Origin of the sequence: Trinickia soli (assembly GCF_002879855.1) — a bacterium.
Taxonomy (GTDB): domain Bacteria; phylum Pseudomonadota; class Gammaproteobacteria; order Burkholderiales; family Burkholderiaceae; genus Trinickia; species Trinickia soli.
Map to the genome: position 1 here is coordinate 1 of NZ_PNYB01000026.1, position 56,730 is coordinate 56,730.

At 63.0% G+C, this 56,730-nt stretch carries 50 protein-coding genes and 2 pseudogenes (1 of these 52 only partly in view); 33 read left to right on the top strand and 19 right to left on the bottom strand.

The features are described 5' to 3' along the window. Positions 1–313: 313 nt before the first annotated feature. The 4 genes from C0Z19_RS23075 to C0Z19_RS23090 all read left to right on the top strand — a co-directional run bounded on the left by C0Z19_RS23075 (position 314) and on the right by C0Z19_RS23090 (position 5,133). Entirely contained in the window at positions 314–874 is a 561-nt protein-coding gene (locus C0Z19_RS23075) for a sugar dehydrogenase complex small subunit (RefSeq protein ID WP_102612171.1), read from the top strand. Positions 875–984: 110 nt separating this feature from the next. Then, positions 985–2,586, top strand: coding sequence for a GMC family oxidoreductase (locus C0Z19_RS23080; RefSeq protein ID WP_102612226.1), 1,602 nt, complete (start codon positions 985–987; stop codon positions 2,584–2,586). Positions 2,587–2,601: 15 nt separating this feature from the next. Then, positions 2,602–4,299, top strand: coding sequence for a c-type cytochrome (locus C0Z19_RS23085; RefSeq protein WP_233196255.1), 1,698 nt, complete (start codon positions 2,602–2,604; stop codon positions 4,297–4,299). A gap of 90 nt (positions 4,300–4,389) precedes the next feature. Beyond that, positions 4,390–5,133: a metallophosphoesterase gene (locus tag C0Z19_RS23090; RefSeq protein ID WP_102612172.1), complete on the top strand. Its 744-nt coding sequence runs from the start codon at positions 4,390–4,392 to the stop codon at positions 5,131–5,133. Positions 5,134–5,149: 16 nt separating this feature from the next. Here the strand turns inward: C0Z19_RS23090 and C0Z19_RS23095 are convergent, their stop codons facing one another. Further along, positions 5,150–5,860, bottom strand: a complete 711-nt coding sequence (locus C0Z19_RS23095) for an RES family NAD+ phosphorylase (RefSeq protein ID WP_102612173.1) — start codon at positions 5,858–5,860, stop codon at positions 5,150–5,152. Beyond that, the gene (locus C0Z19_RS23100) at positions 5,851–6,300 is read right to left on the bottom strand and encodes an MbcA/ParS/Xre antitoxin family protein (RefSeq protein WP_102612174.1); all 450 of its coding nucleotides are present in this window, start codon (positions 6,298–6,300) and stop codon (positions 5,851–5,853) included. The genes C0Z19_RS23095 and C0Z19_RS23100 overlap by 10 nt, the downstream gene beginning before the upstream one ends. Positions 6,301–6,506: 206 nt before the next feature. On the opposite strand from C0Z19_RS23100, the gene C0Z19_RS23105 reads away from it, so the two are divergent. Next, positions 6,507–6,953 carry a GNAT family N-acetyltransferase gene (locus C0Z19_RS23105; protein ID WP_102612175.1) on the top strand — a complete coding sequence of 149 codons (447 nt, stop codon included), beginning with the start codon at positions 6,507–6,509 and terminating at the stop codon, positions 6,951–6,953. A 16-nt stretch (positions 6,954–6,969) separates the two neighbouring features. Here the strand turns inward: C0Z19_RS23105 and C0Z19_RS23110 are convergent, their stop codons facing one another. Further along, on the bottom strand, positions 6,970–7,848 hold the full coding sequence (locus tag C0Z19_RS23110) for a LysR family transcriptional regulator (RefSeq protein WP_102612176.1): 879 nt from the start codon (positions 7,846–7,848) through the stop codon (positions 6,970–6,972). Between the two features lie 99 nt (positions 7,849–7,947). On the opposite strand from C0Z19_RS23110, the gene C0Z19_RS23115 reads away from it, so the two are divergent. The 3 genes from C0Z19_RS23115 to C0Z19_RS23125 all read left to right on the top strand — a co-directional run bounded on the left by C0Z19_RS23115 (position 7,948) and on the right by C0Z19_RS23125 (position 11,293). Further along, positions 7,948–8,334: a tautomerase family protein gene (locus C0Z19_RS23115; protein WP_102612177.1), complete on the top strand. Its 387-nt coding sequence runs from the start codon at positions 7,948–7,950 to the stop codon at positions 8,332–8,334. Between the two features lie 108 nt (positions 8,335–8,442). After that, positions 8,443–10,317 carry a CHAD domain-containing protein gene (locus tag C0Z19_RS23120; protein WP_158243052.1) on the top strand — a complete coding sequence of 625 codons (1,875 nt, stop codon included), beginning with the start codon at positions 8,443–8,445 and terminating at the stop codon, positions 10,315–10,317. 85 nt (positions 10,318–10,402) lie between these two features. Next, positions 10,403–11,293, top strand: coding sequence for a TOBE domain-containing protein (locus tag C0Z19_RS23125; protein WP_102612179.1), 891 nt, complete (start codon positions 10,403–10,405; stop codon positions 11,291–11,293). 76 nt (positions 11,294–11,369) lie between these two features. Here C0Z19_RS23125 and C0Z19_RS23130 read toward each other — a convergent pair whose 3' ends face one another. From C0Z19_RS23130 to C0Z19_RS23145, 4 genes are all read right to left on the bottom strand, one after another. After that, positions 11,370–12,077, bottom strand: coding sequence for an ABC transporter ATP-binding protein (locus C0Z19_RS23130; protein WP_102612180.1), 708 nt, complete (start codon positions 12,075–12,077; stop codon positions 11,370–11,372). 10 nt (positions 12,078–12,087) lie between these two features. After that, complete coding sequence (gene modB, locus C0Z19_RS23135) at positions 12,088–12,762, bottom strand: molybdate ABC transporter permease subunit (protein WP_102612181.1); 675 nt, start codon at positions 12,760–12,762, stop codon at positions 12,088–12,090. A gap of 21 nt (positions 12,763–12,783) precedes the next feature. Continuing rightward, positions 12,784–13,581 carry a molybdate ABC transporter substrate-binding protein gene (gene modA / locus C0Z19_RS23140; protein ID WP_102612182.1) on the bottom strand — a complete coding sequence of 266 codons (798 nt, stop codon included), beginning with the start codon at positions 13,579–13,581 and terminating at the stop codon, positions 12,784–12,786. A 159-nt stretch (positions 13,582–13,740) separates the two neighbouring features. After that, positions 13,741–14,436 (bottom strand): phosphatase PAP2 family protein, encoded by a 696-nt coding sequence (locus C0Z19_RS23145; protein WP_102612183.1) that lies wholly within the window; start codon positions 14,434–14,436, stop codon positions 13,741–13,743. Positions 14,437–14,703: 267 nt separating this feature from the next. Between C0Z19_RS23145 and C0Z19_RS23150 the strand changes: the two genes are divergently transcribed. After that, positions 14,704–15,879, top strand: coding sequence for an extracellular catalytic domain type 1 short-chain-length polyhydroxyalkanoate depolymerase (locus tag C0Z19_RS23150; RefSeq protein WP_102612184.1), 1,176 nt, complete (start codon positions 14,704–14,706; stop codon positions 15,877–15,879). A gap of 143 nt (positions 15,880–16,022) precedes the next feature. Continuing rightward, the gene (locus C0Z19_RS23155) at positions 16,023–16,199 is read left to right on the top strand and encodes a DUF3563 family protein (RefSeq protein ID WP_102612185.1); all 177 of its coding nucleotides are present in this window, start codon (positions 16,023–16,025) and stop codon (positions 16,197–16,199) included. 37 nt (positions 16,200–16,236) lie between these two features. Here the strand turns inward: C0Z19_RS23155 and C0Z19_RS23160 are convergent, their stop codons facing one another. The 3 genes from C0Z19_RS23160 to C0Z19_RS23170 all read right to left on the bottom strand — a co-directional run bounded on the left by C0Z19_RS23160 (position 16,237) and on the right by C0Z19_RS23170 (position 18,558). Then, complete coding sequence (locus C0Z19_RS23160) at positions 16,237–17,043, bottom strand: BPSS1780 family membrane protein (protein ID WP_102612186.1); 807 nt, start codon at positions 17,041–17,043, stop codon at positions 16,237–16,239. Beyond that, entirely contained in the window at positions 17,034–18,029 is a 996-nt protein-coding gene (locus C0Z19_RS23165) for a homoserine kinase (RefSeq protein ID WP_102612187.1), read from the bottom strand. The genes C0Z19_RS23160 and C0Z19_RS23165 overlap by 10 nt, the downstream gene beginning before the upstream one ends. Before the next feature lie 112 nt (positions 18,030–18,141). Next, positions 18,142–18,558, bottom strand: a complete 417-nt coding sequence (locus C0Z19_RS23170; RefSeq protein WP_102612188.1) for a hypothetical protein — start codon at positions 18,556–18,558, stop codon at positions 18,142–18,144. A 166-nt stretch (positions 18,559–18,724) separates the two neighbouring features. Between C0Z19_RS23170 and C0Z19_RS23175 the strand changes: the two genes are divergently transcribed. From C0Z19_RS23175 to C0Z19_RS23220, 10 genes are all read left to right on the top strand, one after another. Further along, positions 18,725–20,251 (top strand): AMP nucleosidase, encoded by a 1,527-nt coding sequence (locus tag C0Z19_RS23175; protein ID WP_102612228.1) that lies wholly within the window; start codon positions 18,725–18,727, stop codon positions 20,249–20,251. A 192-nt stretch (positions 20,252–20,443) separates the two neighbouring features. Next, entirely contained in the window at positions 20,444–21,070 is a 627-nt protein-coding gene (locus tag C0Z19_RS23180; protein WP_102612229.1) for a carbonic anhydrase, read from the top strand. A gap of 122 nt (positions 21,071–21,192) precedes the next feature. Further along, positions 21,193–22,740 (top strand): SulP family inorganic anion transporter, encoded by a 1,548-nt coding sequence (locus tag C0Z19_RS23185; protein ID WP_102612189.1) that lies wholly within the window; start codon positions 21,193–21,195, stop codon positions 22,738–22,740. Positions 22,741–22,860: 120 nt separating this feature from the next. Continuing rightward, positions 22,861–23,724, top strand: a complete 864-nt coding sequence (locus C0Z19_RS23190; protein ID WP_102612190.1) for a hypothetical protein — start codon at positions 22,861–22,863, stop codon at positions 23,722–23,724. Positions 23,725–23,883: 159 nt separating this feature from the next. After that, complete coding sequence (locus C0Z19_RS23195) at positions 23,884–25,242, top strand: NYN domain-containing protein (protein ID WP_233196257.1); 1,359 nt, start codon at positions 23,884–23,886, stop codon at positions 25,240–25,242. Between the two features lie 30 nt (positions 25,243–25,272). Next, on the top strand, positions 25,273–25,458 hold the full coding sequence (locus tag C0Z19_RS23200) for a hypothetical protein (RefSeq protein ID WP_102612230.1): 186 nt from the start codon (positions 25,273–25,275) through the stop codon (positions 25,456–25,458). Between the two features lie 206 nt (positions 25,459–25,664). After that, positions 25,665–28,223, top strand: coding sequence for a bifunctional lysylphosphatidylglycerol flippase/synthetase MprF (mprF, locus tag C0Z19_RS23205; RefSeq protein WP_233196262.1), 2,559 nt, complete (start codon positions 25,665–25,667; stop codon positions 28,221–28,223). Continuing rightward, positions 28,220–29,659: a virulence factor family protein gene (locus tag C0Z19_RS23210; RefSeq protein WP_233196258.1), complete on the top strand. Its 1,440-nt coding sequence runs from the start codon at positions 28,220–28,222 to the stop codon at positions 29,657–29,659. Before mprF ends, C0Z19_RS23210 begins: the two co-directional genes overlap by 4 nt. 208 nt (positions 29,660–29,867) lie before the next feature. Continuing rightward, positions 29,868–30,590, top strand: coding sequence for a phospholipase C accessory protein PlcR (plcR, locus tag C0Z19_RS23215; RefSeq protein ID WP_102612193.1), 723 nt, complete (start codon positions 29,868–29,870; stop codon positions 30,588–30,590). Positions 30,591–30,712: 122 nt separating this feature from the next. Next, on the top strand, positions 30,713–32,032 hold the full coding sequence (locus C0Z19_RS23220) for a pectin acetylesterase-family hydrolase (protein ID WP_233196263.1): 1,320 nt from the start codon (positions 30,713–30,715) through the stop codon (positions 32,030–32,032). 74 nt (positions 32,033–32,106) lie between these two features. On the opposite strand, the gene C0Z19_RS23225 is transcribed toward C0Z19_RS23220, so the two are convergent. From C0Z19_RS23225 to ald, 4 genes are all read right to left on the bottom strand, one after another. Beyond that, a complete protein-coding gene (locus tag C0Z19_RS23225; protein ID WP_102612195.1) occupies positions 32,107–32,637 on the bottom strand; it encodes a GNAT family N-acetyltransferase in 531 nt (176 codons plus the stop codon). An 88-nt stretch (positions 32,638–32,725) separates the two neighbouring features. Further along, a complete protein-coding gene (locus C0Z19_RS23230; protein WP_102612196.1) occupies positions 32,726–33,109 on the bottom strand; it encodes a hypothetical protein in 384 nt (127 codons plus the stop codon). 176 nt (positions 33,110–33,285) lie between these two features. Beyond that, positions 33,286–33,489: an oxidoreductase-like domain-containing protein gene (locus C0Z19_RS23235; protein ID WP_102612197.1), complete on the bottom strand. Its 204-nt coding sequence runs from the start codon at positions 33,487–33,489 to the stop codon at positions 33,286–33,288. 87 nt (positions 33,490–33,576) lie between these two features. Beyond that, positions 33,577–34,692 carry an alanine dehydrogenase gene (ald, locus tag C0Z19_RS23240; protein ID WP_102612198.1) on the bottom strand — a complete coding sequence of 372 codons (1,116 nt, stop codon included), beginning with the start codon at positions 34,690–34,692 and terminating at the stop codon, positions 33,577–33,579. A 237-nt stretch (positions 34,693–34,929) separates the two neighbouring features. Here ald and C0Z19_RS23245 point away from each other — a divergent pair, with 237 nt between their 5' ends. From C0Z19_RS23245 to C0Z19_RS23255, 3 genes and pseudogenes are all read left to right on the top strand, one after another. After that, positions 34,930–35,874, top strand: a complete 945-nt coding sequence (locus C0Z19_RS23245; RefSeq protein WP_158243053.1) for a DnaJ C-terminal domain-containing protein — start codon at positions 34,930–34,932, stop codon at positions 35,872–35,874. A gap of 141 nt (positions 35,875–36,015) precedes the next feature. Next, positions 36,016–36,294, top strand: a complete 279-nt coding sequence (locus C0Z19_RS23250) for a hypothetical protein (protein WP_102612200.1) — start codon at positions 36,016–36,018, stop codon at positions 36,292–36,294. A gap of 38 nt (positions 36,295–36,332) precedes the next feature. After that, positions 36,333–36,657, top strand: a pseudogene (locus C0Z19_RS23255) (hypothetical protein); the annotation flags it as partial. A 52-nt stretch (positions 36,658–36,709) separates the two neighbouring features. On the opposite strand, the gene C0Z19_RS23260 reads toward C0Z19_RS23255, so the two are convergent. Continuing rightward, positions 36,710–37,285 carry a chorismate mutase gene (locus tag C0Z19_RS23260; protein WP_102612201.1) on the bottom strand — a complete coding sequence of 192 codons (576 nt, stop codon included), beginning with the start codon at positions 37,283–37,285 and terminating at the stop codon, positions 36,710–36,712. A 407-nt stretch (positions 37,286–37,692) separates the two neighbouring features. On the opposite strand from C0Z19_RS23260, the pseudogene C0Z19_RS23265 reads away from it, so the two are divergent. Together C0Z19_RS23265 and C0Z19_RS23270 are read left to right on the top strand one after the other, a co-directional pair. Continuing rightward, positions 37,693–39,249 (top strand): annotated as a pseudogene (locus tag C0Z19_RS23265) (methyl-accepting chemotaxis protein); the annotation flags it as partial. A gap of 388 nt (positions 39,250–39,637) precedes the next feature. After that, positions 39,638–42,361 (top strand): sensor histidine kinase, encoded by a 2,724-nt coding sequence (locus C0Z19_RS23270; RefSeq protein ID WP_102612203.1) that lies wholly within the window; start codon positions 39,638–39,640, stop codon positions 42,359–42,361. A 24-nt stretch (positions 42,362–42,385) separates the two neighbouring features. On the opposite strand, the gene C0Z19_RS23275 is transcribed toward C0Z19_RS23270, so the two are convergent. After that, positions 42,386–42,724 carry a T3SS effector XopP-like protein gene (locus C0Z19_RS23275; RefSeq protein WP_500472248.1) on the bottom strand — a complete coding sequence of 113 codons (339 nt, stop codon included), beginning with the start codon at positions 42,722–42,724 and terminating at the stop codon, positions 42,386–42,388. A gap of 373 nt (positions 42,725–43,097) precedes the next feature. Beyond that, a complete protein-coding gene (locus tag C0Z19_RS23280) occupies positions 43,098–44,423 on the bottom strand; it encodes an RNA polymerase sigma factor (protein WP_158243054.1) in 1,326 nt (441 codons plus the stop codon). A gap of 648 nt (positions 44,424–45,071) precedes the next feature. Here C0Z19_RS23280 and C0Z19_RS23285 point away from each other — a divergent pair. Next, a complete protein-coding gene (locus tag C0Z19_RS23285) occupies positions 45,072–46,487 on the top strand; it encodes a histidine kinase (protein ID WP_102612206.1) in 1,416 nt (471 codons plus the stop codon). Next, positions 46,480–47,112, top strand: a complete 633-nt coding sequence (locus C0Z19_RS23290) for a response regulator (RefSeq protein WP_102612232.1) — start codon at positions 46,480–46,482, stop codon at positions 47,110–47,112. The genes C0Z19_RS23285 and C0Z19_RS23290 overlap by 8 nt, the downstream gene beginning before the upstream one ends. Positions 47,113–47,201: 89 nt before the next feature. Here C0Z19_RS23290 and C0Z19_RS23295 read toward each other — a convergent pair whose 3' ends face one another. Continuing rightward, a complete protein-coding gene (locus C0Z19_RS23295) occupies positions 47,202–48,230 on the bottom strand; it encodes a LacI family DNA-binding transcriptional regulator (protein ID WP_102612207.1) in 1,029 nt (342 codons plus the stop codon). 294 nt (positions 48,231–48,524) lie between these two features. Here C0Z19_RS23295 and C0Z19_RS23300 point away from each other — a divergent pair, with 294 nt between their 5' ends. From C0Z19_RS23300 to C0Z19_RS23325, 6 genes are all read left to right on the top strand, one after another. After that, the gene (locus tag C0Z19_RS23300; RefSeq protein WP_102612233.1) at positions 48,525–49,700 is read left to right on the top strand and encodes an ABC transporter ATP-binding protein; all 1,176 of its coding nucleotides are present in this window, start codon (positions 48,525–48,527) and stop codon (positions 49,698–49,700) included. 44 nt (positions 49,701–49,744) lie between these two features. Continuing rightward, positions 49,745–50,986 (top strand): ABC transporter substrate-binding protein, encoded by a 1,242-nt coding sequence (locus C0Z19_RS23305; protein ID WP_102612208.1) that lies wholly within the window; start codon positions 49,745–49,747, stop codon positions 50,984–50,986. Positions 50,987–51,066: 80 nt separating this feature from the next. After that, positions 51,067–51,984, top strand: coding sequence for a carbohydrate ABC transporter permease (locus C0Z19_RS23310; RefSeq protein ID WP_102612209.1), 918 nt, complete (start codon positions 51,067–51,069; stop codon positions 51,982–51,984). 10 nt (positions 51,985–51,994) lie between these two features. Beyond that, the gene (locus tag C0Z19_RS23315; RefSeq protein ID WP_102612210.1) at positions 51,995–52,846 is read left to right on the top strand and encodes a carbohydrate ABC transporter permease; all 852 of its coding nucleotides are present in this window, start codon (positions 51,995–51,997) and stop codon (positions 52,844–52,846) included. Positions 52,847–52,897: 51 nt separating this feature from the next. After that, complete coding sequence (locus C0Z19_RS23320) at positions 52,898–54,862, top strand: beta-galactosidase (RefSeq protein WP_102612211.1); 1,965 nt, start codon at positions 52,898–52,900, stop codon at positions 54,860–54,862. Between the two features lie 69 nt (positions 54,863–54,931). Next, on the top strand, positions 54,932–56,143 hold the full coding sequence (locus tag C0Z19_RS23325) for a sugar efflux transporter (protein ID WP_102612234.1): 1,212 nt from the start codon (positions 54,932–54,934) through the stop codon (positions 56,141–56,143). 64 nt (positions 56,144–56,207) lie between these two features. Here C0Z19_RS23325 and C0Z19_RS23330 read toward each other — a convergent pair whose 3' ends face one another. Continuing rightward, on the bottom strand, positions 56,208–56,730 hold the 3' portion of the coding sequence (locus C0Z19_RS23330; RefSeq protein ID WP_102612212.1) for an NmrA family NAD(P)-binding protein. Its footprint extends 377 nt past the window's final position; only the last 523 of its 900 coding nucleotides appear in the window; the start codon falls outside the window, past its right edge; the stop codon is at positions 56,208–56,210.

The window sequence follows — 56,730 nt, forward strand, 5'->3', positions numbered from 1 at the left end:
TCACCCGTTGCCGCTCTCGTTCCTTCGCGCTCATCGACACTAGCCCTTCCACCGTGCCGCCCCCTCACGAACCAAAAGGGGACATTTGTACTTTGTTGGAAGGGGACATTACGACTTTGGGCTAACAATTTTTGTCTCCTGATTGTCTAAATGCTGCGACGCAGCTATATTCGCTGCCTGTGGGCCTGCCCGCGCACGCTGACAGAGAAAGATACCGAAAGACCGCCGGCCGAGGCGGCCGATAAGACCGGAGTCGGGGGTATGCAATGTAAGCCCTGTGCCTGCGTTGTCCTGGATAGAAGCTGGAGCCCACATGACCCATGCCCGAATTCGCCGGCCACGCGACGTGCAGCCGGCTTCGACGCGCAGAGAATTTGTACTGGGCGCATCGGCCTGCGCTGCGGCGTTGGCCGTGACGGCCACGATCGGGTTGCCGTTCGCTTCGCAACGCGCATTCGCGTTTACGCCGCCGGCCGGCGGCGGGCTCGATGCTTTCACGGCGCTTTCCAAACAATTGACCGGGCGCGCGGCGCTCGACGCGACGCTCGCCTCGCGCATTTACGACGCATTGAGCAAAGCCGACAGCGCGTTCGTCGCCGATGTCGCCGCGCTCAACACCTGGCTCAAGACCCACGGCGGCGTGCCGAGCGATACGGTGACAGCCGCGCTGGCAAGCGAGGACGCGCGTTTGTCGAAGACGGTCGGACACATCGTGCGCGCCTGGTACCTCGGCCTCGTCGGCGAGTTGCCGACAGTCCAGGTGCTCGCTTACGAACACGCGTTGATGTTCGATCCGGTGAACGACGTGCTCACAATTCCTTCGTATTGCCGCGACGTGCCGTACTACTGGGCCTCCAAACCGACTGTCGCGTAACGTGACTGCCCCGCGCGGGCGCGGTGGCGACTCGGCAGGCTCGCGAATGGCTCGCTACGCGGTCCGCGCATTTGCAACAGAAGCAGAACAACGAATCAGGCGAAGCGTTTATGGCAAACAACCCCTCGGCCGACGTCGTCGTGGTCGGTTCGGGCGTGGCGGGCAGTCTCGTCGCGCATCAGCTTGCATTGGCGGGCGCCTCGGTCATCCTGCTCGAGGCCGGGCCGCGCATCCCGCGCTGGCAGATCGTCGAAAATTTCCGCAATTCGCCGGCCAAGGACGACTTCGCGACGCCGTATCCGTCGATGCCCTACGCGCCGCATCCCGAATACTCGCCAGAAAACGGCTATCTGATCCAAAAGGGCGACTATCCGTACAACTCGCAGTACCTTCGTCTCGTCGGCGGAACGACGTGGCACTGGGCCGCCGCCGCCTGGCGCCTGCTGCCTTCGGATTTCAAGCTGAAGACGACTTACGGGGTCGGCCGCGATTGGCCGTTTCCGTACGAAGCGCTCGAGCCCTGGTACTACGCGGCCGAGGTTGAGCTTGGCGTGTCCGGGCCGGACAACGCGATCGATCTGGGTTCGCCGCGCTCGAAGCCCTACCCGATGGCGCAACTGCCGCTGTCGTACATGGACGCTCGTTTCAGCGAAGTGCTGAACGCGAACGGCTTCAAGGTGGTGCCCGAACCGGTCGCGCGCAACAGCCGTCCGTACGACGAGCGGCCCACGTGTTGCGGCAACAACAACTGCATGCCGATCTGCCCGATTGGGGCCATGTACAACGGCATCGTGCATGCGGAGAAGGCGGAGCAGGCCGGTGCGACGCTGATCCCGCAAGCGGTGGTCTATCGCATCGAGGCCGACGACAAGGGGCTCATCTCGGCTGTCCATTACAAGAACGCATCGGGCGGCACGACGCGTGTGACGGGCAAGCTGTTCGTGCTTGCCGCGAACGGCATTGAAACGCCGAAGCTGATGCTGATGTCGACATCAAGCAAATTCCCCCACGGCATCGGCAATCGTTCCGACCAGGTCGGGCGCAATCTGATGGACCATCCGGGCACGGGCGTGAGCTTCCTGGCGAACGAAGCGCTGTGGCCCGGGCGCGGGCCGATGGAGATGACGTCGATCGTCAACTTCCGCGATGGGGCGTTTCGTTCCGACTATGCATCGAAGAAACTGCATCTGTCGAACGGCGTGCCGACGATGTCGATCACGGCGGCGCTCATCGACAAGGGCGTGACGGGCGCCGAGCTCGACCGGCAGATCCGCGACCGCGCGGCTCGCACACTGACGATCAACAGCTTCCACGAGCACCTGCCCGAACCGCAGAACCGGATCGTGCCGTCAGCGGACCACAAAGATGCGCTGGGCATCCCGCACCCCGAGATCCACTACTCGATCAACGACTATGTGAAGAAGAGCGCGGCGAACACACACGAACTCTATGCGCAGATCGCGAGTATGTTCGGTGGCCAGGAGGTCAGCTTCGACGATCGCTTCGCCCCGAACAATCACATCATGGGCACGACGATCATGGGCACGGACCCGACGGACTCGGTCGTCGACGCCGAATGCCGGACGCACGACCACCCGAACCTGTTCCTCGCGACGAGCGGCGTGATGCCGACCGCCGCCTCGGTCAATTGCACGTTGACGATCGCGGCGCTGGCGCTGCGGCTCGCCGATAAGCTCAAGCATGAGCTCTGATTGCACGATGACCCGATGAAACTTCCGATGACGAATCAACACCCGGGTTCCGACGCGAGCACCTCGCACTTCGACGCGCAGTCTCATCGCGTGGGACATCGCCCGCTGCGGATGGCCGGTTTTGCGGCCGCCTTCTCGATGTTCGCTTTGTATCTTGCCTGGCATGCGTCGGCCGACAGCGAAACGTCGTCGGCCGACGAAATACCCGTCTCCCTTGCGCGCGCGCAAGGCGGCAGTGAAGTCGCGACGGCCGGTGCGAGCGGCACGAGCGGCACGACGGCGCAGAACGCGATGAGCGCAGCGTCTTCGACGAATGCTTCGGCTGTGCTCAATGCCCCGGCCGTGCCGACCGCCTCTACACCGGCAACGGCGCCGAGCTTGTCGTCCATGGCGAGCGCGGCCTCTTCTGCCACGGCAGCCGCCTCCGCAGCCTCCGCCAACGGGACGGTGGCTTCAGCCCCGGCGGGGCCCGGGGGCGGCGCTGACGAGGCGGCCGCATCGGCCGCGCTGACGGACGCAAACAGCACCGATCTCGTCAAGCGTGGCGAATACCTTGCGCGAGTCGGCGATTGCATCGCCTGCCACACGGCGGACAAGAGCCGTCCGTTCGCGGGCGGTGTGCCGATCGGCACGCCGTTCGGGACCTTGTACACGCCGAACATCACGCCCGATCCCGACACGGGTATCGGCCGTTGGACCGACGCCGATTTTCTGCGGGCCATGCAGGAAGGCGTCGGCAAAGCCGGCCAGCATTTGTATCCCGCGTTCCCATATCCCGAATACACGCGCGTGGCCGAACGCGACCTGCTGGCGATTCGCGCCTATCTGAACACGGTGACGCCGATCCGCTATACGCCGCCGCGCAACAACCTGAACTTCCCGTTCAACCAACGCTGGCTGATGTGGTTCTGGAAGCTGTTCAATTTCCGCCAAGGGCGCTTCGTGCCCGACCCGAAGCAAAGCCCGCAGTGGAATCGGGGGGCTTATCTCGTCGAAGGGCTGGCCCATTGCGAGGAATGCCATACGCCGCGCAACCTGATGCAGGGCCTCAGATCGAGCGATCGCTTCGGGGGTGAAAAGCAGGCCGGATGGCACGCATTCAACGTCACGGCCGACAAAGCGGGCGGCATCGGCAATTGGAGCGACGACGACATCGAGCACTATCTGGCCACGGGCGTGGCGGCCGGTCGGGCGAATGCGGCGGGGCCGATGGCCGACGTCGTGGCTGACAGCACGCAATATCTGTCGCCCGACGACTTGCGGGCGATTCGCATCTACCTGCGCTCGCTGCCCCCGGTCTCCGGCGGACAAATGCATGCGCGCGATCAATGGGGGCGGCCGGCCGACGACGTGAAGCGCTTGCGCGGCGCCCGCGTGACGGGCGTCGACGGTGCGCAATTGTTCCTGGCCAACTGCGCGAGTTGTCACAATTGGACGGGGCAGGGCGTAGGCGGCACGGCGCCGCTTGCCTACCCTTCGCTGATCCATAACAGCACCGTCGGTTCACCCGATGCCGGTAACCTGGTGATGGTGATCCTGCACGGCGTGAATCGTCAGACGAAAGATGCCGACGTGCTGATGCCGGCCTTCGGCGGCGAGTTGAACGACGACCAGATTGCGGCGCTCGCGAACTATGTGACTCAGCGCTTCGGGAACCCAAAGGCGACGGTGACGGCCGGCGACATTGCCAGACTGCGCAAGCGCGCGCAGTAGCGGTACCGATGCACGTATCGATGCCTGTACCGATGTCGATACCCATAGCGATACCTACCCCGATGTCCACCCCGCACTATGATTGCCCGTATGGACACAAGACGCGAGGCTTCTCCGATCGTTTGCCGGCATGCGGCCAATACGGCCGGCCGCGACTTCGTCGTGGGCGATCTGCACGGTTGCGTCGACGCGCTACGTTACCTGCTGCGCGAGATCGTGTTCGATCCCGCGTGCGACCGTCTGTTCTCCGTTGGCGATCTGATCGATCGCGGTAGGCACTCGCGGCAGGCGCTCGCGCTGCTCGACAAGCCTTGGTTCTTCCCTGTGCTCGGCAACCATGAAGAAGCGCTATGCCTCGTCGCTGAAGGCCTGATGCGGCAAAGTGCCTGGAATTCGCTGGGCGGCGAATGGGCGCAGGCGGTGCCTGAGCCGGTTTTGCAGGCTTATGCGGCGCGTCTGCGGACGTTGCCGCTCGTGCGTGTCGTCGGCAGCGGATCGCGTCGCTTCAATGTCCTGCATGCGGAGTTTTTCGGCGATGATGCCGCGCTCGATGCGGGCGACTTCAGCGAGCGTGTGCGTCAGCAAATGTTATGGGGGCGCGAGCTTGCCCTGGGCGGCGGCGTCGCGCAGCGCCAAGCGGGGCTGTCGCCGACCTACTGCGGCCACACGCCGATGCAGGAGGTCGGCCGCATCGGCGCGCAGATCTTCATCGATACCGGCGCATTCGCGGCGACGGGCAAGCTGACAGTCGTCGAGGCGCTGACTTCGCGAACATGGTCGATCTCGGTTGCGCAGGCGCTGTTCGAGGGCGCCGACCAGATGTCGCTGCCCTGAAATTGCCGTGGCGGGTTCAGCCGATCTGATTCAACTCGAAGACGCTGTCGATCGCACTGCCGTTCCAGTTGTATTCCAAATAGGCGGCATGTCGACAATCACGCAATAACGTCGTCCTGAACGCGGCCAGGCACTCCCCCTCTGAATCGCGCACGGACGGATAAACGATCCCTGCCGCGCCTGCTTCCCGGAGTTGCCGGCCGAGCGCCTGGCCGGCCGAATAGTCCGTTGGAGAGAGGACGGCGGCGTCGAGCGCCGGATCGTTGCGCAGATCGATCGTCTCGCCGCGCGCGCGAACCGTATAGAGCCGCATCTGCTGACGCAGCGGCGGTTCCTTCGTTGCGGCGAGAAACAGCGTGGCGTGGTAGCGCGTTTCGGCGACCGCGGTGCGGGCCTCGCGTGCGCAATAGAAGATGCCGTAACTACCATCCGAAAAGCGACTACCGAGCGGATTCAGGTGCGTGAACGCGGCCATGATCGGCCCGCAGCCGGGGCCGAAGCAGCGCTCCTCGGCCGGGACGAGATCGAGCTCACCCACTTCCGTGCGCAAACGGTCGTTCGTCATGGCTTCGAGCGCATAGAGGGCGTCGAAGTCTTCCGACGACGCCACGCGATCGAACAGATTCACAGCCGGAAACCGGGTTGGGATGACGCGGTACGCCGGCGACCAATCGATGTGGGCGAGCCGTGCGGGCAATGGACGGTTTTCGGCCTTCGTCACGCCCATCCGCCTCGCATGGCGTCGAGGTATTGGCGCACGGCGACGAGATCGCTGACATTGCCGGCCAGCATGCGATCGAGCGCGCTCGATCCGCCGAACGGCGCGGCGCTGTTCGGCCGTTTGACCCAGGCGTCCGCGGCCGCAGGCTCCGGCAACAGAATCTGCAATGCCTTATAGACGCCGAGCAGCAGCGACAGACGCTCGAGCGTATCGCGCGAGAGGCGCGCAGACTCAGGCGCCGCCTTCCATTTGAAAAAAGTCGAACGGCCCGGCGAGCCAAGCAGCACGATCTGCTCGTCGATGGCGAGACCCCAATCGCGCGCGATGTTGAAGAACGCCCGGAGCCCGGCCGCGGACATGTCCGCAATCGACGGAGCGGCGCCGTGCGAAGGCCTTCGGGCGCGCGCGGAGGCTGACGACAGATGATGAACGGCGGCGGGCGACATGATTAATCTCTATTTGAACCACAAGTCGATGTTAGTCTATTTGTGGATTAATGCAAGGTCATCGTTGCCGTGACGCCCAAAAGCGTGCATGGAAACGGTGCCCCACAGCTTGCGCGCCCGCTGCAACGCGGGGCGACCTGCGTTAAGATTGGCGCACTGCGCTGCGATGGCGCCCTTTTTTATTCAGATGGCTGGAGCCAGAAGCGATGACGGTGACGATACGCAGAATCGAAGCGCGCGACGAAGCGCGGTGGCGTGAGCTGTGGGACGGTTACACGCGTTTTTACGAACGCGAGCCTTCCGAGCCGGTCACGCAGCATGCGTGGTCGCGTATCCTCGATGACCGCTCGGCCGTCTACGCGATCGTTGCCGAACGCGATGGCGAAGTGATCGGCATTGCGCACTACGTCATTCACGAAAGCACATCGTTGCTGGCGCCCGTCTGCTATTTGCAGGATCTCTTTGTCGATCCGGCGGTCCGTGCCGGCGGGGTCGGCCGGCAGTTGATCGATTGGCTCCTCGAAGAGGCGAAGGCGCAAGGCTGGTCGCGCCTTTACTGGACCACGAAGGAAAACAACTATCGCGCACGCGGGCTTTATGACAGCTACACGCCGCGCAGCGAGTTCGTGCAGTATCGGATCGACATTCGCTGAGCGCACGCGAGCCGCCTCACACCCTCGCGAGAGACTTCGCCAGCAGGCGCAGCGAATCTGCCGAGCGCGGCTCGCGCACGCGCGAATACATGACGACGTGCGATTCGGGCAGCGGCGGCAAGCCGAACTTCTGACCGACATCGACGACGCCGGGCGGCGCGGCGCGCCAAGCGAGCGGGGACAGGGCGAGTCCGGCCGCGATCGCCGCACCGATCGCGGCAATGCCGCCGCCGACGAACGTTTCCTCCCAATTTACCGAGGCGGCCTGCAACGCGCGCACGGCGGCAGCGCGCACGCCGCAGGGCCCGGAGAGAAAGGCGAGCGGCAACGGTTCGCCTGCCGGCGGCGCCCAATCGGCGGCTGCGACCCAGACGAGCGGCTCCACGAACAGGGCCTCGCCGTCCCATGCGCCTCCCAAATGCGCCGTGCGCGCCGCGATTTCATCGGGCTCATGTCGCACGATGACGGCATCGAGGCGCCTCGTGTCGTATTGGCTGACGAGGTCACCCGACGACCCGAGATGCATTTCGACGACAAGGCGCGGATCGTGCCGATGCAGGCTGGCGACGAGCGGCGCCAGGTTCTGACCGGCGACGTGTTCGCTGAGGCCGACTTTAAGACGCCGTCGCTCGGCGGCGCCAAGCGAGCCCAGTGCGCGTTCATGGGCGACCAGCAGTTCGCGCGCTGCATCGAGAAATCCGCTGCCTGCGACGGACAAGCGCACCGAACGCGGCGTGCGCTCGAACAACGGCTTGCCGAGATGCGCCTCGAGCCGCTTTACCTTGAGACTGACGGCCGATTGCGTCGTGCCGAGGAGATCGGCAGCGCGCGTAAAGCTGCGTAGGTCGGCAACATGAACGAAAGCACGGACGGCATCGAGGTCGAGCACATTCATTTCCGTTTGAAATGATAGAAATATAGAGACATTTCTGTTCATTATTACTGACGCACGGTATCTTGCCTACACCTCGTTACAAAAACACGGAGAGAAGTCATGCCGCTCGCGAGAATTTCACTGCCTGCCGGCCGATCGGCCGCCTACAAACAAGCCGTGGCGGACGGCGTGCTACGCGCGCTGGTCGACACATTCAATGTTCCGCAGGACGATCAGTTCATGGTCCTGACCGAGCACAAGGCCGAGGATCTGATCTATAACCGGACCTATCTGGGCATCGAGCGCAGCGACGGCTTCGTCATGATCCAGTTGACCGTCAGCAATACGAGACCGTTGGAAAAGAAGCGGGCGCTCTACCGCCGTATCGTGGAACTGCTGGCGGAGAACCCGGGCGTGCGCAAGGAAGACGTGTTCATCAGCCTGGTCGAGGTGCTGCCGGAGAATTGGTCGTTCGGCAACGGGGAAGCGCAATACGTTCCGGGCTGAGGGGCCGGCCTTCCCCCCGGGGGCAATGCGCGGTTGCCGACGCAATACAGCCATCCCCCGGCCCAGGCGTGTGTAACATGAAGGTCGCACGTCATGGGGGCAGCGAGGATGTCGGACACTGTCGAACTCGTGCTCGTGGTCGAGTTGACGGCCGCGAGCGAATGGATGGCGGGACCCACGGCTTCGCCCCCGCACGAAGGCGCGACCCGTCGAAGTGCCGCGAAGGGATCGGCGAAACCAACCCGCAGACGTGCGGACACGCACGCGCAAGCTGCGCATGCGGACATTGCCGCGACCATCGCCGCTGCCGTCAGTCGCATGCCGGCCGTCAGCGCGCTGAGCGAGTGGGCGTCGTCGACGATTCGGGCGTACGTCGATCCGACGGGGACGACGCAGGTACTGCTGCGCGTCGATGCGAGCGGCGTTGAGCGCGCGACGGCGCGGCACTTCCGTGAACTCGCGCCCGGTGTTCGGCTGTGCACGACGATAGCGGAGACCACGCTCGATCGCAGCAGGCCGCTTGAACCCGACGATGCGTTGCCCGCCTGCATCCGGGATGCATTGGGCAAGCCGAATGACTGCACGCCATCGCCCGCCCTCGCGGCGCGCCGCGTCGCATGGCGACGGAGTACGCCGGATGGCGCTGTGGTCGACATCGAGCTTCACGATGTGCGCGCCGCATTGTGCGAAGAGGGGGCGGACGCCGCCGTACAGCCCGCGAGGGCGCTTGAACGGCAAACGTCGCCGCCGGCGACCGATGCGCCCGACCGAACGCACGCGCCAATCGCATTTTGCGAGTTGCGACTCGCGGCGTGGATCGACGAAGCGCCGACGGCTGCAAACGTCGTGTCCGACAGCCCGCTGGCAGCACCCGAAAGCGAGCCGCACGCGGGCATTGAAACCTCGGGGGCCGTGGGGACCCAGCCAGGCGAATCGGCTGCTCCGACAATCGCCGCGTTGCAGTCATTGTTCGCGACGGCCGATGCGTTGGCTGCTACGTTGCCGGTGTTTCCGGCGCTCACCGACGGCTACGCGCGCGTATGCGCAGCCACTGCTGCCGCTGCTCCGTCTGCCGCTGCCCAGGCCGCGCGCCACGTGCCGATCCGCGCGAAGCGTGTCGATTTGTCGCGTGCGCGCACTCCACACGACGCCTTCGTCGCCGTCAGCGGCAGCATCGCTCGACAATGGTTCGGCAACGAATCCGGCGTGCGCGCTCGCACCGATCCCGAGTTCGTGCATCAAACGCGTGTCGCGTTGCGTCGCTTCAAAAGCCTGATGAAGACATTCCGGCAATGGGGCGACGAAACGTGGGAGCGCTCGATTGCCCCCGATCTGGATTGGCTCGGCGCCTTGCTTGGACAAGCGCGCGATCTCGATGTGTTCGTCGATGCCACGCTCCCGATGTTGGTCGCCGCGGATCTCGATCCATCCGCCTGGGCGCCGTTGCAGGCGCGCGCCGCGGCGCGGCGTGACGAAGCGCGCGAACAGCTGCGGCGGGCGCTGCGGACGCATCGGTACGCAGCGCTCTCGCTGGCGTGGCTCAAATGGATCGCCATGCAGCGCTTGTCGGCCGGGCCGCTTGCAATGACCGATAAATCCCTGGCGAGCTATGCCGCCAAGCGCGTGTGCAAGCATCACGCGCGTCTATGCGCGAAGCCCGGGCTGACGGCGCTGAGCCCGGCCGAGCGGCACCGTCGCCGAATCGAGGCGAAGCGTTTGCGCTACACGCTCGAATTCTTCGAATCACTGGCATCGCGCAAAACCCGACGCAACATGTCGAAGCAACTGGGCCGAATTCAAAGTGTGCTGGGCGATGGCAGCGACGCAACGGCGGCATTGCGCTTTCTCGAAGCGCTCGCGGCAGCGCCCTATCAACAAGGCTTTGCACGCGGATGGTGCGAAGCGGTAAACCGCTGGTCGGCGGTCGAGGGCGAGCGGCTCGTCAGCGAGTTGCGCAAACCGAAGATCGTACGTGGCCGATGACGGGTGACAGGTGACAGTGCGGCATGCACGTATGGCGCGCCGCCTATAATCGGGATTCCCGTCAGCACACCACCATTCAATCCTTATGAGCGAACATTCGCCGTCGCCGGTTCCTTCGGGTGCCGACGACTCCTCGCATGCGCCCGTCGAACTCGGCGGTTCGGTCTGGCTGCGCGCGGGGCACGAAACCTTGGGTGGCGCGGCACGCATTGCGCTGTTGTCGGCTATTCGGGATACGGGGTCGATCACGGCTGCGGCGAAGGCCGTCGGGATCAGCTACAAGGCTGCATGGGATGCCGTCGATGCGATGAACAACATCGCCGGCGAAGCGCTTGTCATGCGTTCCGTCGGCGGCAAGGGTGGCGGTGGCACGACGCTGACGCCGCGCGGCCGTCGTCTCATCGAAACCTTCAACGCCGTCGAGCGCGAGCATCGCAGGTTCATCGCGCGCGCGAGCGCCGCGATCGAACATTTCGCAGGCGATTGGGCATTGATCGGGAGAATCGGAATGAAGACCAGCGCACGTAATCAGCTCTATGGAACGGTGTCGGCCGTCACGCGCGGCAGCGTCAACGACGAGATTTCGCTCGCGCTGCCGGGCGGGCAGACGATCGTTGCGGTCATCACGCACGAGAGCACGGAGACACTAGGTCTTGTCGTCGGCGCGCCGGCATTCGCACTCGTCAAGGCGTCGTGGGTGATGCTCATGGCGAACGACGCCGCCGCGGGACAACCGTTGCGCCTTTCGGCCCGCAATCAATTACGCGGCACCGTCACGCAGGTCACGCGCGGCGCAGTCAATGCGGAAGTATCGTTGACGCTCGATGGCGCGGTGGGCGCTGCGCCTGATCCGAACGCCACGGTGGTTACGGCGATCGTCACAAACGAAAGCGTCGACGCGCTGGGGCTCGCGGCGGGCAAGCACGCGGTTGCGGTGTTCAAGGCATCGAGCGTGATTCTCGGCACCGCCGACTAGCGCTGCGGATCGCCGGGGACCGCACGAGCCGGAGAGGGGCGCTCAGCAGTCGCCACGCAAGCGCGGATTCGAAGCATCACTCCGGCGTATTGCGCGCGACGAACGCCGGGTAGTGCTCGCTTTCCTGCACGCGCCCTTGATCGATCTGCACCACCTGGTCGCCAAACACGGCGACGTCGGCATCGTCGTGCGTGATGAGCACCATCGGGATATCGAGCCGCGTTTGCAGATCGGACAGCTCGCGGCGCATGCGCTCGCGCATGTTGGCGTCGAGCGCCGCGAACGGTTCGTCCAGCAACAAAATGCGCGGTTGAGCCACGAGCGCACGCGCAAGTGCGACGCGTTGCTTTTGTCCGCCGGAAAGCTGGTTCGGATAATTGCCCGCCACGGCATTCAACTCGAACGCATCGAGCCAGTATTCGACTTCGCGCAATCGCTCGTGCGCACGCGGGTTGAGCCAACCTCGCCGCAACGCGAAGCTGACGTTTTGCCGCACGTTCAAATGCGGAAACAGCGCGTAGTCCTGGAACAGATAGGCAGCACCGCGCGATCGCGCGGGCACGTCGATGGCGCGCGCCGCATCGAACAACGGTTCGCCGCCGAGCGTGATGGCGCCGCTGTCCGGCTTGAGCAGCCCGGCTACGGCCTGCAACGTCAGTGACTTGCCCGCACCCGAGGGGCCGAACAGGACGATGCGCTGGCAACTGCCGGTAAACGAAACCGACAGGTCGAAGCGGCGTTCCCGCGTCACCAGTGTCTTTCGAATATCGACGGTCAGCGTCATCGCGATGCCTTTAGCGTGACGTCAGCAGCGAATGCTGCGGTACGAGCCGTCCGGCAACGAGCAGCACGACCACACAGACGACGGACGTGACGAGCACGAGGACATTGGCCGTATGATCGTCACCGGCTTGCACAGCCGAATACACCGCGACCGATAGCGTTTGCGTGCGCCCGGGCAGATTGCCGGCAATCATCAGCGTCGCGCCGAATTCACCGAGGCCCCGGGCGAACGCGAGCAACGCGCCCGCGACGATGCCGCGGGCGGCGAGCGGCAAGGTGACGCGGAAGAACAATGCGGCTTCGCCGATACCGAGCGTGCGCGCGGCATGTTCGAGCTGCGGATCGATGGATTCGAACGCAGCGCGGGCCGATTTGAGCACGAGCGGGAACGCGGCGATCATCGCCGCGATGACGGCGCCTTGCCACGTAAACACGAGACGCAGGCCGAACGTGTCGAGCCAGCCGCCGATCGGGCCGCGTCGCCCGAGTAGCACGAGCAGGTAATAGCCGAGCACGGTGGGCGGCATGACGAGCGGCAGCGTCAACAATGCGTCGATGACGTCGCGCGCGCTCGAGCGCCAACGTGCGAGCGCCAGCGCGGCCGCGACGCCAAAAACGATATCGAGCGCCGTCGCCCATCCGGCAACTTTCAGCGACAGCGCGAGTGGAATCCAGGCGTCTTGCACGGCGTGGGGCTCGATCGGGTGTCAGTGCTGCGCCACCGGCCGGAAGCCGAATCTGGCGAGAATGGCTTGGCCGTCCTTCGACAGCACGAATTGCGCGAACGCCTTGGCGTCCGCTGCATGCTTGCTCCCTTGCACGAGCGCGATCGGATAGGTGACAGGCGTCCCGGTCGGCACCGCGGCGGCGACCTTGACCGTTTGCGGCATCATCGCGGCATCGGTGCCGAAAACGAAGCCTGCCTCCGCCTCGCCGCGGGCCACGTAATCGAGGCTTTCGCGGACATTGCCGGCCAGTACGGCTTTCGGGCTGACGATATCCCATGCTCCTTCGCGTTGGAGCGCAGCTTGCGCATAACGCCCGGCCGGGACCGACGCGGGGTTGCCGAGTGCGACGTGCTTGACCTGAGGCAGAGCCAGCGTCTCGCGCACCGATCGCATCGGCAGCGTGCTGTCGGCCGGGACGATCATGACCAGTGAATTAGCTGCGAAATCGCGGCGCGTGTCCGCTAGCACCGCTTTGGCGTCCACGGCTTTGTCCATGGCCTTTTCATCGGCCGATGCGAACACATCGGCGGGCGCCCCGTTCACGATCTGTTGCAGCAGCACATCCGATGCGCCGAAATTGAGCACCACCTTCGTGTCGGCGTGCGTCTTTTCGAAGGCGGTGGCCATCTGACGAAACGCATTGGTCAAGCTGGCGGCCGCGGACACGACGAGTTCGTCCGCATGCGCCGCGCGCTGGCCCGCGAACGCGGCCACGGCAAATGCGCATATCGCGGCAGTGCGGGCATACCGACGGACGGTGTGGATTCGGTCGTTCATGATCGAAGCGCAGGATCTGAAAGCGACATCGTAATATAGCCAAGGTAATAGCGCATCAGCCGATGTTAAACATATGAAGGCGCGGATAACCGGGCCCGGGGCACATAAGCGGGATCGTTCGTGGAGGCCGGGCGGGCGATGGCCCGATTGGCCCGGCGTTCAGGTCACGGTGGAGGGCAGGGCGGCGCTGTGGCCCGACGGGGCGGCCGGTACAGGCCGTGGTGCTTCGTGGTCTACGCGCCAACGTGCGCGGATGAACGGCCGATCGCGGCCCGACAAATGCAGCGCGATGTGCGTGATCCAATACTGCGTCGGCACCCGCACGTCGTGCAGTGCCACGGTCAGCATGAGCAGGCTGACTGCGACCGGTACGGCGGAGAGCTTGCCGGGCTTGGCATCCCACGCCCACCAGACGAAAAGCACGGCCGCGAGCGCGCCGACCGTGCAACCGGCCACGGCTTCCGACGGCGAGTGCGCACTGAGCACGACGCGCGACAGCCCGACGGCGAGCCCGGCCGCCAGGCCGCACGCGACGCCCACGAGCCGGATGACGGTCCGCGTCGGCAACAGCGTCAGAAAGAAAGCGACGGGATAGACGGCCGTCGACAGCATCGCATGCCCGCTCACTCCCGTGAAATTCCACTCGCGCACGCCGACGCCCCAGCCCAGGAAAGCGATTTTCGTCAGCGTGACGATGGCCGCTGCCGCGCCGATGATCCCGAGCCAGCCGGCGGCGAGGCGCCACGAGTAGCCGAGCGTGAGCCAGAGCGCGATCGCCACGGCGAGCGGCAGGGTGAGGCCCGCGCCGCCGAGGCGCGTAATCGAAAACCAGAGGTGAAGCGGCAGGTCGTGCATATCGAACGTATGCCAGGCGGGGTGGCCGCGCGGCTCCTATCTATTCAACGCGCGAGCGCCGGAATCGACGACACGCGAGAAGGGAAGGGACAGTATAACGAGCGCCGCGGCTTGTGGACGCCCCGGAAGTGCGATCGCGCACGGGCGGCAGAGTTCCAATCAATGAGATCGCACTCGGGGAGCGATAGGCGAAGAGGGTATATTGTGCATTGCGTCAAAAAGCGGCGCCGCGGTACTCATCAGTCCCTTTTTAGCGAGCCATGACCAATGACCAAAAGTCTGACGAAACTCTGGCTGCAGGGCCTCAAGCGCTGGATGAACGGCGTGCCGGCCGCGCAAGCGGAGTCGTTGCGCCAAGCCACAAAGAAGAAGCGCCGCAAGCGTGCCGATTCGACAAAGGGCCCCGCGGGTACCGGCGTCGGCAGCGTGCGTGCCGCTCGCGCCGCCCGTGAGCCGCGCGATTCGGGCAAAACGCGGGAGTCGCGCGTTCGTCCGCGCGCGGGCGCATGGACGAAGGGCGAGTGGACGCGTTCCTACCATTCAGCCCCGCCTTTGCCGGGGCGTCTCGTCAATCATTTGTCGTACGGCCTCTATGTTCCGCCGACGGCTGCCGGCCGGGCGATGCCGCTGCTCGTCATGCTGCATGGTTGCAAACAGACGATCGACGAATTCGCGATGGGCACGCGCATGAACCTCGTGGCCGACGCTAACGGGTTCGCGGTCGTCTATCCCGAGCAATCCAAGCACGCGCATGCGCACCGATGTTGGCATTGGTACGACGACGTCGACACGGCGGGCCTCGGGGAGGCGCGTGCGGTCGTCTCGCTCGTCGACTTCCTGATCGAGCATCATGGCGTCGACCCGGAGCGCATCTATCTGGCGGGGTTGTCGGCGGGCGCGGGACTCGCCTCGCTGCTGGCGCTTCACTATCCCGAGCGCTTTGCGGCTGTTGCTTTGCATTCCGCACCGGCATTGGGCGAAGCCCACTCCGGGATGACCGCGATGGACGTCATGCGGCGCGGCGCCCGGCGCGATCCGATCGCGCTCGTCGACGCCCTCGTGGACGCAGCCCGCTACCCGGGGATGCCGGCCATCATCGTGCATGGCGACGCGGACCGCGTCGTGGCGCCGAAAAACGCCGAACAGCTGGGCCTCGCATTCTTGCGCTTGAACGGCTTTGTCGATCACTCGGGCAATTTCGTGACAGGTTCGCTGCACGAGACGACCGAGGGCGCGGCGCACATCAACGATTATTCGACGGGCAATCGTGCAATCGTGCGCGTGTGCCGCGTCGCCGGCCTGGGGCATGCGTGGGCGGGCGGCGATGAAGCGGTCCCGTTCCATTCCGGGACGGGGCCCGACGCGAGCGCAATGATCTGGGCCTTCCTCCGCGAACATCGCCGTCGCCGCACAACCGCAGCAAGAAAAGCGGCAGTCCGCTGACGCACCCGCGGCCGCCTCCGTGAGCTGGACATCCGATGCGAAAACGCCACAGTCTCGGATGACACTGGCGCACATCTAGGGTTTTCCCTATAATGCGGGTTATTGCCTAGGTGTTAACACCTATCTTCTGTGCGAGGCCCGTCATGTTCCTACTTAGCCGCCTGTTTCTGTTCCTGACCCAAACCGCCGACGAGCGTCAAAAGGTACGCAACGACGCGTACCTGGCCGAAGCCACCGATCTGTACGATCTCGAATTCCGTATGCGCAAGCTCGACCGCGAAGCCGCAGTCCCGCATCCGTCCTGGCAAGCGGCGCGCTAAGCGCTGACGTTCCAGCATCAAGCGCGCACCGGCTCGATCAGATGCCGGGCGCGTCCGGTGCGTCGGTCCGGCCGGGCTCCTGCACGCCGTAGCAGCCCCGGTAGGTTGCGTAGAACGAGCAATAGAGCATCGTCGTCAGCGTCATCGATGCAGGAAACAGGACGCCGAACGCATATTCGCGCGCGCCAATCGCATCCATCAACAGCGAAAGCCCCGTCGATACGACGATCGCGGTGAGCAGCCACAGTGCGCCATAGACAATGAACGCGCCGCGGTTGCGCCAGCAGGTCATCAAGCTGAAAAACATCGCTTTGACCGGCGAGATGTCGTGCCAGGCCGTCAGCACCGGCGCGAACCAGAACAGCATCGCAACGGGCACATAGCACGCGAAGGACACAAGCGCGGGCAGCAGAAGCGGGCTACCGGCCAGCGTCTCGGGCGTGGCAGCCTGCGTGCCCATCATCAGCTTGAAGAGCGTGCCTCCATCCACGAGCGCCGAGCTCGCGAAAACGAGCGCGATCGCCACCACATAGACGCCGCCAAGCTCCAATAAGCGTATCGACGCAGTCGCGCCGTGCGCTCGAAACCCCTCGGCCAGCACCGTCGGAAATACGAGCTTCCCGGCCACCGTGTCGCGGCATGCGGCCATGAACCCCACTGCAACCCCCGGAATCAAGACAAGCGGCAGCAGCGCGCCGATGATCGGGATCATCGAAACGGCCCACATAGCGAGCAGGTAAGTGAAAAAGATCGCCAGAAATCCAAGCGGATTGCGACGAAACAGCCAGATGCCTTGGCGATACCAGACGTAGCCGGTCTTTGCGGGAACTTCGGTTAATTGCATGTATGTGACGCACTCAGAGGCGCGACGCCGGCAAGGCGTGAGCGCAAGATGCGTTCGAAGTGAGTGGGATCGTGCGGCTTCAGCATTTCTGCTGCGCGCGGCAAATAAAAATCGTACAGCCGAGACATCCAGAAGCGGTAGGCGCCCGCGCGCAACATGTCGGTCCAGTGGCGCTGCTCTTCCTTGGTAAAAGGGCGCACGGTTTGATACGCGCGCAGCAAAGCGTCCGTGCGTTGCGGGTCGAGTTCGCCGGTGGCGAGATCGATACACCAGTCGTTCACCGTCACGGCTATGTCAAAGAGCCACTTGTCGCAGCCGGCGAAATAAAAATCGAAGAAGCCGCCGAGCCGGACCGTGTGACCGGTGCCGGGCGCGACCGGATCGAACAAGACGTTATCCCGAAAGAGATCGCAATGACAGGGGCCGCCGGGTAGCGCAGCGTAGTCGTCCGAGGCGAAAAACGCGCGCTGATGCGCGAGCTCGGACTCGAGCAGTTCACGTTGCGCGCCGGTCAGGAACGGCGACACTTGCGGCGCAGTTTCTTCCCACCAGGCCAGACTACGCAGATTCGGCAAATACGGTACGAAATCGCGCCCTGCCAGGTGCATCCGTGCGAGCATCTGCCCCACTTCGGCGCAATGCTCGACGCCTGGCGACAGTTGCGCCGCGCCGGGCAGCTTCGTCACGATCGCCGCCGGCTTGCCGTGCAGCAGACCGAACAACGTGCCGTCTTCGCGTGGCAGCGGGTCGGGCACGGGCACCTGGTGCTTGGCCAGATGGCGCATCAGTTCGAGATAGAACGGCAACTGATCGGCCGTCAGTTTTTCGAAGATCGTGAGCACATAAGCACCGCGCGTCGTCGTCAAAAAGAAGTTGCTGTTTTCGATCCCGGACGGAATACCGCGGAATTCGACGACTTCGCCGAGATCGTAGTGGCGCATCCAGTGCGCGAGGTCGGTTTCGTTGACGGCGGTAAAGACGGCCATGCGTGAGGCTTCGAGTGCGATTGAGGGTGGAGCGACGGCGCGCAGGCTTGCCGCACGGTGCTTGCCGGCCGCGCAGACAGGCATATGGCGGATCTTGCGCGGCGCAGGCGGTTCAGTAGTGCAGGTTGATCGACGGCAGGCGCGTGCTCGGTTGAGCGCTGCTGTGGACCTTCGGCGACGTATCGGGCGAGGCGCTCATTTGATAGTGCGTGCCGAAGTTCGAATGGATGTCGATTTCGACGGGCTTGCCGCGGTCGCGATATTCGGTGATTTCGGTCCCGTTCGCGCTTTTCTCGTAGAAGCTCGGCTTGCGCGGCACGTCGTTGATATCGACCTTCGACGAAACTTCGGCAGCAGGGCGGTTGATCTTGGTCAGATCGGGCAGGCCGGCCGCCTCGTTGGCGGAGCGCTGAGCTTCGCGCGCTTGCGCGTCGTCGGCGGGTGCGGCCGCCAGCGCGAGATGCGGTGCGGCGGCGAGACTCGCGACGGCTAGCGCCGCGCAAACGGCGGCGGAAAGGTACGGCTTCATGGTGGGTCTCCGGAAGATCTTTGAATTCTAGCAAATGCGCCTCTCGATCCGCCTGCAGCCCAAAGAAAACGTCGTGCGCGCCAGAGCACCCTGTGCGCGTTCGCACGAGAGCTCCGCCGCGGCGCTTCGTGGTAATGTCGACGCAACGAACGACGCGAATCCAATCATGAAAAACGACTTGACGCAGCATGCGCGCGCCATGCACCCGAGCGATTTCCCGACCGAGACGTTCACGGACGCCGCCGACGCCGTCACACGCCTGTCGGAAATCTATGAAACGAACGCGGCTTTCCTGCGCGACGCTTTCTCGCGCTATCGCCGCAACGAGCCGTTCAACGAGCGTGTGCGCGCGTGCTATCCGTTCGTACGCGTACGGACCGAAGTCAATACCCACGTCGATTCGCGTCGCTCGTACGGATTCGTGGCCGGGCCCGGCGTATTCGAGACAACAGTGACACGCCCCGATCTGTTCGCAAACTACTATCGCGAACAGCTGCGCTTGCTCGCGAAAAACCATCACGTCGCGATCGAGGTGGGCGTCTCGCAGCAGCCGATTCCGATTCACTTCGCATTTGCCGAAGGCATTCACCTCGAGGGCGACCTCGGGCGCGATCGGTTGATGGCAATGCGCGATGTATTCGATACGCCCGATCTGGCTGCGCTCGACGATCGTATCGTCAACGGCACCTACGAGCCGCTTCCGGGAGAACCGCTGCCGCTGGCGCTCTTCACTGCGCCGCGGGTGGATTTTTCGCTGCATCGGCTCAAGCACTACACGGCCACCTCGCCGACGCATTTCCAGAACTACGTGCTCTACACGAACTACCAGTTTTATATCGACGAGTTCACCAAGCTTGGCCATCAATTGATGTCGCATACGGACGACGAAGAGTTGCGCGCTTATCGAAGCGAGTACACGTCGTTCGTCGAGCCCGGGGACGTGGTCACCTACAACGCGAATCTCGGCGAGCAGCCGGACGAAGGCGCCGCGCCGGCGCGGCTGCCGCAGATGCCGGCCTACCATCTGAAGCGCGCCGACGGCAGCGGCATCACGATGATCAATATCGGCGTGGGGCCGTCGAATGCGAAGACGATCACCGATCACATCGCCGTATTGCGCCCCCATGCCTGGGTGATGCTCGGACACTGCGCGGGCCTGCGCAATACGCAACGGCTCGGCGATTATGTGCTCGCGCACGGCTATGTCCGCGAAGATCACGTGCTCGACGCCGATCTGCCGCTATGGGTGCCGATTCCCGCGTTGGCCGAAGTGCAGGTAGCGCTCGAGCGCGCCGTCGCCCATGTGACGAGGCTCGAAGGGGCGGAATTGAAGCGCGTCATGCGCACGGGTACGGTGGCCAGCGTCGATAACCGCAACTGGGAACTGCGCGACCATCGCGAGCCGGTGCAGCGGCTCTCGCAGAGCCGCGCAATCGCACTCGATATGGAAAGCGCGACGATCGCCGCGAACGGTTTTCGTTTCCGGGTGCCGTATGGCACGTTGCTGTGCGTCTCCGATAAGCCGCTGCACGGTGAACTCAAACTGCCGGGCATGGCCGATCAGTTCTATCGCGCACAGGTCGATCAGCACCTGCAAATCGGCGTGAAGGCGATGGAGCTGCTTCGGATGAACGGGCTCGATCGGCTGCATAGCCGGAAACTGCGCAGTTTCGCCGAGGTGGCGTTTCAGTAGGGCATGGCACGCCGCTCGGATTGAGCGCCAGCAAGGCACGACAACGCCCGCCCCTCGTCCGCCTCCGGCGCGGGCGACATTTTTTTCTATTTTTTTCGGATTCGTCTGATTGTAAGTTGTTCGTAACGTTGAGTGCCGTCAATTGAAAGATTGGCCGGCGATGACGTTCGTATGGACTTCAGGAGGACGTTGATGAATCACGCGAAGCGCCTATTGCTGGCCAATCGAGCCTGGTCGAACGAGGTATCGGCTAGAGATCCCGGCTTCTTCGAAAAGCTTGCATCCGGCCAGCAGCCCCGCATCTTATGGATCGGGTGTTCCGATAGCCGCGTACCCGCCGAGCGCATCACAAACGCACAGCCGGGCGAGCTGTTCGTCCATCGCAACATCGCCAATCTTTACACCTCCGACGACGGCAACACCTCGAGCGTGATCGAATACGCGGTCCATGCGCTGCGCGTCGAGCACATCGTTATCTGTGGGCATCATCACTGCGGCGGCGTGCGCGCAGCCCTATGTCCCCCATCGGACGCGCTGCCGGTTGTGAATCGACGCATCGAGGGCTTGCGCGATCTGGCTCAGCGCCATCGCGTCGAACTGGACGAGGTCGGTGATCTGGATGCGCGCGTCGATCGTCTGGTCGAACTCAACGTCATCGAACAGGTGCGGCTGCTGCGCGAGTCGCCGCTCGTGTGCAGTGCGCCGCATCAACCCGTCGTGCACGGCTGGGTGTTCGAGTTGCGCCAGGGATTGCTCACACCGGTTACAGATCGCGGCAACGATGCGGGCTCGTCGCGGCCGTTGCGCCGTGCGGCCTGACGGCAATCTCTTTGGCACCGCCTGATTTCCAGCCTGGTTCCTAACCTGGTTCTTACCGAGATCCACCTCGCCGCCGCGCCGCTTCGGGCAGCGCGGCTCAACTCGCCATTGCAAAGATTTCTATGGACATCCCCTCGGCTTCGCGTTTTTCGACTTTGCGCAGCGACGTATTCGCCGGCACGGTCGTGTTCCTCGTTGCGCTGCCGCTCTGTCTCGGCATCGCTACCGCATCGGGCGTCGAGCCGTTCGCCGGCCTCGTGTCAGGGGTGGTCGGCGGGCTCGTCGTTGCGCTGCTGAGCGGCTCGCATTTGAGTGTGAGCGGGCCGGCGGCCGGGCTGGTCGTCATCGTCGTATCGGCTATCGCTTCGCTCGGCAGTTTTTCAGCCTTTCTGGCCGCGGTGCTGATCGCGGGCGCGTTGCAGCTGGGCTTCGGCTTGTTGCGCGCCGGGCGCCTGGCGAGCTTTGTGCCCGCGCCCGTGATCAAGGGCATGCTCGCCTCGATCGGCATCATCCTGGTCCTCAAGCAGTTGCCGCTTGGCGTGGGGCTGGTCGCGGGCGCCGATGCCAAAGCGATCCACGCGGGCGCACTATCGACGCCGTTCGGCAATATCCTGCCCATCTCGCTCGCGCTGTGCGTGACGTCCGTGGCGCTGCTGTTCGCCTGGGAGACGCCGCGCGCGAAACGCTTTGCGTTCGTTCGCAACGTGCCCGGGCCACTGGCTGCGGTGGCGCTCGGTATCGGCGTGACGCTGTTGCTCGACAGGCTCGCACCATCGCTTGCGACACCGGTCGAGCATCGTGTGTCGCTTGTCGCGCTGGATTCCGTCGATGCGCTCGTCGCTGCGCTTTCGGCGCCCGACTTCACGCAACTCGTCGATCCAGACGTCTGGCGCGTCGCCGTGACGCTGGCGATCGTCGCCAGCCTCGAAACGCTGCTGAGTCTCGAAGCGCTGGAACGAATCGATCCCAAGCGCCGCCGCGTGTCGCCCGATCGCGAGTTGAAAGCCCAGGGCGCGGGCAACGTCGTCGCGGCGCTGCTGGGCGGCCTGCCGTTGACGGCCGTGATCGTACGTAGTTCGGCAAATGTGCATGCGGGCGCGCAGACGCGCATGTCGGCCGTCATCCACGGTGTGCTGCTGCTCGCGAGCGTGTTTGCGCTGACCGCCGTGCTGAATCTGATTCCACTCGCGAGCCTGGCGGCGATTCTGATTCACACGGGCTACAAGCTCGCCAAGCCTCGGCTCTTTATCGAACTGGCGCGACAAGGCCTCGATCGCTTCGTGCCGTTTGCGGCCACCATCGTCGGTGTACTGGCAACCGATCTGTTGGTCGGCATTGGCATCGGCATCGCGACGAGCATTCTGTTCGCGTTGCGCGTCAGCCTCGCGCGGACATTTGTCCTCACCCGGCACGACGACTATTTCCTATTGTCGATGCGCAAGGACGCGACGTTTTTCACCAAGCCTATGCTCGTTCACTGTCTTGCGCAGATCCCGGAGCGCTCGACGGTGCTGATCGACGCGGAGCGCGCCGATTTCATCGACGGCGATATTCGCGAGACGATCGATGCATTCGTTCACGAGGCCGCGCAAAGACATATCACCGTCGAGAGATGGCGCTGGCCTGACGCTTTGCAACTGTCGCTTCCCGTGTCGTCGAGCATGAAGTAAGGCCCATATTGCTTCGCGCCTCGCGCACATACCTTACCGATGCAGAGCAAGGCATAAGCCGCCAACGCTCGAGGCCGGCCTCGCCATGGGGCCGCAATTGACCATCGATGTGAGGATGCGATGAAGCGTATTTCGGGAAATTTGCAGGTGGGCGCATTACCGGCAGTAGCCGTGCCTTCGCGCGCGACGGGCGAGGCTACGCGTTACGGCGTCGGAGAAGTCATCAAGCTGTTGCCCACTCAATCGTTGCCTACGAGCAACCCGCCGTTTTACTGGGCGATCAAGTCGGGCGGCGGCCAGATTCATAACGAGCTCAGCGGCACCGCAAGCTACACGGCCGCCGATTTCACGGCCGAGGAGCTGGCCACGGGCGCGGACACGAAGAAGGTGCAGCTCGCGCTGAAAGACAACAAGAACACGGAGGTCGTCTGCGTCGAACTGACGATCGTACGACCCACAGGGTGTGGTTTGCTGAAGTTGGGCGGCATCCACTACAACGGCACCGCAAACAGCGGGTTCTGGGGACAACCGGTGCTGACGCCGAACGACGTGTCCTTCATGAATCTCGTCATGCGGGAGAATCGAGGCACGGGCAAAGGGACCGGGGTATTCCAGGCAGGCACGGGCTTGCTTCACGCAATCTCGGGAGGATGGTTGCCGGCCTCCAAAATGGTCGCCCAAGGAACACTGTTCGATGGGGCCGATCAGGTCTATTCTCCGGCGACAGCGCCGTCCGGCGGCTGGGCCGACGGCGATACGACGCAAGTCGGGACGTTCGAGTGGGATATCGCGTGGGAGTACAAGCTGGCCGGCGATACGTCCCCGTCGGGCTTGCAGTTTTATAAGGCGTGGCACCGCTCGACGTGTACGCAAGCAGGTGTCGTGCGTACCGAAAAGGGCGGCGCCTATCATACGGCAGCGATCGGCGACCCGACGATCGGTGCGCCGATGCCGTTGGGGCAGTGTCCTTATCCGAAGTTATGACGGCCGCGTGAACGTTGCCGATACGTCGGCGAGGCGCCCGTCCGGCGTCGACGCGCGAGGCTGCGCGCGACGCCCGTCAACCGATGGCCCGGCCGACCGGCTATCATGTGCGCAAATTGAAAACCAACGACCCTTGCGCCTGATCGGCCGGAGAGATTTATGGCTTCCCCCCAAGATAGCGTGAGCATGGCGCTGTTCTGCGACTTCGAAAACGTCGCGCTCGGCGTGCGCGATGCGAAATTCGAAAAGTTCGACATCAAACCCGTGCTCGAACGGCTGTTGCTCAAAGGAAGCATCGTCGTCAAAAAAGCCTACTGCGATTGGGATCGCTACAAAGGCTTCAAGGCGTCGATGCATGAGGCCAGCTTCGAGCTCATCGAAATCCCGCATGTTCGACAATCGGGCAAGAATTCGGCCGATATCCGGCTTGTCGTCGATGCGCTCGATCTTTGCTACACGAAGTCGCACGTCGATACGTTCGTCATCATCAGCGGCGATTCCGATTTCTCGCCGCTCGTATCGAAGCTGCGCGAGAACGCGAAGAAGGTCATTGGCGTGGGCGTCAAGAATTCGACCTCCGATCTGCTCGTCGCCAACTGCGACGAATTCATTTTCTATGACGACCTCGTGCGCGAGCAGCAACGCGCGGCCGCAAAGCGCGAATCGCGCGAGGCCAGCGTAGCGGCCAAACGCGTTGCCGACGAAGACAAGCAGCCGAGGGCCGAGATGGAATCGCGCAAGGCTACGGCGATCGCTATCGCTGTCGAAACCTTCGAGGCGCTCGTGTCGGAACGCGGCGAAAGCGGCAAGATCTGGGCGTCGGTGCTCAAGAGTGCGATCAAGCGCCGCAAACCCGACTTCAGCGAGTCGTACTACGGTTTCCGCGCATTCGGCAACCTGCTCGACGAGGCGCAAGCGCGCGGCTTGCTCGAAGTGGGGCGCGACGACAAATCGGGCGCATTCGTCTACCGATCGAACCAACCCGCGCACGCGGAGATCGTCAAGCCGGTAGTCGCGCCTGCGCCTGCCGCTGCGCACGAGGGCGCAGGCCCGGGCGAAGCGGCCGGTAACAAGGGCCGCAAGAAGAGCAAAGGGTCGCGCAAGCCAGGGCGCGAACGGGCGGCGAGTGTCGCCGAACCGGCGAGCGTCGAGGCCCCGGTGTTCGTCGAAGAGGCACCCCTCATGGAGCGCCCGGCGATGAGCGAAACAGCAGCGAGCGAGGCCGCAGTGTCAGAGCCGCCTACGAAGCCGCGTCGTGCGCGTAAAACCACAGCCAAAAAGGCGATGTCCGCGCCGGCCAGTGGATCGGCGCAGCAGGCTGACGACCGTCACGGGCCGGCAAGCGAGCACGCCGGTGGGATAGGCGGTGAAGCAGACGGTGAAGCAGGCGGTGAAGCAGGCAGTGAAGCGGCGACCGAAACCAAACCCGCCAAAGCGCCACGCAGGTCGAACGCGCGCAAATCCGGCGCACGGACGGCGCGGGCGCGCACACCCGCCGCAAAAACCAACAACGAGTAACGAACCCAAGCATCGAGCCGGAGAATGTACGTGTTTATCTGTAGAAATCAAAGCTGCCAAGCCCAATGGGAGCAAACCGACGTCGTCATCAAGAACGAAGGCCAGGGATTGCTGTTCCGCTGCCCGATGTGCGGCGCGCGTAACTATGTCGAGAAATTCGAAGCAGACGACGGCACGGTCGTCTATGAACAGATCGAAGGCAAGCCGCTGGCTTGACCCTGATTAAATCTGGATCCGGCGGGCGCCCGCCGGTCAACCGGATCGCCCCCTCCCGCGTTGTGATAGATCACAACTTGCTATACCGATCGATCGGCCATGCGACGTGATATGGCCCGGCGACGCCATCGCCGGCCCAACCGCCGCCCACGCGATCGGAGACAGGAACGATGCCGGGACGTTATGGGGACCGCAGTTTGAAGACCATGGTCGCGTTTTGCGCGAGGCTACGGCGTATCGACTACAAACGCTGGGCGTCGCCTGCTCTCGCGCTGGCGATCTGCATTCTGCTGCTTTTTGCATTGCAGGAAATCTCGCAGACCATCAACTACCATTCGGTCAGCCTGCGCCTGTTCGATATCGCGCCGCACCGGTGGATAGCGGCACTCGCAGCCACGGCGCTGAGTTTTGTCGCACTCGTTGCCCGCGACGAGATCGGGCTGCGCCACGTCGCGGCGAAAGTACCGCGAGCGCTGCTTTGGATCGGCGCCACGGCCGCCTCCGCGCTCGGCAATATTGCCGGCTTCGGCGCCCTGACGGGCGGGGCCGTGCGTTGCCGCGTATACGGCGCGGCCGACGTTACCCCTTCGCAAGTCGGCCGCCTCACTGTCTTCACGAGCGTCTCGCTCATCATGGCGCTGCTGCTGATCGGGGCCTCGGGCGCTCTCTGGGATACGAGCCTGCTCGCGACGATGATGCACATCGCGCCCGGCCCCCTGCGCATGATCAGTGCGATCGTGCTGATCGCCTTGGCGGCAGCCGTCGCGTGCTGCGACACGCAGACGAAGCGCATCGAAACGCGGTGGCGCCGGATTGCGTTCGACATTCCCGCGCGCGCGGATTTGCTGGCGCAGATCATCTTCGGCGTCGTCGACGTGTTGGGCGCGGGCGCAGCGCTATGGGCCTTCCTGCCCGGCGCCCATGTGAGCTTCGTCAGCTTTCTCGCGGTTTATTCGATATCGCTGCTGCTCGGCATATTGGGTCACACGCCGGGCGGTGTCGGTGTGTTCGAGTCGATCATGGTGTTCGCGTTGCGCGGTGATGTCACGGGGCCGTCACTCGTCGCCGCGCTGGTCGCCTATCGTGCCGTCTACTTCGGCTTGCCGCTCGTGCTCTCGGCAGCCGTGCTGGCTTGCTATGAGGGCAGGGCACTGCGCGCGCGTTTGCCGCTCAGCCGCGTCGCGCGCATTGGTCGTATCGCGCCGCTGTTTCTCTGTCTCATCACGTTCGTGACGGGCTCGATGCTGATCGTGTCGAGCGCCACGCCTGCTTTGGCGCACCGGCTCGCGCAATTGCGCGAGCTCGTCCCGCTGTGGGCGCTCGAAAGCTCGCAATTGGTGAGTGGCGTGCTGGGCGTGCTGCTGCTGTTCGTCGCGCGCGGCTTGCTGCGTAGGCTCGATGCCGCGTGGTGGGTCACCGTCGCGCTGACGGCGCTCAGTCTCGTGCTGTCGGTCATCAAAGGGTTGGCTTTCGTCGAAGCCGGCGTGCTCGCGACGTTGCTTGTTCTGCTGATCGTCACGCGTCGCCACTTCAATCGGCGCGCCGCCTTGTTCGCGGAGCCGTTCACGGCCGGGTGGTTGATCTCGGTCGCGATCGTGCTCATGTGCGCAGCATGGGTCATGTTCTTCGCCTACCGCAATGTGCCGTATCAGAACGACCTCTGGTGGGAGTTTGCATTCGATGAGCGCGCCTCGCGCTCGCTGCGCGCGATGTTGGCATCGGGCCTCTTTGCGACGGTGTTTTCGCTCTGGCAACTGCTGCGTCCCGCGGCCGGGCGCTTCGTGCACCCGAGCTCCAAGGACCTGACCGATGCGGTGCAGATCATTCGTGTGCAAGAGCGCAGCGATGCGGGGCTCGCCATGATGGGCGACAAGAGCTTCCTGTTTTCCGATTCGCGTCAGGCGTTCCTGATGTATGCGAAGCATGGCCGGACCTGGGCCGCGTTGCACGACCCCGTAGGCCCGCGCTGCGAGTGGGACGAGTTGATTCGCAAGTTCGTCATGCTCGCGCATAGCCATGGCGGTCGCGCTGCCTTCTATCAGGTTCGCGCCGATTCGCTACCGCTCTATCTGGATTCGGGATTGACGCTGATGAAGCTTGGCGAGGAAGCGCGTTTGGCGCTCGATGGGTTCGATTTGAACGGGCCCAAGCGAGCCGCCTTGCGATACTCGCTGCGCCGCGCCGAGCGCGACGGCTGCACGGTCGAGGTCATCGATGAGGCTGCCGTGCCTGAGCATCTCGACATCTTGCGCGGCATTTCCGACAGCTGGCTCAAGAGCCGCGAAGCGCGCGAGAAGAGTTTTTCGGTAGCAGCCTTCAGCGCAGCGTACCTTGCCGCTCAGTCGGTCATGCTCGTTCGCGAGAACGGGGTGCCCGTCGCCTTCACGACGTTCATGACGACGGACCTCAATGTCGAAGCGACGGTCGGGGTCATGCGTCATCTGTCCGACGCGTCGCCGTACGTCATGGACTACCTCTTCGTGCAACTGGCATTGCATCTGAAGAGCAACGGCTGTCGCTATCTGAGTCTCGGTGTGGCGCCGTTCGCAGGCATGCAACCGACGCCGCTCAGTTCGCCGCTGCATCGATTGGGGTCGATGGTGTGGCGCTTCGGCGGACGTTTTTATAACTTCCAAGGCCTGCGCGCGTTCAAGGGTAAGTTTCAGCCTCGCTGGGAGCCGCGTTATCTCGCGGTATCGGGTTGGGCGAGTGCGCTTGTGACGTTGGTGGATCTTTCGATTTTGGCGGGTGGGCGCCGTTCATGAAACCTGAAGCAGCATTCAGCAAAGCCAAGTGGCTCGTCGCTCTGGCGGCGGGCATGTCGTTCTGCGTGGCTGGCCACGCGGCCGAGTCGCGCGTGTCCGGCGGACGCTACGGCGACGTGACCGTCGAATGGCCGCAAGGACCGATGCGCGGTTTCGTCGTGTTGTTTTCGGCCGGCAAAGGCTGGGCGGAAGACGATGCGCAAGCCGCGCGGGCGTTGGCGCGCGAAGGCGCGCTGACGGTCGGGGTCGACACGGCGCGTTACGCAGCCAATCTCGCGGCGACGGGACAAGCATGCCGACATCTCGACGGCGATGCCGAGGCCGTCAGCCATCAACTCGAGCGGCAACTGAAGTCCGACCGCTATTTCGCACCGATCATGGCCGGCGCCGGTCAAGGGGCGACGCTTGCGTTGCACGTGTTGGCGCAAGCGCCCGCCAATACGATCGCGGGCGCGGTGGCGGTCGATGCCGATGCCGCGTTGCATAGCGATTTCCATCAATGCCCGCCTGATCCCACTGTGAGCCGCGGCAGCGTGTTGCCCGGGTTCGTCGAGACGGGCGCGACCAGGCAAAGCGCTATCGCCCCGCTGCAACAGGCGGTGCGTTCGGCCGTCAAGGAAGGCGCCGACGCGCCCGGCTTTCATTTCGACAAGGACGCGAAAGCGTTGATGGCGCCGTTCCTGGCGAAACAGCCGCACCTGTTCGCGGCGTCGACGAGCCGCGCGGATCAATTCACGACGCTGATTCGTCCGCATTTGCAGGCCGATACCGGCGGCGAGCAGGACGTGTCGGATCTGCCGCTCATCGAATTGCCGGCGGCCCATTCACGCGGCATGCTCGCGATCGTCATGTCGGGGGACGGCGGGTGGCGCGACCTCGACAAGACCATCGGCGAGCAACTGCAAAAGGACGGCGTATCTGTCGTCGGCTGGGATAGCTTGCGCTATTTCTGGAGCGAGAAGACGCCGGAGCAGGTCAGTCGCGACCTCGCTCGCGTGTTGCGTGCTTACGGTGCGCGATGGCATGCGAATTCGTTTGCATTGATCGGTTACTCGTTCGGCGCGGACGTGATGCCGTTCGCGTATAACCGGCTGCCGGGCGATTTGCGCGACAAGGTGTCGATCGTCTCTCTGCTCGGCTTCGCACGTGCGGCCGATTTTCAGGTCCGCGTGACGGGCTGGCTCGGCATGCCGCCGAGCGACAAGGCATTGCAAGCGAAGCCTGAAGTGGATCGACTGCCGGCGAACCTCGTGCAATGCTTCTATGGCGAAGACGAAGAAGACACACTGTGCCCCACACTGGCCGGCACGCACGAGGTGATTCGGACGTCGGGCGGACACCATTTCGGCGGCGGGTATGACGCGCTGGAGAAGCGGATTCTGGACGGATGGCAAAAGCGCATTTCATCGAATGGAAGCCGGCAGGCCGGTCGGTAAGTATCGGTCCCGGTTTTTATTCATGCTTTTTATCTGAATTCGACTCAATGCGCGTAAATATGAAAGTGGCATTTTTATTCGCGTCATTTAAAACAAAAAATTAGAGTGCCACGCTTAGTTCTGGTTTTTGACGACGGTGACGTTTCGTCCTAAAACGTAGCCCTATTCCCACACATCGCAGGGCGATGAGGGATGACAGGGAGACGGTGTGAAAAAACCCGGAACACTTTGGCGAAGCGCGCTGCTTTGCGCGATCGCGATCGCGGTTGCGCTTGCCGCACTGTGGCGATACGAACGAGACTTGCCGGCCGATCCCGGCGCTTCATCAAAGCGGAGCCTCACGCACGCTTCGCAGAACCCGTCGCCACCGGATACGCCAACACAGAAGCTCGCAGCCGAGCCCGGGCCCGCCGAGCGCGCGCTCGATCTTGTCGCGTTGCGCGAGAGCTTGGGCACGCGCGCCGATGCACAGGCGGAAGTTGGTCGGATCGTTGCGTTCGCGCGTTTTCGCGATCGAATCGCCGCATACGGTCGCGATAGAAATCAAATGTCTGTGTCGGAACGCGCCCGGGCAGCCCGGGACATGCTCGCCGCGTTACCCGAGCATGTCGCACGCAACGAGATTCTTCCCGTGCAAGCCGAGGCAACGGCGGCCGCCTTGTTGATCGACGCCGAGCCGGACCCGGTCGCCCGCAATGCGCAATTGCAAGCGGCACGCGAGCAGTGGGATGCCTATGCGCGTCGAACGGTTGGACCGTTGCCTGCGCAAGACGCCAAAGCGCTTGCTTATGCGCGCCAAAGCCGGGACATCGTGCAACAGATTCAATCGACCGTAGTCGATCCTCAACAGCAACAAATGATCATCGCGCAGCGTCTGCAAGCGCTGCGGATTGAACTGTTCGATCACGCTTCTTCATCCCACCCGCACTAATATACGGCGCCCGCATTCCGCGTGCGTCGGCCGTGCCTTGAAAGATTGAAAAAGGAGGGAAGATGTTGGCATCCAAATTGATCAAAGGCGTTTTACTCGGCGGCGTACTGAGTCTCGCGACGATGAATGCGGGGGCATCGGATACGGTGCTGCCCGATTCATCGATTCCGTACTACGCATGGTATGAGGTCGTTTTGCCGGAAAGCAGCGGCGCCTCATGCGGAAACGGCACGCCGATGCGTTTCTATATCAATCGTGCGCAGTCGAACGACATGCTCTACATGATGGAGCCGGGCGGGGCGTGCTGGGATTATTCGACTTGCACGGAAACGGCCGACGCGGGCCCCGAGGCCGGGCTCGGGGCCTATAACCCCGACGGCGTTCCGCACAACTACATGAACGGCACGACGAGCCAGAGCTTGAAGTCGTCGCTGTTATCGCCGTTGATGATCAGAATGGATCTTGCCCACGTCGTCGTTGGCGAGCCCAAAGTCGAAACGCAGGATTGGACGCAGGTATTCGTCCCGTACTGCACGGGCGATATTCATATGGGCAGCGCGGTGCGCAGTTACACAGCGCCTGACGGCGCGTGGAGGGTGCAGCATTACAACGGTTTGAAGAACGCGCAAGCGGTTGGGCAATGGCTTGCGACGCATGGCTTCGGCCGCCCGAACCGATTGCTTGTCTACGGCACGAGCGCCGGCGGCTATGGCGCGCTGGCCAACTACGCGACGCTGCGCAATACGCTGCAGCCGCAATCGCACAGCTCGCTGCTCAACGATGCGGGCACGGTCTTCAACACCCCGTTTGGCGCCGATCCTGCGGCCTATCCTTCGGTGGGCCTCTATGACAAGGTGAAGGACGAATGGGGAATGACGGGGCCCGATGGTATGGTGACCATCAACAGCAGGCTATCGCCGTATTTCGATCCGAAGAACATGGGCAGCGCGTATGCGGCATTGTCGAAGACCTACCCGCATGACCGCTTCGGCTATACGACTTACCAGCGTGACGAGGTGATCGCCGCTTATCACTATCGCGCGTTCGTGCCCTCCGTCGTGGCCGCGCCGGACGACGCGACGAAGGATGCGCTTTCTAGCGCGATGTTCGCGCAGGAACTCGATCGGCTCAAGCAGACGCTCAATCCGCTGCCGAATTTTGGATACTTCATGCCGTGGGCGCGCGGCGGGTTCATGCACAACCACCAGGTGACCGTCGTGAGCTTTGCCGGATCGGGCATTCATGAGAACGGCATCGATGCCGACGTCGGCACGTTTGTCGCCGACTTGCTCAATCAGAAGGACCCGGCCGATACGCCCGTGATGAAGGCCTATCGCACCGATCAGTCGTCGGATTTCACGTTCTCGACGTTTCTATCGTGGATCGACAGTGTCCTCAATCTGACAGGAGAAGCCGGGCCGATTTCGGGCCATCGCGCGTAGAAGCGGCTGCCTCGCGCTCATATCGGGCGCGGGGCTGGTCTTCGACGATGCGAAGCCGCCACGCCAGGCGCGTTTTAGCCGTCGATCGGATGAGCCGGCGTATCGAGCAGCAATTGGTAAAAGGCCAGATCGAGCCAGCGGCCGAACTTGAAACCCACTTGCGGCAGCGTCCCGACATGTTTGAACCCGAGCCGCTCGTGCAGCGAAATGCTGCTCGTATTCGCAGCATCGATTCCGCCGATCATCGCATGCAGGTCGGCTTGACGGGCCGCCGCAATGAGTTCCTGCATGAGCATGCGGCCAAGACCTTTGCCTCGATGATCCTGATGGACATACACAGAGTGCTCCACCGTATATTTATAGGCCGGGAATGCCCGAAAAGCGCCGTAGCTTCCGAAGCCCATCAACGTGCCGTCGCTATCCTCGATACCGATGACCGGAAAGCCGCCGGTGCGCTTCGCCTCGAACCAATCGACCATGTTTTGCCGGGTCCGAGGCTCATAGACATAGAGCGCAGTGGAATGGAGAATCGCCTCGTTGAAGATGGCCAGAATCGCATCGGCGTGGCGTGCGAATGTGCAGGATACGACGGTGTGTCGGCTCATGGTTTTCCTTGAAAACGAATTGAGGCTGCATGCGCTTGCAGCGCTCCGATGGGCGTCGCCATTCCCGCGGCCTGCGAAGCTGAACGTTTCATGCCTTGGGCAACGCAGATGCGCTCCGACGCTTCTTGGGCTTCGGCTCGACGCCGATACGCAGATCTCGCGCGAGCACGAGCGCGGTCACGCTCTCGACGGTCGATTCGAAAGCCGGATCGCTTTGCGAAACGTACAGCCATTTGCCAAGCACCGGATGCGCTTGCAACGCAGGCATTTCATCGATGAGCGCTGCGTGATGCTCCTGCGACGTGCAAACGAGCAGGCCGTTCCAAGGCTCGTCGCGATCGCCGGCGGTCAGGCAGAGGCGTCCGTCGATATAAGCGGCGTCGGCGCTGAACATGCGCTTGTGAACGTAGGTCGGATCGCGCTCGAGACCTTCGAGAATCCAGGCGAGCGAATTGCGAACGGTGGAGGGCATGGGATTCGATCGGGGAGAGGCGGCCGGCGCAGTCTCGAACACGGTGCGAACGATTTCGTGATCGTACTACAGGGCGTACTACAGGGCGTACTACAGGGCGTACTACAGGGCGTACTACAGGGCGTACTACAGAGGCGCGGCGTTTGTGGCGAAGGCTCGGTCGATCGCCGCAGCCGTCAAGGACAGGGGCCTTTGCGGCGCCCCGCTTGCCGCGCTTCCCAAGCGGCGAGTGCAACCTCGTACCGTTCGAGCGCTTCCTCGTAAAGATCGAATACGCACGGCGTGCAGCCGCTATGGCAGCACTCCTCCAGCGTCGGCCGTGGCGGCGGGGTGGGCCGGGGATCGGCATTCGACGGTTGTTTGCGAGGGGCTTTCGGCATGGTGGGTGGGGCGTGGCGCGGAGCGCCGTACGACGGCGGGCGCTCCACGCTTCTCTGCATTGCGCGTGCTCGGGTACCGTACCGTTGCTATGCGAGCACGTCTTCGGGTTTCACATAAGCGCGCCCGAGCGCTGTCGCAACGGCTTCGTACGTGACCTGCCCTTCGCAGACATTGAGCCCGGCGCGCAGGTGAGCGTCATCGGCGATCGCGCGCTTCCACCCTTTGCTTGCGAGTGCGATCGCATGGCCGAGCGTTGCATTGGTCAATGCAAACGTCGATGTGCGGGCGACGGCCCCGGGCATGTTCGCCACGCAATAGTGGATGACGCCGTCGACGACATAAGTCGGCTCTGCATGCGTCGTCGCGTGAGACGTTTCGAAGCATCCGCCCTGATCGATCGCCACGTCGACGACGACCGCGCCTTTCTTCATCGACGAAATCATGCTGCGCGTGACGAGCTTCGGCGCCGTCGCCCCGGGGATCAAGACCGAACCGATGACGACGTCGGCGCTGGCGACGCACCGCTCCAACGCATTGGCGCTCGAAAACTGCGTCGTGATGCGATTGCCGAAGATCAGATCGAGTTGACGCAGGCGATCGACGTTGGTGTCGAGAATCGTGACGCGGGCGCCGATGCCGATTGCCATCTGCAGCGCGTTCGTGCCCACCGTTCCGCCGCCGATGATGACGACATGCCCGGGCGCGACGCCGGGTACGCCGGCGAGCAAAAGCCCCATGCCGCCATGCGGCTTCTCCAGATGCGCCGCGGCAACCTGGATCGACATGCGGCCGGCCACTTCGCTCATGGGGGCAAGCAACGGCAGCCCGCCACCGGGGCCGGTGATCGTTTCGTAGGCCACGCAGACAGCGCCCGATTCGATGAGGTCCGTCGCTTGTTCGCGGTCAGGTGCGAGATGAAGATAGGCGTAAAGGATCTGGCCTTTACGCAGCATTGCACGTTCGACTGCCTGCGGCTCTTTCACTTTGATGACCATGTCCGCACGCGCATAGACTTCTTGTGCGTCGCCGCAAATCGTTGCCCCTGCAGCCGTGTACGCCTCGTCGGGCAAGCCGACGGCAGCGCCGGCATCGGTTTGCACGATCACCTGGTGGCCGCGGCTGACAAGTTCGCGCGTGCCGGCAGGGGGCAGCCCTACGCGGTACTCCTGGTTTTTGATTTCTTTGGGAACGCCGATCAACATGATGCACCTCCTCCTTGTATGGAATCGAATGATCGTAATGTCGGCCCGGGCTTGTGGCGCGGGATGTCGTCATAGTACGCCGACGTGAGCCAGGCCCGGCAACAACCGCAACGACGGCTTTCGTCGAGACAATTCGTTCGCCTGTTTGGCGTTGAGGCGATTTTGGCGAATCGCGTCGCGTTCCCATCACTGCTTCTTGATAGACTTACGCGTCCGGAAACACATCGGGGAGAGCGAGTGAGCCTCGACCACTATTACAGGCAACTCGAACTGCCGAGCACTGCGTCGCCAGCGGAGATCAAGCGCGCCTATCGGCGGCTGCGGGCCCGGTATCATCCCGACCGCAATAAAGGGCGCGAAGCCACTGTCGAGCCCTTGTTCAAGCGCATTCAGGAAGCGTTCGAAATACTGACGGGCGAGCGCAAGGCGCCCCTGCCGAGCGCGTCGCCCGCATCTGCAGCGGCACCCACGCAAGCACGCGAAAGGCAAAAGGAAGCGCCGCCGCGCGAGCCCCGCAGCCGCCCGCCGATGCGCGGCGCGAACTGCATGACCGAACTCTTCGTCCCGCTCGAAGCGGCCATCCATGGCGGTGACGTACAGGCAAGCTACATGGTCAACGGCCCGTGCTTCCAATGTCACGGACATGGCAGCAGCCGCTGCCCGGCCTGTCGCGGCACACGCGTCGCTGCCTATCGCAAGAACGAAACGATCACGCTTTCTCCCGGGGCGTGGGACGGCCAGCGTGTTGTTCTCGAAGGCGCCGGGCATCCCGGCGCCAATGGCGGCTCACCAGGCGACGCCATTTTTTCGATCGTCATCGTCTGTAGCTCGGCTTTCCGACGCGATGGGCTCAATGTCGCCTGCGACATTCAGGTCGATTTCGTGACGGCCATGCTTGGCGGCGCATTCGAAGCACAAGTGCTGGGCCGTCCGCTGCAGATGACGATTGCGCCGAATTCTCAAGCGGGCACGGCGATCCGCCTGCGGGGGCTGGGTCTTTCCGACCGTCAGGGTTCGCGCGGCGATTTGACCTTGCATCTGGCGCTGGTGCTCCCGGCCTGCGCCGCGCATCTGACCGAAGACGAGCGCGACCGGTTACGCCAGGTGTTCGCTGCCGCACATCTGCGGGCGACGCAATCGGTCTCCGAAAATCGGCAGGAGGGCGCACCCGGCGCGCTGTGATCCGATGCGTGAACGCCAAAAGCGCTCCCATAGCGCGCTTCGCCCACGTGTCCGACATTTCGTTTCATCGCCGGGCAATGCGAGGCCGTTTGCGGACAATCGTCACGTTGGCGAACAAACTGCAAATGGGAGGACATCCGGATGATTTTCGAGAACAACGAACAGTCAGATGCATGGGATTCGCCGGACGAAGCATGTAACGTGTCCGTGCCGATTTCGATGGTTCAGCATCCGTCCGGGGACATCGATATCGTCGTCATCGACTTGATGCAGCGGGACGAAAGCGGGTGTTTCGCCGAACGCCGAATCCGCTTCAGCGCGCCAGCGGCTGCCCAGCTTCTTGAGGCGATTAGCAGTGCCGTTCAGAGCAAGCACGTCCTGTTCGGAGACGAACGTCCCGAGATGGCGACGTTGCATTAACACGGGCACGGACGCGCAAGTTCGAATACCCAGCCCAGATCGAATGTCGTCGGCGGCGCGCGTGCACGCATGCTCCAACCACCGCCGAACGAGTGCTCGTCGCCAACGGCCACACGAGGCTGACGAACCAGCCGAATCCGCAGCCCGTCATCAGGCGCGGCGGCGGCAATGAGAACTATCGATCCTCTACAACGATATCGCGGCAGCCTATGGCGACGCGCTGCGCTGGAAAGCGTCAACGATGCCGTCATGTACTTCAAGAACGGCGCGGGCAACGGCAGTATCGAAAAGGCGGTGTACTTCCTGCATCCCGGCTATCTTGGGCAGTGGCAGGAGGCAGGGCGCGACCAGGGACACACGACGCGATCGTGTCGCTGATGAACAGCTGAACGTGCAAGGGCAGGCCTTCTTCACATCAGTACACGCGGCAGAACCCGGCCATCGCGCGATCGAGCGCGATGACCGGGAGATGGGCCAGGTCGAATTGATGCTCGAACGCATAACGTCCCACCGCACGCGCCACGTCCTTCGCGCATTCTTTGCTTTCAAGTACAGGAGCCGCATCGGCGAGCTCTGCAATCATCTTCGTCTGCAGGCGATCGAGTTCCGGCCGAATCGTGCCGGTTAGATCGATGGGGGCATGCGGCGGCGCGTAGCCGGTGCGGCGCCATGTGGCGAGCAGCGTGTACTGGATGAGCTTGTTGGCCTCGATCTGCGCCCTGAAAAACCGCGTTACATCGGCGGCGGCCAGATTCGCCCGCGCACCTTGCGCGACGGCGTTGGCGAGCACAGCGTCTTCGCGTGCCACATCTTCGACGCTCGCGCCGCTATCCCACTTCGATAGTGCAACTTCATCGCCGATCCCGAGCCGCTGCGCGGAGCTTTCGACGAGCGGGCCCAGCACGTGTCTGGCATCGCCGGCATGCGCGGCCTGAGCGGCCAACGTCAGGAAGGCGGTACATAAAGTGGCTTTAAAAAGTTTTAGGGTCATATCTATCAAAAATGTTTAATCGGGCATTCATCGCAGACGTCACTACAGAGGCTGTCAAATTTATACAAATGGCGGCATAGATAGGAGCCAGGAATTTCTTTGTTTTTGTGTCAGGATTTCCTGACAACGCATTGAGTCTTCCCTTATCCGTCGAGGCAATTTGCACCTTCTCCGTGCCCGCTTGCCGCGCAGTTGGGCGCTGCGATTACATGGCGTTAAGGAAATCCTTGGCGATGAAGCCGCAAGGCCCTTATCGGAAACCCGGGTGAAAACGTTTGTATAAAAATTACTTTTAAATTCGGGGCTGACGCTGCCGATATAAAAAATGCCGTCGCGCGTATGACGGAGGTAAAGCCGCACCCGTATCGGCGGTCGATCGTAAAGAATTGAGAAAAGTGGAGTCTTGAATGGATGTCAAAGGGATGACGGTTCGCACGAAGTTGACGTGGGCTTTCGGGGTGCTGAGCGCCTTGGTGTTGGCGGTATCGATGTTTGCGCTGCACGCGCTTGGCGATGCGAACGCCCGGTTCTCATCGTTCGTGAGTGGTATCAACGCACGGGCGCAATTGGCCGAACAGGTGCGCACCGCGGTGGATCGTCGCGCGATCGCCGCTCGCAATCTGGTTGTGGTCAGCAAACAGGCGGACATCGATCAAGAGAAGGCGGCAGTCAGTCAGGCACATGCGGACGTGCAAGCGCGCTTGTCCGAGTTGCGCCAGTCGGTGAAGGCCAGCGACGTGAGCGATCAGGCGCGCGCGTTGGTGGCACGTATCGACGAAGTGGAGGCGCAGTATGGGCCGGTGGCGCTCGCGATCGACAGTGCTGCGTTGAACGGCGATCATGACAAGGCTGTCACGATGCTGGTGGAGCAGTGCAGGCCGCTATTGGCAAAGCTGATCGAAGCGACCGATGCGTTCGCCGCGCACGCGCATGAACGTGCGCAAGCGATGCAGGCCGAAGCGGCGGAGCACTACGCGGCGCAGCGAGTGCTGGCGATCGTCATTTCGGTTGCGACGGTTGCGGCGGCGTTGCTGGCCGCCATCCTGATCACGCGCAGTTTGACGCGTGCGCTTGGGGCTGAGCCCGCGCAACTGAGCGAAGTCACGCGACGCGTGGCAAGCGGCGACCTGAGCCCGGTAGCCGGAGCCGATCGGGCTCCCACCGGCAGCGTCTTGGCCTCGATGGGCGACATGCAGGCGAGCCTGGTGCGGTTGATCGGCCAGGTCCGCTCCGCGGCCGAAGGCATCGCGACGGGATCCAGCGAGATCGCCTCGGGCAATCAGGATCTGTCTTCGCGCACGGAGCAGCAAGCGTCCTCGTTGCAGGAAACGGCCTCGAGCATGGAGGAATTGACATCGACGGTCAAACACAACGCGGAGAACGCGCAGCAAGCGAGCGTATTGGCCGGCACCGCATCGGACGTGGCGCAGCGCGGCAGCGTAGTAGTGGAGCAGGTGGTGGAGACGATGATCGATATCGGCGCGCGCTCGTCGCAGATTGCGGACATCACCGGCATTATCGAAGGCATCGCGTTTCAGACGAACATTTTGGCGCTCAATGCGGCGGTCGAAGCCGCGCGGGCGGGTGAGCAGGGTAGGGGTTTCGCGGTGGTCGCCAGCGAGGTGCGCTCGTTGGCGCAGCGTTCGTCGAGCGCGGCCAAGGAGATCAAAGAGCTGATCGCTGCTTCGGTACAGAAGATCCAGGATGGCTCGGCACTGGCTGGCGACGCGGGAACGACGATGACGGAGGTCACGCAGGCGGTCGCGCGTGTGACCGACATCATGGGCGAGATCGCCGCAGCCTCGGCCGAACAGAGCCGCGGCATCGAACAAGTCAATTTGGCGATCACGCAGATGGACGAGGTCACGCAGCAAAACGCGGCGCTGGTCGAGCAAGCGGCGGCGGCATCCAGGTCGCTCGAAGTGCAGGGGCAGCAGTTGAGCAGCTCGGTGGCGTTCTTCCGCGTATAGGCCCTGGTCCGCGTTTCGATTTCCGTTTCAATTCCAGTTTGTCACGGGCCTGTGGATCAACAGGTTCCCCTATCTCGTCGAGCATCTCATCGATGCTTCCTCAAAGGCGCCCATCTTGGGCGCCTTTCGCTTCGGGCCCGCTTCTTTCGCCGTCAACGCGGGGTCTCGAGGCCCTGGTATGAGAAAAATGAAGGTTCCGATTAAATCGTAGCTGCTGCACTGTGCGCCGTCACGTCCCGATCGCCGCCGGGGTGTTGAATGCCATTGAGGTCAGCTGAAACACATTAATACGACTTATGTGAGCGATCATGGTATCGTTTCTGCCAGTCCTGTTTGAGCCGCGCGGCCCCATGCGCGGCAGGCTGATCTTTGCAGGTAACGCATGAGAAATGCTTCGCGCGAATCGCTGAACGATGTGCAGGCGCTGCGGCGCGAGAACGACGCCTTGCGTGAGGCGCTGCAGGCGCTCGAACGGCAGTTGGCTCGACGCGATGAGCGCGTCGCTTCCAAAAACGAAGCGGCGCTCGAAACCGAGCATTGCTTCGATCTCCTCTTTGAGCGTTCCGGTGATTTGCTCTTTGTGCTCGAGTCGACACCGAACGGGCGATTGCGAATATTGCGGGTCAACCCGGCGTGCGCGCAATTGTTCGGCGTGCAGGCTGCCGAACTTGTCGGCGTGTTCGTCGACGATACGCAACCGAGCGATCTTACCGACTTCATTTACGACGCCGCCTGCCGCTGCATTGCCCGGCGGGAATCGTGCGAAGACGAACGCACGATTGAATTGGCCAACGGATGCCGCGATCTGCACGCGGTGCTGCTGCCATTGTGCGATGCCTCAGGCCAGGTTCGGCGCGTTCTCGGCATCGCGCGCGATGTCACTGCCGATAAGCGTACCGTCTCGTTCGAAGCGATTCGACGCGAACTCGAGGGCCAATTTCGCAGCCTGGCGGAGAGCAGCTCGGACATTATTTGCCGATACGATCGCGCGTGCAGGCTCGTGTATGCGAATTCGGGACTGACGGCGCTGATGCGCCGGCCGCTGCAGGACCTTTTGGGCAAGACACCGGACGAGCACGAACCCGACCTACGTCTGGCGCAGTATCAAGCTTTGCTGCAGGAGGCGATCGAAACAGGAATCCAACGCGAAATCGAACTCAGGCTGCCCGACACCGGCAACGGCCCTCGCTACCATCACATCCGTATCTTCCCGGAGCGCACGTTATGCGGCGAGACAACTGGCGCGCTGGCACTCGGCCGTGACGTGACGGAACGCAAGCTGGCCCAGGAGCGGCTGCACGCGAGCGAGCAAGCCTTTCGTGCCGTCGTGGAGCACTCGCCCGATTACATCGCGCGTTATGACATGAACTTCCGTCGTATCTACGCGAACCCGGCGTTGCGTTCGCTCACGAAGGAAGACGTCGTCGGAAAAACACCGGCGGAAATGGGAGCGTTCGTCGATCCCGTGCATTATATGGGCCGTTTGCGCACGGTGGTGGAGACACGCCAGGCAGTGACGGAACAGCTTCGCCTGCGCGATGCCGCCGGGCGGATTCGCTGGGGGCACATTCGCATCGTTCCGGAGTTCTTGCCGAGCGGCGAAGTCGCGAGCGTGCTCGCGATCAGCCGCGACGTCGACGATTTGAAGCGCAGCGAACAACTGTTTCGCACGTTGGCGGAAAACTTCCCCGATATGATCGGCCGCTTCGATGCGGACGGCCGGTATTTGTACGTGAATCCGGCGGTGACCAAGGCGTTCGGGATTGCGCAGGACGCGATCGTCGGTAAAGCGCTGGGCACGCTGCAGATCGACGGTTCCGCGGAGCTCACCGCCAGCATTCGCATCGGCCTCGAGCGAGCCTTCGCGGAGGGGGTGTCGAACGAATCCGAGGCGCGCTGGTATACCGAATCCGGAGTACGGGTGTTCGAGCTTCGACATATTCCGGAACAAGACTCCGAAGGACGTGTCGTCAGCGTACTCGGTGTGGCGCGCGACATCACGTGGCTGCGCGCAATGGAAACCGCGCTTCGCGATAGCGAGCGGGCGTTTCGGACCCTGGCCGAAAACGCCCCGGACCCGATCATTCGGTACGATCGCGAGTGCCGCCGTATCTATGTCAACCCGGAATTCGAGCGCGTGTGCGGCCTCGATGCGGCGGTCCTGCTTAGCCAGAAAGCCGGAAATGTGCTCCATGCCCCCGCGGCGATCTCGCGCCGATTCCGCGATAGGTTGAGGGCCGTCATGAGAACCGGCACAGCGGCGAAGTTCGAGCTCAACTGGGATACGCCCACCAAGCCGCAATGCTGGTCCGTGCAGCTGGTACCCGAGTATGACGCCCACGGACAGGTGCAGAGCGGACTCTCGATCTGGCGGGATATCTCCGACCGCAAGGAAGTGGAGCAACGCTTGCGCGAGTCGTACGACATCTTGCGCGAGCTGACTTCGCGGCGCGAGACAGCGCGCGAGGAAGAGCGTAAGCGCATTGCGCGCGAACTGCACGACGAGCTCGGGCAGCAGTTGACAGCCTTGCGCATGGGGGCGTCGACCCTTCGCATCCGATTCGGACCGGACAATCCCGAGTTGACCGAACAAGTGCAAAAGCTGCTGGAGCTGGCGGACCAGACGATGCAGGTCGTCCGCGACGCGGTGTCCTCTCTGCGTCCGGGCGCGCTCGACGCGGGCATTGCGGCCGCCCTCGAATGGCTGACTGCGGAATTTTCGCGGGGCACTCAGATCGGCTATTCGCTATCGATTCCCGACGAGACACTGCCGCTGGCCGAGGAGCGCGCCATCGCGCTGTTCCGAATCGTTCAGGAGTCGCTGACGAACGTCGCGCGCCATGCGCGGGCCCGCCATGTATCCGTGACGCTCGAGCGCGTCGGCAACGATTGTCTTCTTCAGGTGCGCGACGACGGCTGCGGATTCGACCCGGTGGCGACACGCAAACGATCGTTCGGTCTTGCCGGCATGAAGGAGCGGATGCTGATGCTCGGCGGCAACATCGATATCGTGAGCGCGCCGGGCAAGGGAACGACGATCAAAGTGGAGTTGCCTGTCGGGCAAGCGGACGATGCCGGGGTTGCCCGCGTTGCCGAGCGCGCTTAGGGATCGCTGCTCAGGTACTGCTTCTCATGTCTCGCTGTATTGCAACGCTTGCGTCGAGCAGTCGAACACGACCGGGTAGATCTTGACCTCGCACCACTGCTCGAAGAGCGCTTTGGTCCGCCTCTGGGGCCATCGCGTCGTATCCTCGCTCCAGTCACGCAATACACGCTGGAACATACGGGCAAATGCGCGAAGCTCGCCGAGCAACGCTGCATCGATCTTGCCGCGATGCACGGATCCCAACGCGTTCGCCATTTGTTCCCACCTGGCATCGAGCCGGCGATGGGCCTCGGTCTTGACGTGGACGGCGGTCAGTCTTCTGAACGGTACGGTGCTTGCGGTTGCAGGATCGATCAGTTCTATTCAGCCTCGAACGGCTCGATGGCAATGCTGACTTCGGCGATGCAATCACTAAGGTTTGTCGCTAGTTGCGGGGCATCGGTAACGAGAATCGCACTTCAATTCTCCCGTGGATCTCAGCGAGATAGATCGATTAATTCTTGCGTTCGAAGATTCGATATTTGATGTATTTAAGTTGCCGTTTTAATGATGGAACCGGTGGCTTTTTGAAAGGCCGAAAGCACGGAATGCCGCGGAGGGAGAGCGGCGAACTCGATCAAGCGTCAATCGGAATACGAGACGCGATGCGGGGGAGTGGCGTGGCTGGGCGGCAGTGCGTCCGCGGCGGGCGCTGGGGACCGCGGATGCCTTCGAGCTCGTTCGAGGGGGGGCGGCGTCAGTCGACTTGTCCGATGATGTCGCGTAGGCGCTTCTTCGACCTGCGGATGCGCGCTTTGACGGCGGACTCCGTCGAACGAGTGATGGCTGCGACTTCCTCGGTGGAATGACCGAACACATAGGACAGCGACATGGCGAGCTGCTGGTCGACGGGCAGTTGCCCCATCGCTTTCGTCAGCAGGTCCGCCCCTTCATAGTCGTGCGAATAGTGCAGCGCCGCCAGATGCCGCTCATAGGAGAGCGGCAGCGTATTGGCGAACCGGTGCTCGCTGCGAATCGCCTGACAGGCGCACCGATAGGCGATAGCCATCAGCCATGTCGACACCAAGGACTGGCCGCGAAAATCCACAGCTTTGTTCCATACGACCAGAAAGACGTCGTTCACGACCTCGTCGATTATATGGCTGCTCCACGTCATCCGGTTGAGGAAGCGCTTCAGCCGCGGTGCGTATTGCCTGTGCAGGTGCGTTAATGCAGCGCCGTCTTTGCCCGCAATGCGCGCCAGCAGCGTGCGGTCGGCGTTCGCTCGCGCGTCGGCGCGCAATGCCTCGGCTTCATGGGCGTTCGCATGGTGCAGCAGTTCGCGCAGGGCTTCTTGAATCTCCTCTTCCGCCGTGGACGACCCGATGTCGTGAATGGTGCCCACGATGCCGGTCACGCTCGCGCCGTCGGAGATGACGCTCTTGTAGAACCGCACGAGTCCGACGTCGCCCGATGGCTTGGGCAGTCCCGCGGCGTAGATCTGCACACCGCCGCGCGAGGCGAGCGCGAGATCCGCCTTTTGATAGACGAGCGCAAGATCGGACGGCGCGATGTCATAGACGGTTTTGCCCGTGAGATCCTTGCGATCGCGACCCAACCGGCGCTCGAATGCCTCGTTGCAGCCGGTATAGGCGCCCGCCGCATCCTTGAAGAAGACGGGCGACGAGATATCGTCCGCGACGCGTTGCAGCCAGTCGGTAGTGCCGGCGCACGACTTGGCGAGGTGTAGCAGCCTGGCTTCGTCGCGCGAGCGGCCAACAATGGCGTCGGGAAACAGCAAGTCTTCGTGTCCGGCGACGTCGTTGGCGCCGTGGGTAACCAGCGAGACGATGATTTGCGGAGAGGCGTTTTTCACCACCGGCACGAGGTAGGGCGCCGCTCCATGATTGCTTCGCCACTTGCTCACTTCGGCTTTGGCGTCGGCGTCCACGCAGTCGATGAATACGACGGTCGGATCGGCTGCGTCGATCGAACCGGCCAGGGCGGCTTGCGCCCCGTACGTAGCCAGTGCGGCTGGTGCGGATCGGCCGTGCGCACTGGACCAAAGGAGACGCGGCTCCATGCTGCTCGTCGTTGTCATATCTTTATCTGCTCCCTACAACTGCAGGTTCGTTCTCGCACAGCGGTTACCGCGCGTGAGCTGCGATGGCGCCGCCGGTCGGTCAAGTCGCCGCGCCCGGGGTACGCGGTGCGTCCACCAATACGGGCGCGCCTCGCCATAGATATCGATATTTGCATCGCTTCGATGCTGGCTATGCGGATCAGCATTGTCTGCACCTATCACTCCAATTTACCCGATCTATCCGTGCGGCCGGAACGCGTAAGGCAGTCAGGGAATCCTGAAAATTCGGAAAGGAAGGATGACCCATTGAAACCGCTATCGCTGTCGCGCGGGAGGTACTCTTCGCTCATGCAATGCACCGTGGCCGGAGTGTCAGGCATCGTAATGGCTCGGGGTAAGGATTTCCCGACACCATAATCAGCAATTTGGTCAGCCTCTTTGCCGTCTTTTTCTCGGCCGGGAAGCATCAACCTTCACGTCAACGCATGCACAATATGCGCATGCCAACGATTCTGATTTGAAGGGGACATGGACGTCCGCGTCTCGCTTTTCGGATGGAGCCCGGTCGATCGCCTGCACCGCAGCGTGATCGCGCGGCCGTTCGCGGTCGCCGTTCGTGAAACCAGCGCCGGACAAAAGGGCGCGTAAATGAACGGACCGGCCGATGCCCAACTGCGCACCCTGACGGTGCTGATCTTGGACGATACACCGGCGAATCTCGGTGTGATCGTCGATACGTTGAGCGAGCGCGGCTTCCGTGTCTTGATCGCGCTTGATGGCGTGGAAGCGATCGAGCGTGCCATGAAGGTTCATTTGACGATGCGCGAGATGCAAGAGGCGCTCGTCAAGCAGAGCCATCAGTTGCAGGCGGAAGTGCGCGTCAGACAGCAGGCCGAGCACGAACTGTCGCGTATCCGAGCCGAACTCGAGCGGCGGGTCGAGCTGCGTACGCGCGAGCTTGCGTTGGCGAATGACGAATTGCGTGCGGAGATAGAGGTACGTGAACGCGCGGAGGCCGAGCTCAAGCTCAGCGAGGCACGATTGCGCGTCATCGTCGAGGCGAGCCCCGTGCCGCTCAGCATCGGTCGGCTGAATGCGCCGTATGTTCTCTATGCGAATGACCCCTGGCGAGAATTGTTCGGCATCGCCAAGCAGGCGCAGGGCGCGACCGACAGCCACGATATGTACCTGGATGAAAGAGATCGTGAGCGCGTGACGGAGCGGGTAAGGCGAGACGGCATCGTGCAGGACGAAGAGGTGCAATTGCGCCGGCGTGACGGCTCCGCGTTTTGGGGGACGCTCACGGCACGGCTGGCCACGTACCACGACGAACCGGCGATCTACCTCGGCATTCGCGACATTACCGAACGAAAGCGTATCGAGCGCGTATTGGTCGAATCGCGGGAACAACTGCGCCAGTTCAGCGCACATATGGAAGCGATTCGCGAGGAGGAACGCAAGCGGATTGCACTGGAAATACACGACGAACTCGGGCAGTTGCTGACCGCCTTGAAGATGGACGTGTCGTTGCTCAAAATGCGGCTGAAGGAAGCGCCGGATTTGCTCAAGAAAGTGGCCGACATGCAGGAATTGGTCGAACTCACGATTTTCATGGTGCGCAACGTAGCCAACCATTTGCGCCCGGCGACGCTGAACTTCGGGCTCCTATCGGCGCTCGAATGGCTGTCGGAAGACTTCATGAAGCGCACGGGTATCTCCTCTCAGCTTCTCGCAATTGGTCGCGAGCCCAACCTCAGCGATTCGCACGCAACAGCCGTGTTTCGCGTCGTGCAAGAATCGCTGGCCAACGTCGCGCAACATGCCGGCGCGACGCGCGTGAATGTTACGGTCGTGTCCGGGGAAGACGCGCTGCAGATTCACGTGAGCGACGACGGCTGCGGGTTCGATCCCGCCAGTGCGGGAAAGCGTGACTCCTACGGATTGCTCGGTATCATCGAACGTGCGCGCCTCATCGGCGCGTCGCTGCAAATTGACAGCGCGCCCGGTTGCGGGACTGTGATTTCAATTGGTATTCCTGCTAAAGATGGAAGCGGACATGATTAAAATTCTCATCGCGGACGACCATGCGGTGGTGCGAAGCGGATTGAAGCAAATCGTGGCGACCGCCACGGATATCACAGTCGTCGACGAGGCGGTGAGCGGCGCCGACGTGCTCGCCAAGCTGCGAAGCAAGGAAGTCGATCTGCTGATGCTCGACATGACGATGCCCGGTATCAGCGGCGTCGACCTCATTCGCCGCGTTCATGGCGAGTATCCCGAGATGCCTGTCCTCATTCTGAGCATCCACAACGAAGCGCAGGTCGTTTCGCGCGCTTTGCGTGCGGGGGCGGCCGGGTATGTCACCAAGGACAGCGATCCCGAAGTATTGCTGGCCGCGATTCGAAAGCTCGCCGAAGGTGGACGCTTCATTGATCCGAAGCTCGTCGACGCGGTGGTGTTCGCGCGCCACTCAACCGACGTGCCGCCCCACGAGATCCTCTCCGACCGCGAATTCGAGGTGCTGCGTGCGCTGGCGAGCGGACGCAGCATCAACGATATCGCCGACACATTCGCGCTCAGCGCGAAAACGATCAGCACCCACAAGCGGCGTCTCATGCAGAAGCTGGGCTTGAGAAACAACGCCGAACTCATCCGCTATTCCATCCGCCACGGTCTCGCGGCGCACTGAACGCCGCGGCTCGCCCCGCTTGGGCCCGCCTTTCCCGCTTCGGCCGGTCAACCTTTTGCCGGACATTACCTGGCAAGCGGGCACACACGTCATGCCCGCCGCCGCCGCGACGGTGCCGGACCCGTCGATTCGCGCACAATGAGTTCCGGCGCCCGCACGACGTAAAGGTCTTGCGTGGACGTGCCGCCTTCGACCATTTCGAGTGCCAGCGCAATCGAGCGCGCGGCGATTTCGGCTGTCGGCAGCCGCACGGTCGTCAAGGCCGGCCGGAATTGATGAGCGAGAACGATATCGGTCAGGCCGACGACCGATAGGTCGTCGGGCACGCGCTTGCCCAGATCGGCCGCTGCCTGCATCGCGCCGATCGCCATCAGGTCGTTCGTCGCGAAGATCGCGGTCAAGGCGGGTTTGCGGTGCAACAACCCCATGGTGGCCTCATAGCCGCTTTCGAGCGAATCGTGCGCATGGACGACAGTCAGCGACTTTTCCGAATGACCGTGTGCGGCAAGCGCGCGGGCGAAGCCGTCAAGCCGGATCGTTTGCGGGCCGCCTGAGCCGGCGCCTACGAGCGCGCCGAATTTCCGATGCCCGAGCCCGGAGAGATGCGTCGCGGCCAACGCGCCCGCCGCCGCGAAATCGATCGTGACACATGGCAGTGTGCGCGAGGGCTGCACATGCTCCCACATGCAGAGGACGACGGCGACGCCGCGGTTTGCGACGTCTGTCAGTTCGCCCTCGCCGAGATCGGTATTCATGACGATGATGCCCGACGCGAGCGAGCCGGCGATTTGCTCCAGATAGGCGCGCGTGATGGCCGGATCGTCGTCGGTATTGCAGACCAGCAGGAAATAGCCGCGCTTGCGCGCCTCGCGCTCGGCGGCGAGAACGAATTCGGGGTAGAACGGGTTGGCGATATTCGACAGCATCAACGCGAGTGTCGACGTGCGGCCTCGCGCAAGCGCGCGCGCCGTCAGATTCGGCCGATAGCCGAGCTCGCGGATAGCGGCCATGACGCGCTCGACGGTTTCCGGTTTCACCTTCTGCGGATTGCGCAGCACGTTCGACACCGTTGCGCCCGTCACCTTCGCGCGCCGCGCGACTTCTGCAAGCGTTACCACGCGTTGATCCCCCGACTTCGATGTGCGGCGAGCGCCATCATGCGATCGCCCGCGCGTTGTTCATATGCTGGGACGCCTGCCCAAAAGTTGCACAACGGCAATCGGTTGAGCTACGTTCCATTCCACGACGACTGCGGTTGCGTCATGCTTTGCATCCGGGAAGCGTAACCGCCAAAGCGCTAGCTCATCGACAGGAGACGACATGGTACGGGCAGACATGCCAACTTGGCGACAAAAATTTAAGCGCTTAAATTCGGCGTCGCGATGCACGGACCGGAATAACGGGAGCGCATGATGTCGGCCATCTCTTTGCGGCATGTGTCGAAGCAGTACGGCCAACATGCGCCGGTGCTGCGCGACGTGAATCTCGACATTGCCGAACATGAGTTCTGCGTATTCCTGGGTCCGTCCGGCTGCGGGAAGTCGACACTGTTGCGCATGATCGCGGGGCTCGAGGATTTGACCACGGGCGAGCTTTGCATCGACGGGCACAGAATGAATGAGACGCCGCCGGCGGAGCGCGGCGTCTCGATGGTCTTTCAAAGTTACGCACTGTTTCCGCATATGTCGGTGTTCGACAACATCGGTTTCGGCTTGCGCATTGCCGGCTTGCCGAAAGAAGAGATACGTCGCCGCGTGACGGACGCGGCGCGCGTGCTGCAACTCGACGCTTTGCTCGAGCGCAAACCCAGACAACTTTCCGGCGGACAACGGCAGCGTGTGGCGATCGGCCGTGCGATCGTGCGCGAGCCGAGGGTCTTTCTGTTCGACGAACCGCTTTCGAATCTCGATGCGGCGTTGCGTGGCCAAACGCGGATTGAAATCGCGCGGCTTCACTCACGGTTTCAGAAAGCGAGCTCGGTGTATGTGACGCACGATCAGGTCGAAGCGATGACGCTGGCCGACAAGATCGTGCTGCTGCGCTCGGGCGACGATGTCGCGCGCCTGGGCAGCGTGGCGCAGGTGGGTGCGCCGCTCGATCTTTATCACCGGCCCGCCAGCCTGTTTGTGGCCGGATTCATCGGCTCGCCGCGGATGAACTTCCTGCCAGCGACGATCGAAGCGATGGATCGCGCATCGATCGGTCTACGCCTGGACGACAGCGGCGAGTACCTCGCCTTGAGCGGCATGCCTCTGCGGCAGCGTCTTGCCATCGGCGAACCCGTGACGTTGGGTATTCGTCCCGAGCATCTGTCGATGCAGCCCGATGGCGATGCGACCGATGCTTCGTCATCGATCGTCCGCACGGTGCAACTCGTCGAGCAATTGGGCGAAGCCGCCTACGTTCATCTGGATCAGCCAGGCGGCGTCACGCTTTTGGCGAAAGCGCCCGGCACGTCTTCGCTGCGCGCCGGCGATCGTCAGGCCATCTATTTCTCTCGGAACGCATGGCATCTGTTCGACCAACGAGGCTGTGCGATTTCGTTCGACCGTGCAGCGGCTGAAGCTGCCGATACCACGACGCAGTAAACCGGCGACACGCCGATACCCAAGACCAACGAAAGGAGACGGAGATGAAGCTACACATTCGGACGCTCGCGCTTGCCTGCATGGCATGCGCGGCCTTTGCCGACGTGTCGCCGGCCAGCGCCGGTACGCTCAACGTGACGGTGTCGGCGCGCGGGAATCAGCGCGCCACCTGGCAGAATGCATTCGATCAGTTCAAGAAGGCCAATCCCGATGTCGACCTGAAGGTCAGCTATGTCGGCGAAGAGGCGTACAAGGTACAGCTGTCGGGTTGGCTCGCCACGGACCCGCCCGATGTGCTGAGCTGGCACAACGGCGAGCGCATGGCCTACTTCGCGAAGCGCGGTTTGCTGGCCGATCTGACGAGCGATTGGCAAAAGAACGGATGGAATCAGACCTACGCGGCGGTCAAATCCTCGTCGACATACGCCGGCAAGCAGTACAGCGTGCCTTTGGGTACCGACGCATACGGCTTCTTCTACCGCAAAGATTTGTTTCAGAAGGCCGGGATCAGCGCGGAGCCGACCACGTGGACGCAATTCCTCGACGACTGCAAGAAGCTGAAAGCCGCGGGCATCGCACCGATCGCCGTGCCGGCCCGCGATTCATGGACGCTGGCCGCGTGGTTCGACTACCTCGACCTGCGCATCAACGGCTATGACTTTCATCAGCAACTGATGGCCGGAGATATCGCTTACACCGACCCGCGCGTCAAGCATGTCTACGAGACGTGGAAGACGCTGATCGACGACAAGTACTTCATCGATAACGCGCTCTCCTACGACGTCGATTCGACCAGCCCGATCCTGGTCAACGGACAGGCCGCGATGCTGCTGATGGGCACGTTCTTCTCGGCCGGGTTGCCGGCGGCCACGCGCAACGAGATGGGCTACTTCCGCTTCCCGATCATCGATGCGTCGGTGCCCGTCGCCGAAGACGGACCCGTCAACGTGTTGATCATGCCGGCCAAGGCGAAGCACCCAGCCGATGCGCGGCGCCTGCTGGCCTTCATGGGCACGCCGCAAATCAACGGCGAGCTTGCGAAGGGGTGGGGTCAACTGCCGTCGAACAAGGAAGCGGCCGAACCGCAGGATCCCATCTCGAAGGTCGGCTTCAAAACGCTGGCAGGTACGACGGGCGGCATTGCGCAGTTCTACGACCGTGACATGACGAAGGAAATGGCCGACGAAGGCATGAAGGCCATGCAGCAGTTCTTCTCGGATCCGACGCAGCTCGATGCCATTTTGCAGCGCCTGGAAGCGACGCGTAAGCGCATCTACAAGAAATAAGCGCCTGCCGCGTGCGGGCCGGGGCGGCTTCGCGGATGGATTCGAGCCGCCCCCTCTCAATGAAGTCGGAGCGTTGATTTATGTCGATTTCCGTTACACAACGCGCGTTGCGGCGGTCATCGCGGCCGGCCTTGCGACAGCCTGCATCGCTCGGACGCCGGCGCACGCGGGCGGCGTTGCTGTTTCTGCTGCCGGGGCTGGCGCTGTTTGCCGTCTTCGTCGTTTATCCCATCGTCTGCAGCATTTGGCTCAGCTTTCATCACTGGGATGGAATGACGCCGAAGACGTTCGCCGGACTCGACAACTACCGTGAGTTGATCGCATCCGACACGTTCTACGTCGCGCTGAAAAACAATCTTCTCTGGCTCGTGTTGTTCTTGCTCGCGCCGCCTTTCGGGCTTGCGCTCGCGCTCTATCTGAATCAGAACGTGTTCGGCATCCGGCTCATCAAGTCGCTGTTCTTTGCCCCGTTCGTCTTGCCCGGCGTGGTCGTCGGGCTCGCGTTCTCGTGGTTCTACGACCCGACGTTCGGCCTGTTGAAGCTCATCGTCGGCCACGGCATTCCTGTCTTGGGCGATCCGCGCTACGTCACGTACGGGATCATCGTTGCCGCGCTATGGCCGCAGATTCCGTTTTGCATGATTCTTTATCTGACGGGCCTCACGGGCATCAACCCCGAGATCATCGAAGCGGCGCGCATGGAGGGCGCGCGCGGCTTCGCGTTGCTGTGGCATGTGATCCTGCCGCAATTGCGGCCGGCCACGTTCATGGCGGTTGTGCTGACGGTGATCGGTGCCCTGCGCAGCTTCGATCTCATTTCCGTCATGAGCGGCGGCGGCCCGTTCGATAGCTCGACCGTGCTGGCCTATTTCATGTACGACCAGGCGATCAAGTATTACCGCGAAGGCTATTCGGCTTCGATCGCAGTCGTGTTGTTCGCGATCATGCTCGTCTACATCGTCTGGCAGCTGCGCCGCCTCGTGCGGACCGAATCGTAAGGAGTCCTCAATGTATCCGATGCCCGTTCAGCGGTGGCGTCCGTTTCCGCGGCTCGTCTACCGCCTGTCGCTTCCCGTGGCGCTGGTGCTGTGGCTCGTGCCGCTGCTGGCCGTGCTGGTCACGTCGGTGCGTTCGAGCGATGAGCTTTTGACCGGCGATTACTGGGGATGGCCGAAGCATTTCGCGCTCGTGGAGAACTACGGCGCGGCGCTGACACAGACGCCGATGCTTCACTACTTCTGGAACAGTTGCCTGATCACGCTGCCCGCCGTGGCAATCTCGATCTTTCTTGCATCGATGGCCGGCCATGCGTTGGCCAATTACCGGTTTCGCGGCAATGCCGTGCTGCTCGGGCTATTCGTGGCAGGCAACTTCGTGCCGATTCAGATCCTGATGATTCCGGTACGCGAGTTGATGGCGGGCCTCGGCCTATACAACACCGTGTGGGCGCTGATCATTTTCCACGCGGCGTTTCAGACCGGCTTTTGCACACTGTTTCTGCGCAACTTCATCCGTGAGCTGCCCTATGAGCTGATCGAGGCGGCCCGGATCGAGGGTGCGAGCGAATGGGCGATCTATTGGCGCGTGGTGCTGCCGCTGGTGCGGCCCGCGCTGGCCGCCCTCGCGATTCTCGTCTTCACGTTCGTGTGGAACGACTACTTTTGGGCGCTGTGCCTGACGCAAGGCGACGACGCGGCGCCGATCACCGTGGGCGTCGCGGCGCTCAAGGGCCAATGGACGACCGCGTGGAATCTCGTCTCGGCCGGCTCGGTGCTGGCGGCGTTGCCGTCGATCGCGATGTTCTTCGCGATGCAAAAGCACTTCGTTGCGGGGTTGACGTTCGGGGCAACGAAGGGCTGATGTTCGCGCGGTGACCCTGCCATCCACAACTATCGAATCAAGGAACGCTTCATGCAGCTCGGTGTGTGCTACTACCCCGAACATTGGCCGGAAAACAAGTGGGAGAGCGATGCGCGCCGTATGGCCGAAATGGGCATCGCGCGCGTGCGTATCGCCGAATTCGCGTGGTCTCGCATCGAGCCCGAACCGGGGCGCTACGACTGGGCATGGCTCGACGCGGCCATTGCGACGCTGGCGCGCCACCGGCTCGAGATCGTCATCGGCACGCCGACGGCCTCGCCGCCGAAGTGGCTCGTCGATCGACACCCGGAGATCTTGCCCGTCGCGCGCGACGGCAGCGTGATGCGGTTCGGCTCTCGCCGTCACTACGACATTTCCAGCCCCGTCTATCGCGAACATTGCGCGCGTATCGTCGAAGCCATGGTGCGGCGATATGGCGGTCACGCTGCTGTCGTCGCCTGGCAGACGGACAACGAATTCGGTTGTCACAACACGTTGCCGAGCTATACGCAGGCAGCGTTGCATCGATTCAGGCGCTGGCTGGCCGACCGGTACGAAACGATCTCCACACTCAATATGGTGTGGGGCAACGTATTTTGGAGCATGGAGTACGGCAGTTTCGATGAAATCGAATTGCCGTATTGCCTGCCGACGGATGCGAATCCGGCCCACTTGCTCGATTACCGAAGGTTTCAGTCGGATGAAGTCGCGAGCTTTCATGCCTTGCAGGCCGATCTGATCCGGCAACACGCGCCGGGGCGCGATGTGCTTCACAACTTCATGGGCTTTTACGCGGCGTTCGATCACTATGCGTTCGCGAGGCATGGGCTCGACGTAGCTGCGTGGGACAGCTATCCGATACCGCGGACCGAAGTGATTCCTCTTGCGGAAGCGGACAAGCATCGCTGGGCGCGCACGGGGCACCCGGATGTGTCCGCGTTCAGTCACGATCTTTATCGCGGTATCGGGAACGGTCGCATGTGGGTCATGGAGCAGCAGGCCGGGCCGGTGAATTGGGCGCCGTTCAATCCTGTGCCGCAGCCCGGCATCGTGCGGCTTTGGACCTGGGAGGCGTTCGCACACGGCGCAGAACTCGTCTCGTACTTTCGCTGGCGTCAGTGCCCGTTTGCACAGGAGCAGATGCATTCGGGGCTCAATACGCCCGACGACACGCTTTCGGCCGGCGGCCAGGAAGCAGCGCAGGTTGGCCGGGCGCTACGCAAGCTGTCGTTGCCCGCCGAGCGGGTGCGCTCTACGCGCGCACCCGTGGCGCTGCTATTCGACTACGAGGCCGATTGGGTCTTCGAAGCGCAGCGACATGGTGCGGATTTCGACTATCAGCACCTCGTATTCGAGTGGTATAGCGCACTGCGTGAACTCGGCCTCGACATCGACATCGTTTCGGCCCACGCCGATGTCGGGGAATATCGGTTGGTCATCGCCCCGACACTGCCGATTCTGCCGGACAGTGTCGTCGAGCAGATCGAGCGCGGCACGAATCATTGGGTGTTCGGTCCGCGCACGGGATCGAAGACGGAAGCATTTTCGATCGTGCCTCAGCTTCCGCCGGGCGAGTTGCAGCGCGTGTTGCCGGCGCGCGTGGTCGAAGTCGAGTCGCTGCGGCCGTCGATACGGCCGACGCTGCGATTCAACGGCATTGAGGGCGTCGCGCTGCGTTGGCGTGACCACGCGAAGCCGGGACGAGCGACAGAAGCGATCGCACGATTCGACGATGGGTTGCCCGCAGTGCTGCGATCTGAACGCGTCACCTACATGGCCGCCTGCTTCGACACGACGCTGTTGCGCGCCTTCATCGCCGATTGCGTGGGCCGCGCCGGTATCGAGGCGACACCGATGCCAGAGGGGTTGAGGCTGCGTCGACGCGGGCGCTTGCGCTTTGCGATCAACTACGGCGATCAGCCGCAGGCCGTGCCCGCATCGCCCGGCGCCCGGTTCGTCGTGGGCGGCCCGCTCGCCGGTCCCGTCGATGTCGCAGCCTGGATCGAAGAAGACTGATCCGTGCAAGCGCGTCTCGTCGGTCTCGTCCGGATACCGCACTTCGTTCTGCTGACAGCGGCAACGCTGATGCTCGGCGTGGCGTTGTCGTTCACCGCGCCGTATTTGTCCTTGTTCGGCGTCGAGCAGGCGGGGATGTCGCCGATGCGGCTCGGCGCGTTTATGACGCTCGTGTCGGCCAGCGGGGTTTTCGCGAGCACCGCGGTGGGGCGATGGTCGGATCGCACGCAACGGCATCGCGCCCCGCTCGTGGCCTCGCTCGTCGCGGCTGCACTGGGCTTCGCGAGTTTGGGCTTTCTGCGCGGCTATCCGGAGTTGATGGTGGTGGGCGGCTTGTTGCTGGGGCCTGGGGCAGCGTCGTTGTCGCAGATCTTTTCGTTCGGGCATGCCGTCTTGCGGATCGACGATCCTGCGCAGGACGAGTTCGCCGCGGCCGCACTAAGGACATTGCTCTCGGTCGCCTGGGTATTCGGGCCTGCTATCGGCGCGCTGATTCTCGCGCAGGCTGGGTTTACAGGGCTCTTTGCGTTCGCGGCAGCAAGCTTTGCGGCCAGCGCTGTCATCACGTTGCGAATGAGTGAGACGCGGGCGGAATCAGTCGAGGCGCGAAATGATGAGGAGCCCGAACGATCGTCGGTCACGCGCAACGAAGCATTCGTCGAGTATGGTGCCGGAGACATCTCCGTCGCACAGGTCCAACCTGCTTCGGATGCGGCCGTTGTCGAGCGCGGCCGCAAGACGATTCCCCGGTTGCTGTTGGCGCTGACGTTGATCGGCCTCGCCGCCAACGCGACCATGATTCTTCTGCCGCTGTACATGGTGCATGAATTGCACGGCACGCGCTTGACGGTATCGGCTGCGCTCGGTGCCGGCGCATTGCTCGAAATTCCGATGATGCTGTGGCTCGGCGCCATCTCGTCCCGATTGCACAAACCGAGCTGGCTCACCGCGTCGGCGGCTGTGCACGCGGTCTATTTCGTGGCGTTGGCCTTGCTGGGCGAACCGCAGATGATCGTGCCGCTGCAGATCCTGCCGGCTGCGGTCGTGGCCATCACCTCGTGCCTGGGGATGACGCATGTGCAAGATCTCATGCCGGGAGAGACAGGCGCAGCAACGGCGCTCTTCTTCAACGCGTCGCGCGTGGGTTCGATTTTGTCGGGCGTGCTGTCGGGCGCGATCGTCAGTGCGTTCGGCTATCGCGTCGCATTCTTGCTTTGCGCAGGGCTGGCTGTTTGCGCGTTCGTGTTGCTATCGGTCGACACTTTCCGTAGCAGACGGTGAAAAGGGCCGTGCCGCCCCGGTGAACGACGCGCAAGGCAAACACGCGAGAGCGGCGCACTCCCGCTCAAGCGGGCGTACGATCGGCATCGGATGCCGCTAGCAGCGAGGAGAAAACTTCTGCAAGTGTCGTTGTGCCGAAGCGGCGCTCGGTCGTGTTCGCTTCGATATCGATAAGGCCCGCGTTGTGCGCGTCGTAGAGCTCGGTGACGAGCTTTACCCGACGTTCGTTCATGCCCGCATGAAGCAGTGCGGCGTTCCATTGATCTCGCGGAAATTCCACCGCGGGTATCTCCCGTTGGGAAACTTCGCTCAGCACGCGGGCCACTTCGGTCGCACTCACGCGGTGCGGACCTTCGACACTGACGATGCGGGGCATGATCGACGCGGGCCGATCGAGCAACAGCTCGGCGGCGATCGAACCGACGTCTTGCGTGGCTACGGTCGGAAACGCCTTGTTCAGCGGATGATGCAGACTCACGACGCAGCCTTTGTCGAGGAACATCGGCAGTTGATGCCCCCAATTTTGCATGTGCTCGGCGGAGCGCAGCAGCGTCAGCCGCGTCGGAATCGACCTGAGCCGGGTTTCG

Excerpts from the sequence above, each read along its gene's own strand:
- C0Z19_RS23105 (WP_102612175.1), top strand. The coding sequence starts at position 6,507 with ATGACGGTGACGATACGCAGAATCGAAGCGCGCGACGAAGCGCGGTGG.
- C0Z19_RS23150 (WP_102612184.1), top strand. The coding sequence starts at position 14,704 with ATGACCAAAAGTCTGACGAAACTCTGGCTGCAGGGCCTCAAGCGCTGG.
- C0Z19_RS23080 (WP_102612226.1), top strand. The coding sequence starts at position 985 with ATGGCAAACAACCCCTCGGCCGACGTCGTCGTGGTCGGTTCGGGCGTG.
- C0Z19_RS23120 (WP_158243052.1), top strand. The coding sequence starts at position 8,443 with ATGTCGGACACTGTCGAACTCGTGCTCGTGGTCGAGTTGACGGCCGCG.
- C0Z19_RS23145 (WP_102612183.1), bottom strand. The coding sequence starts at position 14,436 with ATGCACGACCTGCCGCTTCACCTCTGGTTTTCGATTACGCGCCTCGGC.
- C0Z19_RS23300 (WP_102612233.1), top strand. The coding sequence starts at position 48,525 with ATGTCGGCCATCTCTTTGCGGCATGTGTCGAAGCAGTACGGCCAACAT.
- C0Z19_RS23180 (WP_102612229.1), top strand. The coding sequence starts at position 20,444 with ATGAATCACGCGAAGCGCCTATTGCTGGCCAATCGAGCCTGGTCGAAC.
- C0Z19_RS23290 (WP_102612232.1), top strand. The coding sequence starts at position 46,480 with ATGATTAAAATTCTCATCGCGGACGACCATGCGGTGGTGCGAAGCGGA.
- C0Z19_RS23075 (WP_102612171.1), top strand. The coding sequence starts at position 314 with ATGACCCATGCCCGAATTCGCCGGCCACGCGACGTGCAGCCGGCTTCG.
- C0Z19_RS23325 (WP_102612234.1), top strand. The coding sequence starts at position 54,932 with ATGCTCGGCGTGGCGTTGTCGTTCACCGCGCCGTATTTGTCCTTGTTC.
- C0Z19_RS23165 (WP_102612187.1), bottom strand. The coding sequence starts at position 18,029 with ATGGCCGTCTTTACCGCCGTCAACGAAACCGACCTCGCGCACTGGATG.
- mprF (WP_233196262.1), top strand. The coding sequence starts at position 25,665 with ATGGTCGCGTTTTGCGCGAGGCTACGGCGTATCGACTACAAACGCTGG.
- C0Z19_RS23230 (WP_102612196.1), bottom strand. The coding sequence starts at position 33,109 with ATGCCCTCCACCGTTCGCAATTCGCTCGCCTGGATTCTCGAAGGTCTC.
- C0Z19_RS23110 (WP_102612176.1), bottom strand. The coding sequence starts at position 7,848 with ATGAATGTGCTCGACCTCGATGCCGTCCGTGCTTTCGTTCATGTTGCC.
- C0Z19_RS23085 (WP_233196255.1), top strand. The coding sequence starts at position 2,602 with ATGAAACTTCCGATGACGAATCAACACCCGGGTTCCGACGCGAGCACC.
- C0Z19_RS23235 (WP_102612197.1), bottom strand. The coding sequence starts at position 33,489 with ATGCCGAAAGCCCCTCGCAAACAACCGTCGAATGCCGATCCCCGGCCC.
- modA (WP_102612182.1), bottom strand. The coding sequence starts at position 13,581 with ATGAACGACCGAATCCACACCGTCCGTCGGTATGCCCGCACTGCCGCG.
- C0Z19_RS23100 (WP_102612174.1), bottom strand. The coding sequence starts at position 6,300 with ATGTCGCCCGCCGCCGTTCATCATCTGTCGTCAGCCTCCGCGCGCGCC.
- C0Z19_RS23095 (WP_102612173.1), bottom strand. The coding sequence starts at position 5,860 with ATGGGCGTGACGAAGGCCGAAAACCGTCCATTGCCCGCACGGCTCGCC.
- C0Z19_RS23195 (WP_233196257.1), top strand. The coding sequence starts at position 23,884 with ATGGCTTCCCCCCAAGATAGCGTGAGCATGGCGCTGTTCTGCGACTTC.
- C0Z19_RS23285 (WP_102612206.1), top strand. The coding sequence starts at position 45,072 with ATGAACGGACCGGCCGATGCCCAACTGCGCACCCTGACGGTGCTGATC.
- ald (WP_102612198.1), bottom strand. The coding sequence starts at position 34,692 with ATGTTGATCGGCGTTCCCAAAGAAATCAAAAACCAGGAGTACCGCGTA.
- C0Z19_RS23270 (WP_102612203.1), top strand. The coding sequence starts at position 39,638 with ATGAGAAATGCTTCGCGCGAATCGCTGAACGATGTGCAGGCGCTGCGG.
- C0Z19_RS23225 (WP_102612195.1), bottom strand. The coding sequence starts at position 32,637 with ATGAGCCGACACACCGTCGTATCCTGCACATTCGCACGCCACGCCGAT.
- C0Z19_RS23280 (WP_158243054.1), bottom strand. The coding sequence starts at position 44,423 with ATGGAGCCGCGTCTCCTTTGGTCCAGTGCGCACGGCCGATCCGCACCA.
- C0Z19_RS23220 (WP_233196263.1), top strand. The coding sequence starts at position 30,713 with ATGAATGCGGGGGCATCGGATACGGTGCTGCCCGATTCATCGATTCCG.
- C0Z19_RS23125 (WP_102612179.1), top strand. The coding sequence starts at position 10,403 with ATGAGCGAACATTCGCCGTCGCCGGTTCCTTCGGGTGCCGACGACTCC.
- C0Z19_RS23310 (WP_102612209.1), top strand. The coding sequence starts at position 51,067 with ATGTCGATTTCCGTTACACAACGCGCGTTGCGGCGGTCATCGCGGCCG.
- C0Z19_RS23305 (WP_102612208.1), top strand. The coding sequence starts at position 49,745 with ATGAAGCTACACATTCGGACGCTCGCGCTTGCCTGCATGGCATGCGCG.
- C0Z19_RS23090 (WP_102612172.1), top strand. The coding sequence starts at position 4,390 with ATGGACACAAGACGCGAGGCTTCTCCGATCGTTTGCCGGCATGCGGCC.
- C0Z19_RS23190 (WP_102612190.1), top strand. The coding sequence starts at position 22,861 with ATGAAGCGTATTTCGGGAAATTTGCAGGTGGGCGCATTACCGGCAGTA.
- C0Z19_RS23155 (WP_102612185.1), top strand. The coding sequence starts at position 16,023 with ATGTTCCTACTTAGCCGCCTGTTTCTGTTCCTGACCCAAACCGCCGAC.
- C0Z19_RS23130 (WP_102612180.1), bottom strand. The coding sequence starts at position 12,077 with ATGACGCTGACCGTCGATATTCGAAAGACACTGGTGACGCGGGAACGC.
- C0Z19_RS23160 (WP_102612186.1), bottom strand. The coding sequence starts at position 17,043 with ATGCAATTAACCGAAGTTCCCGCAAAGACCGGCTACGTCTGGTATCGC.
- C0Z19_RS23175 (WP_102612228.1), top strand. The coding sequence starts at position 18,725 with ATGAAAAACGACTTGACGCAGCATGCGCGCGCCATGCACCCGAGCGAT.
- C0Z19_RS23185 (WP_102612189.1), top strand. The coding sequence starts at position 21,193 with ATGGACATCCCCTCGGCTTCGCGTTTTTCGACTTTGCGCAGCGACGTA.
- C0Z19_RS23210 (WP_233196258.1), top strand. The coding sequence starts at position 28,220 with ATGAAACCTGAAGCAGCATTCAGCAAAGCCAAGTGGCTCGTCGCTCTG.
- C0Z19_RS23170 (WP_102612188.1), bottom strand. The coding sequence starts at position 18,558 with ATGAAGCCGTACCTTTCCGCCGCCGTTTGCGCGGCGCTAGCCGTCGCG.
- C0Z19_RS23260 (WP_102612201.1), bottom strand. The coding sequence starts at position 37,285 with ATGACCCTAAAACTTTTTAAAGCCACTTTATGTACCGCCTTCCTGACG.
- C0Z19_RS23315 (WP_102612210.1), top strand. The coding sequence starts at position 51,995 with ATGTATCCGATGCCCGTTCAGCGGTGGCGTCCGTTTCCGCGGCTCGTC.
- C0Z19_RS23250 (WP_102612200.1), top strand. The coding sequence starts at position 36,016 with ATGATTTTCGAGAACAACGAACAGTCAGATGCATGGGATTCGCCGGAC.
- C0Z19_RS23115 (WP_102612177.1), top strand. The coding sequence starts at position 7,948 with ATGCCGCTCGCGAGAATTTCACTGCCTGCCGGCCGATCGGCCGCCTAC.
- C0Z19_RS23320 (WP_102612211.1), top strand. The coding sequence starts at position 52,898 with ATGCAGCTCGGTGTGTGCTACTACCCCGAACATTGGCCGGAAAACAAG.